Origin of the sequence: Curtobacterium sp. PhB190 (genome assembly GCF_004365385.1) — a bacterium.
Lineage (GTDB): Bacteria > Actinomycetota > Actinomycetes > Actinomycetales > Microbacteriaceae > Curtobacterium.
On record NZ_SODN01000013.1, the window covers coordinates 1 to 55,660 of the forward strand.

Annotated in this window: 56 protein-coding genes (1 of these 56 cut by a window edge); 25 read left to right on the forward strand and 31 right to left on the reverse strand. The window is 71.5% G+C overall.

Annotation, left to right across the window (positions count from 1 at the left end):
- Nucleotides 1-132: 132 nt before the first annotated feature.
- From msrA to EDF47_RS17600, 3 genes are all read right to left on the reverse strand, one after another.
- Nucleotides 133-654 carry a peptide-methionine (S)-S-oxide reductase MsrA gene (msrA, locus tag EDF47_RS17590; RefSeq protein ID WP_111086459.1) on the reverse strand — a complete coding sequence of 174 codons (522 nt, stop codon included), beginning with the start codon at nt 652-654 and terminating at the stop codon, nt 133-135.
- Nucleotides 655-753: 99 nt separating this feature from the next.
- Nucleotides 754-1,575 carry an aldo/keto reductase gene (locus EDF47_RS17595; RefSeq protein WP_133938917.1) on the reverse strand — a complete coding sequence of 274 codons (822 nt, stop codon included), beginning with the start codon at nt 1,573-1,575 and terminating at the stop codon, nt 754-756.
- 141 nt (nt 1,576-1,716) lie between these two features.
- Nucleotides 1,717-2,175, reverse strand: coding sequence for a DUF4383 domain-containing protein (locus EDF47_RS17600; RefSeq protein ID WP_111086495.1), 459 nt, complete (start codon nt 2,173-2,175; stop codon nt 1,717-1,719).
- 177 nt (nt 2,176-2,352) lie between these two features.
- Between EDF47_RS17600 and EDF47_RS17605 the strand changes: the two genes are divergently transcribed.
- A complete protein-coding gene (locus tag EDF47_RS17605; RefSeq protein ID WP_133938919.1) occupies nt 2,353-2,709 on the forward strand; it encodes a VOC family protein in 357 nt (118 codons plus the stop codon).
- A 79-nt stretch (nt 2,710-2,788) separates the two neighbouring features.
- Here EDF47_RS17605 and EDF47_RS17610 read toward each other — a convergent pair whose 3' ends face one another.
- Genes EDF47_RS17610 through aztB form a run of 4 tightly spaced genes read right to left on the reverse strand, consistent with a single transcriptional unit; the run spans nt 2,789 to nt 7,054 of the window.
- Nucleotides 2,789-3,967 (reverse strand): hypothetical protein, encoded by a 1,179-nt coding sequence (locus EDF47_RS17610; protein WP_133938921.1) that lies wholly within the window; start codon nt 3,965-3,967, stop codon nt 2,789-2,791.
- Nucleotides 3,968-3,996: 29 nt separating this feature from the next.
- Nucleotides 3,997-4,923, reverse strand: a complete 927-nt coding sequence (locus EDF47_RS17615) for a metal ABC transporter substrate-binding protein (protein ID WP_133938923.1) — start codon at nt 4,921-4,923, stop codon at nt 3,997-3,999.
- Nucleotides 4,920-6,143 (reverse strand): ABC transporter, encoded by a 1,224-nt coding sequence (locus tag EDF47_RS17620; RefSeq protein WP_133938925.1) that lies wholly within the window; start codon nt 6,141-6,143, stop codon nt 4,920-4,922. Before EDF47_RS17620 ends, EDF47_RS17615 begins: the two co-directional genes overlap by 4 nt.
- Nucleotides 6,140-7,054, reverse strand: coding sequence for a zinc ABC transporter permease AztB (gene aztB, locus EDF47_RS17625; protein ID WP_133938927.1), 915 nt, complete (start codon nt 7,052-7,054; stop codon nt 6,140-6,142). The genes EDF47_RS17620 and aztB overlap by 4 nt, the downstream gene beginning before the upstream one ends.
- Nucleotides 7,055-7,104: 50 nt before the next feature.
- On the opposite strand from aztB, the gene EDF47_RS17630 reads away from it, so the two are divergent.
- Entirely contained in the window at nt 7,105-7,737 is a 633-nt protein-coding gene (locus EDF47_RS17630; protein WP_243834081.1) for an ATP-binding cassette domain-containing protein, read from the forward strand.
- A 91-nt stretch (nt 7,738-7,828) separates the two neighbouring features.
- Here the strand turns inward: EDF47_RS17630 and EDF47_RS17635 are convergent, their stop codons facing one another.
- The 5 genes from EDF47_RS17635 to EDF47_RS17655 form a co-directional block, all read right to left on the reverse strand.
- The gene (locus EDF47_RS17635; protein ID WP_243834082.1) at nt 7,829-8,851 is read right to left on the reverse strand and encodes a Gfo/Idh/MocA family oxidoreductase; all 1,023 of its coding nucleotides are present in this window, start codon (nt 8,849-8,851) and stop codon (nt 7,829-7,831) included.
- On the reverse strand, nt 8,848-9,867 hold the full coding sequence (locus EDF47_RS17640) for a Gfo/Idh/MocA family oxidoreductase (protein WP_133938929.1): 1,020 nt from the start codon (nt 9,865-9,867) through the stop codon (nt 8,848-8,850). The genes EDF47_RS17635 and EDF47_RS17640 overlap by 4 nt, the downstream gene beginning before the upstream one ends.
- A 177-nt stretch (nt 9,868-10,044) precedes the next feature.
- A complete protein-coding gene (locus EDF47_RS17645) occupies nt 10,045-10,785 on the reverse strand; it encodes a copper homeostasis protein CutC (protein ID WP_133938931.1) in 741 nt (246 codons plus the stop codon).
- Entirely contained in the window at nt 10,782-12,338 is a 1,557-nt protein-coding gene (locus tag EDF47_RS17650; protein ID WP_243834083.1) for a M81 family metallopeptidase, read from the reverse strand. The genes EDF47_RS17645 and EDF47_RS17650 overlap by 4 nt, the downstream gene beginning before the upstream one ends.
- Nucleotides 12,331-13,515 carry an ROK family protein gene (locus EDF47_RS17655; RefSeq protein WP_111085915.1) on the reverse strand — a complete coding sequence of 395 codons (1,185 nt, stop codon included), beginning with the start codon at nt 13,513-13,515 and terminating at the stop codon, nt 12,331-12,333. Before EDF47_RS17655 ends, EDF47_RS17650 begins: the two co-directional genes overlap by 8 nt.
- 216 nt (nt 13,516-13,731) lie before the next feature.
- On the opposite strand from EDF47_RS17655, the gene EDF47_RS17660 reads away from it, so the two are divergent.
- The 5 genes from EDF47_RS17660 to EDF47_RS17680 all read left to right on the forward strand — a co-directional run bounded on the left by EDF47_RS17660 (nt 13,732) and on the right by EDF47_RS17680 (nt 20,138).
- Nucleotides 13,732-15,528 (forward strand): peptide ABC transporter substrate-binding protein, encoded by a 1,797-nt coding sequence (locus EDF47_RS17660; RefSeq protein ID WP_133938935.1) that lies wholly within the window; start codon nt 13,732-13,734, stop codon nt 15,526-15,528.
- A gap of 93 nt (nt 15,529-15,621) precedes the next feature.
- Nucleotides 15,622-16,581, forward strand: coding sequence for an ABC transporter permease (locus EDF47_RS17665; RefSeq protein ID WP_123294582.1), 960 nt, complete (start codon nt 15,622-15,624; stop codon nt 16,579-16,581).
- A 55-nt stretch (nt 16,582-16,636) separates the two neighbouring features.
- A complete protein-coding gene (locus EDF47_RS17670; protein WP_133938937.1) occupies nt 16,637-17,530 on the forward strand; it encodes an ABC transporter permease in 894 nt (297 codons plus the stop codon).
- Complete coding sequence (locus tag EDF47_RS17675) at nt 17,530-19,218, forward strand: ABC transporter ATP-binding protein (protein WP_133938939.1); 1,689 nt, start codon at nt 17,530-17,532, stop codon at nt 19,216-19,218. Before EDF47_RS17670 ends, EDF47_RS17675 begins: the two co-directional genes overlap by 1 nt.
- Nucleotides 19,215-20,138, forward strand: coding sequence for an ROK family protein (locus EDF47_RS17680; RefSeq protein WP_208321002.1), 924 nt, complete (start codon nt 19,215-19,217; stop codon nt 20,136-20,138). Before EDF47_RS17675 ends, EDF47_RS17680 begins: the two co-directional genes overlap by 4 nt.
- 23 nt (nt 20,139-20,161) lie before the next feature.
- Here the strand turns inward: EDF47_RS17680 and EDF47_RS17685 are convergent, their stop codons facing one another.
- Nucleotides 20,162-20,896, reverse strand: coding sequence for a hypothetical protein (locus tag EDF47_RS17685; protein ID WP_131881026.1), 735 nt, complete (start codon nt 20,894-20,896; stop codon nt 20,162-20,164).
- Nucleotides 20,897-21,018: 122 nt separating this feature from the next.
- Here EDF47_RS17685 and EDF47_RS17690 point away from each other — a divergent pair, with 122 nt between their 5' ends.
- The 3 genes from EDF47_RS17690 to EDF47_RS17700 all read left to right on the forward strand — a co-directional run bounded on the left by EDF47_RS17690 (nt 21,019) and on the right by EDF47_RS17700 (nt 25,841).
- Nucleotides 21,019-22,305 (forward strand): HupE/UreJ family protein, encoded by a 1,287-nt coding sequence (locus tag EDF47_RS17690; RefSeq protein WP_131881028.1) that lies wholly within the window; start codon nt 21,019-21,021, stop codon nt 22,303-22,305.
- Nucleotides 22,306-22,419: 114 nt separating this feature from the next.
- Nucleotides 22,420-24,555: a metallophosphoesterase family protein gene (locus EDF47_RS17695; RefSeq protein ID WP_165918707.1), complete on the forward strand. Its 2,136-nt coding sequence runs from the start codon at nt 22,420-22,422 to the stop codon at nt 24,553-24,555.
- Between the two features lie 236 nt (nt 24,556-24,791).
- A complete protein-coding gene (locus EDF47_RS17700) occupies nt 24,792-25,841 on the forward strand; it encodes a carboxypeptidase-like regulatory domain-containing protein (RefSeq protein ID WP_131881030.1) in 1,050 nt (349 codons plus the stop codon).
- A gap of 16 nt (nt 25,842-25,857) precedes the next feature.
- Here EDF47_RS17700 and EDF47_RS17705 read toward each other — a convergent pair whose 3' ends face one another.
- Nucleotides 25,858-26,340 (reverse strand): hypothetical protein, encoded by a 483-nt coding sequence (locus EDF47_RS17705; RefSeq protein ID WP_131881032.1) that lies wholly within the window; start codon nt 26,338-26,340, stop codon nt 25,858-25,860.
- Between the two features lie 148 nt (nt 26,341-26,488).
- Here EDF47_RS17705 and EDF47_RS17710 point away from each other — a divergent pair, with 148 nt between their 5' ends.
- From EDF47_RS17710 to EDF47_RS17725, 4 genes are all read left to right on the forward strand, one after another.
- Nucleotides 26,489-27,220: a S1 family peptidase gene (locus tag EDF47_RS17710; RefSeq protein ID WP_131881034.1), complete on the forward strand. Its 732-nt coding sequence runs from the start codon at nt 26,489-26,491 to the stop codon at nt 27,218-27,220.
- 121 nt (nt 27,221-27,341) lie between these two features.
- The gene (locus tag EDF47_RS17715; RefSeq protein WP_131881036.1) at nt 27,342-28,229 is read left to right on the forward strand and encodes an SDR family oxidoreductase; all 888 of its coding nucleotides are present in this window, start codon (nt 27,342-27,344) and stop codon (nt 28,227-28,229) included.
- A gap of 29 nt (nt 28,230-28,258) precedes the next feature.
- On the forward strand, nt 28,259-28,564 hold the full coding sequence (locus EDF47_RS17720) for a Dabb family protein (RefSeq protein WP_165932417.1): 306 nt from the start codon (nt 28,259-28,261) through the stop codon (nt 28,562-28,564).
- 94 nt (nt 28,565-28,658) lie between these two features.
- Nucleotides 28,659-29,408: a hypothetical protein gene (locus tag EDF47_RS17725; RefSeq protein WP_131922061.1), complete on the forward strand. Its 750-nt coding sequence runs from the start codon at nt 28,659-28,661 to the stop codon at nt 29,406-29,408.
- 10 nt (nt 29,409-29,418) lie between these two features.
- Here the strand turns inward: EDF47_RS17725 and EDF47_RS17730 are convergent, their stop codons facing one another.
- The gene (locus EDF47_RS17730) at nt 29,419-30,267 is read right to left on the reverse strand and encodes a helix-turn-helix transcriptional regulator (RefSeq protein ID WP_133938941.1); all 849 of its coding nucleotides are present in this window, start codon (nt 30,265-30,267) and stop codon (nt 29,419-29,421) included.
- A gap of 86 nt (nt 30,268-30,353) precedes the next feature.
- On the opposite strand from EDF47_RS17730, the gene EDF47_RS17735 reads away from it, so the two are divergent.
- Entirely contained in the window at nt 30,354-31,136 is a 783-nt protein-coding gene (locus tag EDF47_RS17735) for an SDR family oxidoreductase (protein ID WP_123937268.1), read from the forward strand.
- Between the two features lie 91 nt (nt 31,137-31,227).
- Here EDF47_RS17735 and EDF47_RS17740 read toward each other — a convergent pair whose 3' ends face one another.
- Nucleotides 31,228-32,721, reverse strand: coding sequence for a putative Ig domain-containing protein (locus EDF47_RS17740; protein ID WP_131881042.1), 1,494 nt, complete (start codon nt 32,719-32,721; stop codon nt 31,228-31,230).
- A gap of 141 nt (nt 32,722-32,862) precedes the next feature.
- Entirely contained in the window at nt 32,863-33,705 is an 843-nt protein-coding gene (locus tag EDF47_RS17745; protein ID WP_123937270.1) for a helix-turn-helix transcriptional regulator, read from the reverse strand.
- A gap of 101 nt (nt 33,706-33,806) precedes the next feature.
- On the opposite strand from EDF47_RS17745, the gene EDF47_RS17750 reads away from it, so the two are divergent.
- Nucleotides 33,807-34,490 carry an SDR family NAD(P)-dependent oxidoreductase gene (locus EDF47_RS17750; RefSeq protein ID WP_123339147.1) on the forward strand — a complete coding sequence of 228 codons (684 nt, stop codon included), beginning with the start codon at nt 33,807-33,809 and terminating at the stop codon, nt 34,488-34,490.
- 66 nt (nt 34,491-34,556) lie between these two features.
- Here EDF47_RS17750 and poxB read toward each other — a convergent pair whose 3' ends face one another.
- A complete protein-coding gene (gene poxB, locus EDF47_RS17755; protein WP_131881044.1) occupies nt 34,557-36,281 on the reverse strand; it encodes a ubiquinone-dependent pyruvate dehydrogenase in 1,725 nt (574 codons plus the stop codon).
- Between the two features lie 89 nt (nt 36,282-36,370).
- Between poxB and EDF47_RS17760 the strand changes: the two genes are divergently transcribed.
- A complete protein-coding gene (locus EDF47_RS17760; protein WP_131881046.1) occupies nt 36,371-37,069 on the forward strand; it encodes a phosphatase PAP2 family protein in 699 nt (232 codons plus the stop codon).
- Nucleotides 37,070-37,165: 96 nt separating this feature from the next.
- On the opposite strand, the gene EDF47_RS17765 is transcribed toward EDF47_RS17760, so the two are convergent.
- Nucleotides 37,166-38,407 (reverse strand): multidrug effflux MFS transporter, encoded by a 1,242-nt coding sequence (locus tag EDF47_RS17765; protein ID WP_123339144.1) that lies wholly within the window; start codon nt 38,405-38,407, stop codon nt 37,166-37,168.
- 46 nt (nt 38,408-38,453) lie between these two features.
- On the opposite strand from EDF47_RS17765, the gene EDF47_RS17770 reads away from it, so the two are divergent.
- Nucleotides 38,454-38,894 (forward strand): MarR family winged helix-turn-helix transcriptional regulator, encoded by a 441-nt coding sequence (locus EDF47_RS17770; protein WP_243692348.1) that lies wholly within the window; start codon nt 38,454-38,456, stop codon nt 38,892-38,894.
- Here EDF47_RS17770 and soxR read toward each other — a convergent pair.
- The 3 genes from soxR to EDF47_RS17785 all read right to left on the reverse strand — a co-directional run bounded on the left by soxR (nt 38,891) and on the right by EDF47_RS17785 (nt 41,023).
- Nucleotides 38,891-39,373, reverse strand: coding sequence for a redox-sensitive transcriptional activator SoxR (gene soxR / locus EDF47_RS17775; RefSeq protein WP_111085894.1), 483 nt, complete (start codon nt 39,371-39,373; stop codon nt 38,891-38,893). The genes EDF47_RS17770 and soxR overlap by 4 nt on opposite strands.
- Before the next feature lie 97 nt (nt 39,374-39,470).
- Nucleotides 39,471-40,517: a YdcF family protein gene (locus tag EDF47_RS17780; RefSeq protein ID WP_132099359.1), complete on the reverse strand. Its 1,047-nt coding sequence runs from the start codon at nt 40,515-40,517 to the stop codon at nt 39,471-39,473.
- A gap of 50 nt (nt 40,518-40,567) precedes the next feature.
- Complete coding sequence (locus tag EDF47_RS17785) at nt 40,568-41,023, reverse strand: DUF1801 domain-containing protein (protein ID WP_133938943.1); 456 nt, start codon at nt 41,021-41,023, stop codon at nt 40,568-40,570.
- Between the two features lie 120 nt (nt 41,024-41,143).
- Here EDF47_RS17785 and mgrA point away from each other — a divergent pair, with 120 nt between their 5' ends.
- Nucleotides 41,144-42,187, forward strand: a complete 1,044-nt coding sequence (gene mgrA / locus EDF47_RS17790) for an L-glyceraldehyde 3-phosphate reductase (protein WP_133938945.1) — start codon at nt 41,144-41,146, stop codon at nt 42,185-42,187.
- An 8-nt stretch (nt 42,188-42,195) separates the two neighbouring features.
- Here mgrA and EDF47_RS17795 read toward each other — a convergent pair whose 3' ends face one another.
- Entirely contained in the window at nt 42,196-43,242 is a 1,047-nt protein-coding gene (locus EDF47_RS17795; protein WP_123671145.1) for an aldo/keto reductase, read from the reverse strand.
- Nucleotides 43,243-43,448: 206 nt separating this feature from the next.
- Here EDF47_RS17795 and EDF47_RS17800 point away from each other — a divergent pair, with 206 nt between their 5' ends.
- Nucleotides 43,449-44,714, forward strand: a complete 1,266-nt coding sequence (locus EDF47_RS17800; RefSeq protein ID WP_131881058.1) for an MFS transporter — start codon at nt 43,449-43,451, stop codon at nt 44,712-44,714.
- Nucleotides 44,715-44,717: 3 nt separating this feature from the next.
- On the opposite strand, the gene EDF47_RS17805 is transcribed toward EDF47_RS17800, so the two are convergent.
- From EDF47_RS17805 to EDF47_RS17835, 7 genes are all read right to left on the reverse strand, one after another.
- On the reverse strand, nt 44,718-45,065 hold the full coding sequence (locus EDF47_RS17805) for a monovalent cation/H(+) antiporter subunit G (protein WP_243648940.1): 348 nt from the start codon (nt 45,063-45,065) through the stop codon (nt 44,718-44,720).
- Nucleotides 45,066-45,070: 5 nt separating this feature from the next.
- Nucleotides 45,071-45,415, reverse strand: a complete 345-nt coding sequence (locus tag EDF47_RS17810) for a sodium:proton antiporter (protein ID WP_208321003.1) — start codon at nt 45,413-45,415, stop codon at nt 45,071-45,073.
- A complete protein-coding gene (locus tag EDF47_RS17815) occupies nt 45,412-45,996 on the reverse strand; it encodes a Na+/H+ antiporter subunit E (protein WP_123294606.1) in 585 nt (194 codons plus the stop codon). The genes EDF47_RS17810 and EDF47_RS17815 overlap by 4 nt, the downstream gene beginning before the upstream one ends.
- Nucleotides 45,993-47,684, reverse strand: a complete 1,692-nt coding sequence (locus EDF47_RS17820; RefSeq protein WP_123339137.1) for a Na+/H+ antiporter subunit D — start codon at nt 47,682-47,684, stop codon at nt 45,993-45,995. The genes EDF47_RS17815 and EDF47_RS17820 overlap by 4 nt, the downstream gene beginning before the upstream one ends.
- On the reverse strand, nt 47,681-48,133 hold the full coding sequence (locus tag EDF47_RS17825; protein WP_111085885.1) for a Na(+)/H(+) antiporter subunit C: 453 nt from the start codon (nt 48,131-48,133) through the stop codon (nt 47,681-47,683). Before EDF47_RS17825 ends, EDF47_RS17820 begins: the two co-directional genes overlap by 4 nt.
- The gene (locus EDF47_RS17830) at nt 48,130-51,042 is read right to left on the reverse strand and encodes a Na+/H+ antiporter subunit A (RefSeq protein WP_133938947.1); all 2,913 of its coding nucleotides are present in this window, start codon (nt 51,040-51,042) and stop codon (nt 48,130-48,132) included. The genes EDF47_RS17825 and EDF47_RS17830 overlap by 4 nt, the downstream gene beginning before the upstream one ends.
- A gap of 109 nt (nt 51,043-51,151) precedes the next feature.
- Nucleotides 51,152-52,096: a zinc-binding alcohol dehydrogenase family protein gene (locus EDF47_RS17835; RefSeq protein ID WP_133938949.1), complete on the reverse strand. Its 945-nt coding sequence runs from the start codon at nt 52,094-52,096 to the stop codon at nt 51,152-51,154.
- Between the two features lie 81 nt (nt 52,097-52,177).
- On the opposite strand from EDF47_RS17835, the gene EDF47_RS17840 reads away from it, so the two are divergent.
- Nucleotides 52,178-52,585, forward strand: coding sequence for a MarR family transcriptional regulator (locus EDF47_RS17840; RefSeq protein ID WP_111085883.1), 408 nt, complete (start codon nt 52,178-52,180; stop codon nt 52,583-52,585).
- 4 nt (nt 52,586-52,589) lie between these two features.
- Here EDF47_RS17840 and EDF47_RS17845 read toward each other — a convergent pair whose 3' ends face one another.
- Nucleotides 52,590-53,339 (reverse strand): SDR family NAD(P)-dependent oxidoreductase, encoded by a 750-nt coding sequence (locus EDF47_RS17845; protein ID WP_133938951.1) that lies wholly within the window; start codon nt 53,337-53,339, stop codon nt 52,590-52,592.
- Nucleotides 53,340-53,384: 45 nt separating this feature from the next.
- Between EDF47_RS17845 and EDF47_RS17850 the strand changes: the two genes are divergently transcribed.
- The 4 genes from EDF47_RS17850 to EDF47_RS17865 all read left to right on the forward strand — a co-directional run.
- Complete coding sequence (locus EDF47_RS17850; protein WP_131881067.1) at nt 53,385-54,107, forward strand: SDR family NAD(P)-dependent oxidoreductase; 723 nt, start codon at nt 53,385-53,387, stop codon at nt 54,105-54,107.
- Nucleotides 54,104-54,763: an FCD domain-containing protein gene (locus EDF47_RS17855; RefSeq protein ID WP_131881069.1), complete on the forward strand. Its 660-nt coding sequence runs from the start codon at nt 54,104-54,106 to the stop codon at nt 54,761-54,763. The genes EDF47_RS17850 and EDF47_RS17855 overlap by 4 nt, the downstream gene beginning before the upstream one ends.
- A gap of 66 nt (nt 54,764-54,829) precedes the next feature.
- Entirely contained in the window at nt 54,830-55,450 is a 621-nt protein-coding gene (locus EDF47_RS17860; RefSeq protein ID WP_165901140.1) for a VTT domain-containing protein, read from the forward strand.
- A 37-nt stretch (nt 55,451-55,487) separates the two neighbouring features.
- A protein-coding gene (locus EDF47_RS17865) for an SMP-30/gluconolactonase/LRE family protein (RefSeq protein ID WP_243648938.1) crosses the window boundary here: on the forward strand, nt 55,488-55,660 show its 5' portion. It continues 706 nt past the right edge of the window; the window shows 173 of its 879 coding nt (coding positions 1-173); it begins with the start codon at nt 55,488-55,490; its stop codon lies beyond the right edge, outside the window.

Genomic DNA, 55,660 nt, shown 5'->3' on the forward strand with positions numbered 1-55,660 from the left:
CTGCGCACTCGTCAACGACGACGCGGTACCACCCACACGAACCATCCCCGGATCTCGAACCGACTAATCAGTCCAAGAACCGGGGACCAGTCCACAGCTGGCACCGCGCCTCCCGTTCGTTGGTGGGTTGCCCTAGACCGCGGCGGTCGCCTCGTCGCGGTGCGGGAGCTTCCAACCCGGGCGCACGAAGTGGCAGGTGTACCCGGCGGGGTACTTCTCGAGGTAGTCCTGGTGTTCCTCTTCGGCCTGCCAGAAGTCGCCCGCGGGCTCGACCTCGGTGACGACCTTGCCGGGCCAGATGCCCGAGGCGTCGACGTCGGCGATGGTGTCGCGCGCGACCTGCTCCTGCTCCGGCGAGGTGAAGAAGATCGCCGATCGGTAGGCGCGGCCGACGTCGTTGCCCTGGCGGTCCTTCGTCGACGGGTCGTGGATCTGGAAGAAGAACTCGAGCAGGTCGCGGTACGAGATCACCGACGGGTCGAAGACGATCTCGACCGCCTCGGCGTGGTCACCGTGGTTGCGGTACGTCGCGTTCGGGGTGTCGCCACCCGAGTAGCCGACGCGGGTGCTGATGATGCCGGGACGGCGGCGGAGGAGCTGCTGCGCTCCCCAGAAGCAGCCGCCGGCGAGGATGGCGGTTTCGGTGGTGGTCATGGTGGCCTCCTGAGGTCGTCGTGCCGCTGGCTGCGGCACCGTGTGGTGCAACCGGCAACGGGGCTGCGGTGTTCCCGTGTCGCCGGATGTCGGGTCGCGTCAGTTCGTGGTGTCCTCGAGCGCGTCGAGCGCGGCCACGTCGTCGGCGGCGAGCACGAAGTCGACGTCGGCGTTCGCGGCGATGCGCGCCGGGGTCGTGGACTTCGGCAGGGGCAGGACGTCCTTCTCCAGCAGGTAGCGGATGGCGACCTGCGCGACGGACTTGTCGTACTTCGCCGCGATCTCGGCGATCTGCTCGTTCTCGAGCAGGCCACCCGTGGCGAGCGGCGAGTACCCCTCGGTCAGGATGTCGTGCTCGCGGTCGAACGCGGTGGTCTCGTCCTGGGTGTTGCCGATGAACCAGCGGATCTGGTTGGCGTGCGGGACGACGTCGGTGCGGCCGAGCAGGTCCTCGAGGTCGGCGACGGCGAAGTTCGAGACACCGATCGAGCGGGTCCGGCCGGCGTCGTAGACCTCTTCCAGGACCTTCCACACCTCGACGTTGCCGTCGCGGTGGTCGGAGCCGATGGCGTCCCAGGGCCACGGTGCGTGCACGAGGTACAGGTCGATGACGCCGACGTCGAGGTTGCGGCTCGAGGTCTCGAAGGCCTCGCGGGCGCCGTCGGCGGTCTTGATCTCGGCGGGCAGCTTCGTGGTGACGAAGACCTCGTCGCGGGGGACGCCGCTGTCGCGGATGGCTTGGCCGACGCTGGCCTCGTTGCCGTAGGCCAGGGCGGTGTCGATGTGACGGTAGCCGGCGTCCAGGGCGGTGGTCGTGGCGGCGTAGGCGTCGTCGCCGGACGGGATCTGCCAGGTGCCGAAGCCGATCTTCGGGATGTGCAGGCCGTTGGACAGGGTGAACGTGTCGGTGAGAGCGGACATGCGACGGACAGTACGCCGCGGGTTGGTGGGCGTGTGGAGCGCCGCCGCCGCGCACCGCGCCCCTGTACGGCCATCGCGCCCCGACTCACGTGGGCGCGATGCCCGCCTGGGGGCGCGAACGCGTCAGGCGACGGTCGACTGTCAGCGCGTGCGCGCGCCGATGCGCGGCAGCACGAAGCCGAGGACGATCATCGCCACGGCGAGGAACGCGTGCAGGACGTTGTCCGCGCTGTTCAGGGGGACGAAGTTCGCGGGGTCCGCCATGCCGGCCGTGAACAGGCCGTAGACGAACAGGACCGCGTAGACGATGCCGCCGACGATCAGGTACAGGCGAGCGCCCGACGCCGAACGGGCTGCGATGAGTCCGACGATGCCGAAGAGCAGGTGCACGATGTTGTGCAGGACCGACACCTGGAACAGGCCCAGGAGCAGGGCCATGGAGCCGTGACCGGCCATCGACATCGAGCCCATGTCCATCGTGAGCCCGGGGATGAAGCCGGCGATGCCGACGATCAGGAAGACGACACCGAAGAGGAGCGCACCCTTCTGGGTCCACGTCGAGCCGGTGCGGTTGCGAGCGGTTGCTGCGTTGCTGGTCATGGTGAGACCTCTCTTGTCGAGCGCGCCACGGATGTTGCGCACAGGGTATTCGGGGCCGATGCGCAGTCGGATTGCAGGGGGCATCCGATTTCCGAACGTGCGGGTGTCCGCTGAACCGGCCCGCATGCCCCGCTGCCTACGCTCCGCCGTACGGCAACACCGACGGAAGGCAGCACCATGGCAAGCGGAGTCGCAGCGGTATGGGTCCCGGTCACCGACATGCAGCGGGCGGTCGCGTTCTACCGCGACACCCTCGGACTGACGGTCACGGACGAGTCCGACGACTGGAGCGAGATCGACGCGAACGGTCTGATGATCGGGCTGAACGGCCGTGAGCCGGCGAGTCCGTCGGGCGGAGGGGGAGCGGTCATCACGTTCCAGCCGGACGGGTCGATCGAGGACGAGTTGGCCAGCATCCGCGAGCGTGGTGCGGACGTGCAGGGCGAGATCAGCGAGCACCCGTGGGGCAAGATCGTCCCGTTCAAGGACAGCGAGGGCAACGACCTGCAGTTCTACGCGCCGCCGCAGGGCTGACGCGGTCCCAGGACGGACGGGAGGCCCGTGGCGGTGTCGCCACGGGCCTCCCGTCCGTCATACGGTCCCGTCGAGAGCGCTACGCGACCGCGATCTCGTTGGGCACGCCCGGCAGTGCGTCGCTGGAGGCGACGACCTTCCCGGTGGTCAGGTCCACGGCGTGGACCTTCCGCTCGGCGGGGTCGGTGACGTAGGCGATGTCGCCGGCGACCTTCACGGCGGGGTGGGCGTCCTGCCACTCGGCCGGACCCTCCCACGCGTCGATCACGGGGAACGAGTCGAGCTGCTCCCCGTTGGTCTCGTCGAAGGTGTGCAGGGCGCCGTCGTCACCGAGGACGACGGCCTCGTCACCGGGTCCGCGCGCGAGGTCGCGGAACGTGAAGCCGACCCCGTCGGGCATGTCCGCGACGGTGTACTTCCCCGAGGCCGCGTCGATCAGGGCGATCTGGTCGAGCAGGTAGCCCTCGCTGTCCGGGTCGTCGTTGTAGTCACCGACCGCGACCGACGACGTGTCCGTGGTGAACAGGTTGCCGGTGCGGCCGTACTCGGTCGGGGCGTCGAGCTTCTCGAACGCGCCGTCGGCGTAGACGAGCGCGCCGTCGGTGCAGCCGAAGACCGCGACCTCGTCCTGGACCGCACCTTCGCCGTGCACGTCCGGGCACGATTCGGAGCGGGTGAGTTCCTCGCCGTCGGCGTCCAGGGCTCGGACGCCACTCCGGCTCTCCTCGGTGCCGATGGTGGTCAGGAGCGTGCCGTCCTCGAGCTCGATCGCGACGCCGTGGTGCGCCGCCTCGGACTCGGTGGTCCGGGCGTCGGGCAGGGCGTCGCCGTCGAGGTCGGTGTTGGCGAAGGTCGTCACGTCGCCGGTGCCGTCGGCGAACAGGGCGGTGCGGTCGCCGTGCACGACGGCGTGCCCACCGGTGTCGGCCGGGAAGACCGCGTCGGTGAGGGCCGGGTCCGCTGCGGTGTCGAGCACTCGGAAGCCCTCGGGCACCGTGACGAGCACGTGGCGGCCGTCGCCGGCGGGGTTCACGCGGGCGAAGCCGCCGACGGCGTCGTCGGCCACGACCTGCAGGTCCTGGTCGAGCACGAGCAGGCCGCCGTCGTAGGTCAGCGTGATGCGGGTGCTGTCGGCCTTGGGGGCCGAGGTGCTCTCGGCGTCGTCGGCGTTCGTGGCGCACCCGGTCAGGGCCAGGGCAACGGTGCCGAGCAGCGCGGCCGGCAGTGCCGCGGCGCGGAGGGTCTTGGTTCTGGTCATGGGCAACACTGTACTGATTCTCATTCTCATCAAGAAATCGGAGCCGTCAGGCCGTCGACGATCGAGTCGGTGTTCGAGCGCATCATCCCGAGGTAGGTCGACGCGGCGCCGTCCTCGGTCAGGGACTCGGTCGCCAGCGAGCGGATCGACACCTGCACGTCGACCTCGTCCGCCAGGACCTCGGCCAGGCGAGCGGGTTGCGAGGCATCGGCGAAGATCGTCGGGACGCCCGCCTGCTCGATCGCGTCCGCCAGGTCACGCAGGTCGGCGGCGCTCGGGGACGCCAGGGTCGTGCCGCTCGGGATCACGGCACCCACCACCCGGAACCCGTAGCGGTCGGCGAGGTAGCCGAACACGTGGTGGTTCGTCACCAGGGCCTTGCGATCGGCGGGGACGGTGTCGAACGCGGCGGTCATGTCGTCGTCGAGGGCATCGAGCCGGTCGGTGTAGGCCTCGGTGCCGGGAGTGTCGATGCCGACGGCGTCCAGCTCGTCGTCGAGGGCCTCGACCACGTCGACCATGCGCGCGGGGTCCGTCCAGAAGTGCGGGTCCGGGCCGCTGTCGTCGTCGGTGGTCCACTCCAGGGCGCCGATCGCGTCTCCGGCGGTGAAGACGGGTACGCCGTCGTCGCCCGCGGCGCGGACGTGGTGGGCCACGCCTTCCTCGAGCCCGAGGCCGTTCTCGACCACCAGGTCGGCGCTCCGGAGTCGCGCCGCCTGCTGCGCGGACACCTCGAACGAGTGCGGGTCGCCGCCAGGGGGCATGAGCACCATGACGTCCACGCCGTCGCCGACGACCTCGGTCACGACGTCGCCCAGGATGTTCGTCGTCACGGCGACGAGTGGACGGTCCGACCCGGCGGCGGTGCAGCCGGCTGTCGTGACGGCAACGGCTGTGACGACGAGGGCCACTGCCACCGCCCGCGCGGTGCGCCCGACCGGCGTGGTTCCGCTCACAGTCCCACCTCGGCGAACGCGACGGGCGCGAACGGGAGCTCGATGGTCCGGGCCACGCGGGCGCCGTCCGCGAAGTCGATCTCGTGCACGACGGCGGCCGTGGGGTCGGCCACGTAGGCGCGCTGCGCGTCGAGCTGCAGCAGCGGTGCCCGGTCGCCGTCGACCAGGGGATCAGTCGTCGCGACCTTCCCGGTCGAGGCGGTCACCACGACCACCCGACCGGCGTCGTCGACCCCGACCACGTGCTCGTCCTGGTCGTCGACGGCGACCACCGCACGCAGCGGCCGTTCGGTCGTGACGTGCTGCCACGCGCGTTCCCGCACGTCGAGCAACCAGAAGCCGGTGTCACCCGCGGTCCCGGCGACCGTTGGGCGGCCGGCCCGCGCGGCGAAGGCGGTCGGACGCTCGGCGTCGTCCGGCAGCGCGACGAACGAGGTCGCGCCGGCATCGTCGACGACGACCGCCCCGTCGGCGCAGCCCACCACGGCGCCGGCGCGGGTGACGATCCCACCAGCGGGGTCGGTACAGGCCTGTCCGGCGCTGGTCGACCCGGTCGGCTCGGTCGACCCGGTCTGCTCTCCGTCGGTGTCGAGGACGCGGACGGTGTCGCCCTCGGCGGCCACCAGGTGCTCGCCGAGCGGCAGCAGCACGGTTGCGTCGAGTCGTGCGGTCTCGTCGAGCTCGCCCTGCCCGAGTGCCGCGCGGTCGAGCACCACCGCTTCGCCGCGCTCCGGCCAGGCGATCGTGGTCATCGTCTCCGACGAGTGCACCTGGACCGGACCGCCGCCCTCGAGCGTCCCGACGACGCGCGGCTCGGCGGCGTAGTAGTGCGTGTGGTCGCCGTGGTCGACGGTCCAGGAGCCCCCGTCGACGACCGTGGTGCGGTCGCCGTCGCTCGTCACCAGGAACCGACCGTCGGTCGCGGAGTGCTCGGCTGCGCCGACGCGGTCCAGGTCGGTGGTCTCGCCGATGAGCAGGTCGTGCAACGCTGTCTCGCCGGTCGCGGAGACGGCCAGGAGGCCCAGCTGGGGTTCCTGGGACTCGGTCGCGCCCGCCACCCAGCCGTGCGGGGCCGTGGTCGCGCTGGCGTCGTCGGCCGGCGGTGTCGACGCGGTGGAGCACGCAGTGGCCGTCAGCGCGAGGCCGGTCGTCAGGCCCAGGGCTCCCAGGAGTCGCGGGAGTCGTGTGCGTGGGCGGTCGGTGGTCGGGTCGTGGTTCATGGTGCCTCTCGTGCTGGTGCTCGGACGGGGTGTTCGACGGGGTGTTCGACGGGGTGGTCGACGGGGTGTGCGTCGCTCCGTGCGGTGGTGCGCGCGACCCCGCGGACGACGGCGGCGGTGGCGCGGGACAGGGCGACCCCGGCGACGGCGACGGCCGCGATGCTCGCGCCGGCGGCGGTGCCGGCGTGCCACGAGACGAGCAGGCCGACCAGGACGGCGGCGACGCCGAGCACCGCGCCGAGGAGCATCGTCGAGGCGACGTGCTTCGTCCAGGCGCGGGCCGCGGCGGCCGGTGCGAGCAGGAGCCCGACGACCAGCAGGGTGCCGACCGCGCGGTACGAGGCGACGACGGCGAGCGTGACCAGGCCGATGAGGACCACCTCGGCGAGGCGGGGGTGCAGGCCGAGCGTCGCGGCCTTGCGGACGTCGAAGGCCAGCGCCGTGAACGGTCGGTGGAACACGGCCGCAACGAGCAGGGCGACGGCGACCGCGATCGCCAGGCCGCCGAGGTCGGCGCGGGTGACGGCCAGCACGTCGCCGAACAGGATCGCGGTGACGTCGGTGGCGAAGGACCGTGACGCCGAGACGATGATGACCCCGAGCGCGAGCATCCCGACGAAGAGCAGCCCGATCGAGGTGTCGTAGGACAGGCCACCGCGCCGTCGCAGCGCCCCGACGCCGAACACCATCACCCCGGCACTCACGGCGGCGCCGAGCACTGCGGGGACTCCGGTGAGCGCTGCGATCGCGACGCCGGGCAGCATGCCGTGCGACAGCGCCTCGCCCAGGAACGCCATCCCGCGCACGAGCACCCACGTGCCGACGACGGCGCACAGGACCGCGGCCAGGGCGCCGCCGGTCAGGGCGCGCACCATGAAGTCGACGGTGAAGGGGTCGGTCAGCCAGGTCACGATCCGAGACGCTACATGAAAACGACTATCGATACTGATAGCGTGTTCAGGTGCCAGCAGTCGACACGCGACCAGCCGTCCGCCTCGAGCGGGTGACCGCCCTGCGCGGGGAGCGGACCGTCCTCGACGGCCTCGACGCGGCCTTCCCGGCCGGCCGGGTCACCGCGCTGACCGGACCCAACGGATCCGGCAAGTCGACGCTGCTCGACGTGGTGGCTGGCGTGCTGCGGCCGACCGCCGGGCGCATCACGGGCCTCCCGTCCGACGGCGTCGCCCACGTGAGCCAGTCCGTCCCGCCGACCACGCTCCCGCTCACCGTTCGCGCGACCGTCGCGATGGGGCGGTGGCGTCACCGGGCCTGGTGGCGACCGCTCGGACGCGACGACAGCGCCGTCGTCGACGCGCAGCTCGAGCGGATGGCGATCGCGGACCTGGCCGACCGGCCCCTCGACGCGTTGTCCGGCGGGCAGCGGCAGCGCACGCTCGTGGCACTCGGGCTGGCGCAGCGGGCTCGGGTGCTGCTCGTCGACGAACCGACGGCCGGCGTCGACGCGGCGTCCGCGGCACTCGTGGTGGCGGCGCTCGCTGCCGAGGCTGCCGACGGCGTCGTGGTCGTGCACGCCGCACACGATCCGGTGGCGATCGCCGCAGCCGACGCCGTGGTCACCCTCCCCGCGCCCTGAGGACCCACGCGAGCGCGCGTGCCGACGACGAGTGCGCATGTTCCTGCGTGTGCACTCGTCGTCTGGCGGTGCAGTCGGGGCGCCGCAGGCTTCAGTGAACCTCGACGGTGCGGCCCGACACCACCGACTCCTGCGCCGCGAGCACGATCGACAGGGTCCGCAGCCCGACGTGCACGTCCGGCTGCGGCTGCACGCCCGCCCGGACGGCGTCGACGAACGTCCGGAGCATCGCGGCATCGGGGTCGGCGCCGTAACGGGACTCGATCGGCAGCCCGGTCTCCGCGACGATCCCGCGAGCAGCCGCCCCGAAGAAGTCGAGCGACACCGTGCCGCCCGTCCCGGCGACGTCGAGCGTCAGTCCACCCCACACCGCCGAGGTGTCCGGCTTGCTCCACGAGCAGTCGATCGCGGCGACGACGCCGTTCGCGTACGTGATCGTGACGAGTCCGGCGGTCTCCGCCTGCGCCCGGGCCGCGTGCAGTGTGCGGTTCGCCACCGCGGTCACGGTGACGGGTGCCGACCCCATCAGGCCCTCGAGCAGGTCCGCGATGTGCACGACGTGGTCGACGATCGCGCCGCCGCCGGACAGTTCCGGCTCGGTGAACCACGACCGGGTCAGGGGGAGCATGCCGTTGTTCGCGCCGCGGACCGAGAACAGCTGCCCGAGCGCCCCGGAGTCGTGCGCTGCGCGGAGCTTGTCGAACGCCGAGGTGAACCGCACCGGGAACGCCACCATGAGCATGACGCCCGCCGCCTCGACGGCGTCGCGGATCGCGAGGCCGTCCTCCAACGTGGTCGCGAGCGGCTTCTCGCACAGGACGTGCGCACCGGCGGCGGCCGCGGCCTCGACGAGTTCGCGGTGCCGGGCGTTCTCGCTCGTGACGACGACGGCGTCCGGGCCCCAGGCGAGCAGCTCGTCGTACGTCTCCGCGTAGTCGACCCCGAGCTCGTCGGCCAGGTCGCGGCCGCGGAGCTCGATGACGGTCTCGCCCGTGCTGACGCCGTCCGGGTCGGCACCGCGGACCTCGACCCCGGGCATCGCGGCGAGGGCGGCGAGGTAGCCGATCGCGTGGGTGTGGGCGAACGACATCACGGCGATCTTCAGAGCGGTCACGCGTGAGCCCCCGTCGTCAGGGACACCGGCTGCCCGGTGTCCATCGACTCGAGTGCCGCGTTCGCGATCCGGACCGCCTCGGCGCCGTCCGCCGCCGTCACCCGCGGAGCGGCACCGCCAGCGAACGCCCCGAGGAACTCGGCGAGCTCGAGCCCGTACGGGTCGTCGGCGGGGTCGACCTCGGGCAGGAAGCCGTCCGCGGCGTCGGGCACCGCGAGGTCGGCGACGTAGTCCTGTTCGTCGAGCGACCGGTGCGCCAGGCTACCGCGCGTGCCCGTCACCGAGTACTCGGTCGAGAACGCGAGGTGCTGCGGTCCCCAGATCCCGGCGACGTGGCTGATCGCCCCGGACTCGTGCGTGAGCAGGACGTGTGCTGCCTCCACCGGCTCGGCCTCGGTGCCGGCACGGACGCCGACCGCCGACACCGTGGTGACGGGTCCGGCGACCGACCGCGCGATGTCGAGGTCGTGGATCATCTGGTCCATCACGATGCCGCCGGACAGTGCCCGGTCGGCGAACCACGCGGTGCGGGTCGGGAAGGCCCCGGAGCGCACGAACCGCAGGACCGCCAGGTCGCCCAGGAGGCCCGTGGTGACGGCGTCGTGCAGGCGCACGTACGCGGGGAAGAAGCGCACCACGTGGGCCGGGAAGAGCTGTCGGCCGGCGTCCCGCGCACGGGCCACCAGGTCCGCAGCGTCGGCGTCGGTCCGGGCGAGGGGCTTCTCCGACACGACGTCCTTGCCGGCGGCGAGTGCGGCCCGCACGACCTCGGCGTGGGCGAAGGTCGGCGTCACCACGTCCACGACGTCGACTTCCGCGAACAGGTCGTCGAGCGAGTCGACGACGGTGATCGACGACCCCGCGGCGGCTGCTGCCGGGGCGAACGCCGCCGCGAGCTCCGGTGCACCGGCCGGCGCGTACACGACGACCGGGCCGAGGCGGAGCAGGCCGGGCATGTGCGCGTGGGCGATGCCGCCGGCGCCGACGAGGCCGATCCGGGGAGGGGTCGGGGGCATCGGGGCTCCTTCGCGGGGTGGACCGGTCGACGGTGACGGGGACGACGCCATGCTACCGAGTCGGCCGTCGCCGGAGTCGGCGAGCCGAGCACGGTGTGATCTCAGAACCCAGCGGTCAGATTTTCTGAGGTAGCGGCACAAGTCAGAAAATCTGGTGCAGTTGTGCTGAGACCAGTGTCAGGCGTCGAGGGCGCGTCGCGCGGCCGCCACGACCTCGGCGTCGGTCACGAAGTGCGCCGAACCGTCGTCGGCCCCGCCCATCGGGACCCCGGCGTGGGCGCTGTCCGGCGCGGCACGCTTGGCCGACAGGTGCACGGCGGCGGCACCGGTCGCGACGAGCGCCCGGATGTCGGCCGGGGTGACACCGGCACCGGCCATGACCTGCACCGGCCCGGCGGCGTCGACCATCCGGGCGATCGTGGCAGCGCCGGCTCCCGCGGTGGGGGCGCCGCCGGAGGTCAGCACGCGGGTGAACCCGAGCGCGGCGAGCGTGGCTGCTGCGGCGACGGGGTCCACCGCGTGGTCGATCGCCCGGTGCAGGGTGATCTCGGCGGTCGTGCTGACCGAGCGGGCGGCGTCGACGAAGCGGCGCAGGGCGTCCTCGTCGAGGGTCCGGTCCGGGCGCAGCGCACCGACGACGACACCGGCGGCGCCGGAGCGCAGGACCGTCCGGACCTCGCGCACCATGAGCTCGACCTCGTCGGGGGTGTGCACGAACCCGCCGGGGCGGCACCGGACCAGCGCGTGCGCCGGGATCCCGGTCTCGTGGGTCGTCTCGACCAGGGCCTGCGACGGGGTCAGCCCGCCGAGCTCGAGCCCGACGCAGAGCTCGACCCGGTCAGCTCCGCCGTCCCGTGCGACGACCGCACCCTGCGGCGAGGTGACCGCGATCTCGAGTGCAACGGGCGAAGGGGTCATGCAGAGGCTCCGAGTGGCTGGTCCGAGGCCGGGATGATCCTGGCGGTCAGGTCCGGGGCCTCGGGGAACACTCGATCGTAGGGGAACATCGGCCGCTCGATCCTGTGGTGCTCGAGGCGGAGCAGGTCCTGGTCGACACCACCCGGGGTGAGCGCGAGCATCCAGTCGGCGGCCATGTCGAACAGCTCCGGCTCGAGGTACCCGATCTTCACCACGACGACGTCGGCCTGCCGCGGTGCCAGGTCGAGGTCGGTGAAGTCGTGCTCGTGGTGGTACGGCTTGCGCAGCTTCGTCAGGATCGCGAAGACGCTGCCGACCTGCAGCACGACCTCGGTCTCGGCGTCGCGGTCGCCGTGCTTGATCGCGTGGACCCGGCCGGTCATGGTGATCGGTCCGGCGTGCACGGCATCGACCGACGCACCGGCGGTCACCGTGACGGTCGCACCCACACCGGCCTCGACCGCGGTCGCCACGGCGGCGGCGCCGGGGACGCTCGCGTAGATCAGGGTGGGGCCGTCGGCGCTCGCGAAGGCCGGGTTCGCGAGCACCTGCGTCAGTCCCCAGGTCATGTCGCCGGAGCCGCCCGCGGTGGGGTTGTCGCCGGAGTCGGACACGAAGTAGGGGTGTGCGGCGCCGGGTGCGAGCGCGGCGGCCAGGCACTCGTCGAACGTGCCGGTGGGTGCGACGAAGACGAAGTCCTCGCGGACGTCCCAGAAGGCACGGGCGAGGCGCTCGGCCCCGGCGGCGACGGCGGCCTCGTCCCACCCGGTGACGACGGTGACGGCCTGGTCGCGGGGCTGGTCCGCCCAGGCGTAGCCGACCCAGATCGCGGCGTCGAGCACGCCGTCGGTCTGCTCGACGAGCGGCACCTGGGCGTACAGCGAGGCGGCGGGTTCGAGGCGGGTCGAGGTCTGCTCGCCGGGCAGCAGGACGGGGATCGGGATCCAGGCCTTCACGGGGCGCTGCGCTCCGGCAGGACGCGCGGTGAGCACGTCGACCAGGTTCCGGACGGCACGTTCCTTGGTCTCCATGGCGTCCTCGTGCGGGGCCATCCGGTAGCAGGTGACGAGGTCGACCTGGTGGGCGAGCTCGCGCGTGACGTTGCCGTGCAGGTCCATCGACGCCGACACGATGACGTCCGGGCCGATCACCGCACGGATCCGGCCGAGCAGGTCCGCCTCGGCGTCGTCGAGGCCCTCGACGACCATCGCGCCGTGGATGTCGTACCAGAGGCCGTCCACGTGCTCGGCGTCGACGATCGCGCGCAGTCGCGTGACGATCTCGGCCGCGAGCTCCTCGTACGACGCCCGGTCCACGATGCCGCCGGGCAGCGCGTGCCCGATGAGCGCCCCGCGGAAGTCCGCCGCGTCCGACATCGCGGACAGGAACGGGTACCGCGCGACGACCTCGTCGCCACGGTCCGGGTGGAACGCCGGTGCGTGGGTGCGGGTGGGGGTGAAGGTCGACGTCTCGATGGCCAGTCCGGCGATGGCGACGACCGGACGACGGGCACCGGCGGGGACGGCGGGGGTGGCGGACACGGTCTCAGACACGGACGCTCCTGTTCCTGGTGGTGGACTGCGGGATGGGGGTGGACAGCTCCTCGAGCGAGGCGGCGAGGCCCCGCTGCAGTGCGAACTGGCCGGCACCGACGAGCCCGGCATCGGCACCGAGCGACACCGGCTCGATCGCCAGGTGCTGCGTCATGAGCGGGTGGCAGCTCTCGTAGAGCTGACTGCGCACGGCCGCGATGAACGGGTCGAGGGTGGAGAGGATGCCGCCCAGGTAGACGGCGTCCGGGTTGAAGAAGTTCACGTTGGCCGCGAGCACCTCGCCGAGGTACCGACCGGCCAGGCGCACGGCACGGGTGGCCTCGGGGTGGGCGTCCGAGGCGAGTCGGACGACGTCGGCGGTCGAGGAGACGTCGACCCCGGCGCCCGACAGGATCCGCACCAGGGCAGCTCCGGACGCGACGGTCTCGAGGCACCCGGTGTTCCCGCACGAGCACGGGGTGTCGCCGGCGGCGTCGATCCGCACGTGGGTGATGTCCCCGGCCGAGCCCGTGGACCCGCGGTACAGGCGGCCGTCGATGACGATGCCCGCGCCGATCGCCGATCCGGCCTTGATCGTGATGGTCTGCCGGCGTCCTGGGGGCTGCACGCTCTGCTCGCCGGCGGCCATGCAGTTCGCGTCGTTGTCGACGATCGCCGGCAGGCCGAAGCGGTCGGACAGCCAGGCGGCCACCGGGAACCCGTTCCAGCCCGGCATCCGGCTCGGCAGGTCGACGACACCGGCCTCGACGTCGACGGGACCGGGCAGACTGAGGCCAACCCCGCGCAGACCGGCGCGGCCACGGTCGTCGGCGAGCCGCTCGAGCAGGCCGGCCAGTCGCTGCAGGCCGGCGGTCGGACCGTCGGAGAGCGCGAACGGGACGTTCGCGACCGACTCGAGCGCGCCTCCCGGCAGCACGATCCCGACCCGCGCGTGCCCACCGCCGACGTCGGCGGCGACCGCGTACTCGTCGACGCCGCCGATGCGGAGCACCTTGCGGGGACGGCCGCCGGTCGAGACGTCGGTGCCCTCTTCCGCGAGCAGCCCGTGCGACAGCAGCTGGGTGACGACGTGCGACACCGTCGACGGAGCGGCGCCGAGCAGCGTGGCGATCTCGGTGCGACTCGCGGCCTGACCCGACGCGACGAGTTCGAGGACGCGAGCAGAGAGGTCCGTCACGACTTTCTCCAATCCGGGGGAAACGACGGCCGAACCGACCGAACACCCGGAGCCTAACCGGCGGAACGGCCCGTTCACCCTTTCGTCCAAACGGCAGAAACGCAGTTTTTACACGAAGATGTTTGTTTTTCCAACGGCTTTGGCCATTGACTGTGTCCGTGCCGCTCGGCACGCGTGCTCCACCTCCCCAGAACTCCCACGCACCAGGAGACACACATGACCAAGCCCCGCCGCTGGGCGCTCCTCACCGGAGCAGCGATCGCCGTGAGCGCCCTGCTCGCCGGATGTTCCGGGGGCGGTTCCGCCACCTCGAACGCGAATCCAGACGAGATCAACTACGCCCTTCCTGCGAACTTCACGCCCAACTGGATCCTGCCGATCGGCACCGCCGCGCACCTCAACACGAACAACGGCTCCATCGCGCAGTCGCTGTACGAGCCGCTCGTCGCGTACGACGGCTCCACCGGCAAGATCGCGTGGAACAAGGACGGGTCCGTCGCCACGGACGCGGAGTTCGCCGACGACGGCAAGAGCGTCGAGATCACCCTCGGTGACCGGCACTGGTCCGACGGCGAGGCGATCACCAGCCGCGACGTCGAGTTCTGGTTCAACCTGATCAAGGCGAACAAGGACCAGTGGGGCTCGTACTCGAAGGGCAAGGCGCCGGACAACTGGACCTCGTTCAAGACCGTCGACGACACCCACTTCACGATCACGTTCGACAAGGCGTACAACTCGGACTGGATGCTCGCCAACCAGCTGAGCCACATCATCCCGCTGCCGCAGCACGCCTGGGACAAGACGAGCGCGGGCGCGAAGGTCACCGACGCCGACGAGACCACCGCCGGCGCGAAGCAGGTCTGGAAGTACCTGAACACCGCGGCCGGCAAGATCTCCGACTACGCCACCGACGACCTGTGGAAGACCATCTCCGGTCCCTACGGTGTCAAGGCGTTCACCACCGCCGGCAAGGTCACCCTCACCGCGAACACGAAGTACGACGGTGGCGAGAAGCCCTCGATCGCGACGGTCAACCTGCTGCCGTTCACGACGGCCGATGCCGAGGTGAACGCGGTCCGCTCCGGCGAGGTCGACTACGGCTACATCAACGCCACGGACATGGACCAGGAGTCCTCGTTCACGGCGAAGGGCTACGAGGTCGAGCCGTGGACCGGCTGGGCCATCACCTACATGCCGTACAACTTCAACAACCCGGACATGGGCGCCGTCTTCAAGCAGCTGTACGCCCGCCAGGCCGTGCAGATGTCGATCGACCAGAAGTCGCTGTCGAAGGTCGTCTTCAACGGCACCGCCACCTCGACCTACGGCCCGATCCCGCAGGCGCAGGAGTCCGACTACGTCTCCGACGTGCAGAAGGACAACCCGTACCCGTTCAGCACGTCGAAGGCCAAGGACCTGCTCACCAGCCACGGCTGGGAGGAGCAGGGCGGCACGATGGTCTGCACCGACCCCGGAACGTCCGACAGCCAGTGCGGCGAGGGCGTGAAGGACGGCACGAAGTTCACCATGGGTGTCCTGTCGCAGTCCGGCTCGACCGTGACCGACAACATGATGAGCGCGATCCAGTCCTCGCTCGCCAAGACCGGCATCGGCTTCACCATCAAGACCGCGCCGGTGTCGAGCGTGCTGTCGCAGACCCCGACCTGCACGAGCGACGAGGCCAGCTGCGACTGGGACCTGTCGTTCTTCGGCACCGCGGGCAGCTGGTACTTCCCGGCCTACCCGACCGGTGAGTCGCTCTTCTCGACCGGGGGTTCGGCGAACTTCGGCAGCTACTCGAACAGCGAGGTCGACGACCTCATCGACGCGACCACCACCTCGACCGACGCCACCGCCGTGCAGGACTACAGCGCCGCGGTCGCGAAGGACCTGCCGGTGATCTGGCTGCCGAGCCCCGACTACCAGATCTCGGTCGTCAAGAAGGGCCTGTCCGGGTTCGACCAGGACTCGCTCGCCAACTTCCACCCGGCCCAGTGGAAGTGGAACAAGTAAGACCGTGACCACGGACGGGAGGCGCGGTGCGCGCCCGACGCGCACCGCGCCTCCCGTCCCTCGCACGTCTCCAATCCGACCATCGGAAGCCGCATGACCACAGCTCTCTACCTCACCAGGCGCGTCCTGCAGGCGCTCGCGGTGATCCTCATCGTCACGATCGTGGTGTTCTGCCTGCTGCATGCGCTGCCCGGCGGACCCGCCCGCGGTGTCCTCGGCGTCTCCGCGACGCCCGCGCAGATCACCGCGTTCAACCAGGCGCAGGGACTCGACCAGGCGCTGCCGGTGCAGTACCTGCGGTTCCTCGGACGCCTGCTCACCGGCGACCTCGGCACCTCGTACACCCTCAACGAGCCGGTCTCGCAGCTCATCGCCGAGCGCCTGCCGAAGACCCTCGTGCTCACCGGCATCTCCGCCGTGCTCGGGCTCGTCATCGCGATCCCGGTCGGCATGCTCCAGGCGGCCCGCCGCAACGGTGCGGTCGACTACGCCGCCACCGCCCTGGCCTTCGTGTTCTACTCGACGCCCGCGTTCTTCCTCGGGCTCATCCTGATCATCGTCTTCAGCCAGCAGCTGCCGTGGCTGCCGTCGCAGGCGCCGAGTGGCACCACGCTCGCCGAGGTGTTCCAGGACCCCGCCGGGCTCGTCCTGCCCGTCGTCACCGGAGCGCTCGCGATGATCGCCGTGTTCAGCCGGTACATGCGAGCCTCGACCCTCGAGAACCTGCAGGAGGACTACGTCCGCACCGCCCGCGCCGGTGGTGCCTCGACGATGACGATCCTGCGCCGGCACGTGTTCCGGAACTCGCTGACGCCCGTCGTCGCGATGCTCGGCTACTACCTGCCCGTGCTGTTCGGCGGCGCCCTCGTCACGGAGCAGCTGTTCAACTACCCCGGTATGGGGCTCCTGTTCTGGAACGCGGCGCAGTCGTCGGACTACCCGACGCTGCTCGGCTGCGTCCTCGTCATCTCCATCGCGACCGTCATCGGCACCCTGCTCGCCGACGTCGCGCAGTCCCTCATCGACCCGCGAGTGAAGGCGAGCCGCGCATGACCGCCGCGTCAATCATCGACACTGCGTCCACCCATGACGTGAAGGCGAGCCGCGCATGAGCGCCGTACAACTGGCACCCGAAGCACCGGGCGCTCCCGTCACCGTCGCGGCCACCGGGTTCCGGCTCGCCGCCCGCCGGTTCCGCGGCAACACGCTCGCCGTGATCGGCCTGGCCGTGATCGTCGTCATCGTCCTGTTCTGCTTCGTCGGGCCCTTCCTGTACCCGACCGACCAGACCCACACCATGCTCGAGCAGGCCAACCAGGGACCGAGCGCGGCGCACTGGCTCGGCACCGACGCCGTCGGCCACGACGTGCTCGGCCGGCTGATGTACGGCGGCAAGGTCTCGCTCATGGTCGGCATCGCCGCCGGGGTCCTGGCCACGGTCGTCGGCACCCTGTGGGGTTCGGTCGCCGGCTACGTCGGCGGCTGGGTCGACGCGCTGATGATGCGCGTCGTCGACGCGGGCATCGCGATCCCGGCGCTGTTCATCCTGCTCGTCATCTCGGCCATCACGACCCCCGGTGTGGCCGGGCTCATCCTGATCCTCGGGCTGGTGTCGTGGCTGGTGCCGTCCCGCCTGATCCGCGCCGAGACCCTGACGCTGAAGAACCGCGACTACGTGCTCACCCTGCGCGCGATCGGCGGCTCGCACGCCCGCGCCATCGGCAAGCACCTGCTGCCGAACTCGGTGTCCACGATCGTCGTCGCCGCGACCTTCCAGGTCGCCGACGCGATCCTGCTCGTCGCCTACGTCTCGTACCTCGGGCTCGGCGTGCAGCCGCCCGCGACGGACTGGGGCGGCATGCTCTCGGCGGGACTCACCGCCGCGTACTCCGGACGCTGGTGGCTCATCGTGCCCCCGGGTCTGGCCGTGATCCTGATCGTCTGCGCGTTCAACGCCGTGGGCGACGGACTCCGGGACGCCTTCGACGTGAGGGGCCGCTGATGACCACCGAACCGATCCTGCGGACGACCGACCTCGGCGTCTCGTTCAGCACCGAGTCCGGCACCGTGTCAGCCGTGCGGGGCGTGTCCCTGACGGTCGCGCCGGGCGAGACGCTCGCCCTGGTCGGCGAGTCCGGCTCCGGCAAGTCCACGGTGGCGCTCGCCGCGATGGGGCTGCTCTCCGGCAACGCGACGGCGACGGGCAGCGCGCTCGTCGCCGGTCACGAGGTCGTCGGTGCTCCCGAACCGTCGCTCCGTGCCCTGCGGGGCTCGACGGTGTCGATGGTCTTCCAGGAGCCCGCGACGGCCCTCGACCCGCTCACCCGGGTCGGCGCGCAGATCGCCGAGGTGATCCGGAACCACCGAACGGTCACCGCCGCGCAGGCCGCGGCCGAGGCCGTCGACCTGCTCCGCCGCGTCGGCATCCCCGACCCCGAGTCGCGCACGCGGTCGTTCCCGTTCCAGCTGTCGGGTGGGCAACGCCAGCGCGTGGTGATCGCGATGGCGATCGCGAACTCGCCGAAGCTGCTCATCGCGGACGAGCCGACGACCGCCCTCGACGTGACCGTGCAGGCCGAGATCCTCGAACTGCTCCGGAAGCTCGCCGTCGACACCGGCACGGGCGTCCTGCTCGTGACGCACAACATGGGCGTCGTCGCGGACTTCGCGGACCGCGTCGCGGTCATGCTGCAGGGCGAGATCGTCGAGACCGGCAGCGTCGAGGACGTCCTGCTCCGTCCGGAGCACGAGTACACCAAGCGGCTGCTCGCCGCGGTGCCGCGGCTCGACGTGGCGGGCGACCGTCCCGCCGCTGCGGTCGACACGGGGTCCGCTGACGCGGTGGCCGGGAGGCCCGGTGCGGCTCCGGTGGTCGACCTGCGGGACGTCACGGTGACGTTCGGGCGCGGGGCGCGCGCCGTCCACGCGTTGCAGGGGATCGACATCGCCGTGCACGCGGGCGAGACGGTCGGCCTGGTCGGCGAGTCCGGCTCCGGCAAGTCCACCGCTGCCCGGGTGGCGCTCGGGCTCATCACGCCGACGTCCGGCACGGTCTCGCTGTTCGGGCAGGACCTGCGCAGCGCCAAGGGTCGTGACCGGCGGGCACTCCGGTCCGGCATCGGCGTCGTGCTGCAGGACCCGGTGGCCTCGCTCGACGCCCGGATGTCCGTGGCGGAGTGCATCGCCGAACCGCTCGCCGTGCACCGCCGTGGCATGTCGTCGGCGGACCGTCGCCGCCGGATCGACGAGGTGCTCGACGCCGTCCGGCTGCCGCGGTCGCTGGCGTCCCGGGCCCCGCGTGAGCTCTCGGGTGGGCAGCGCCAGCGGGTCTCGCTGGCCCGTGCCCTGGTGCTCGAGCCCCGGTTGCTCGTCGCCGACGAACCGACCTCGGCGCTCGACGTCAGCGTGCAGGAGACCGTGCTCGAGGTCCTCGGCGAACTGCAGGACGACCTGGGCTTCGCGTGCCTGTTCGTCTCGCACGACCTGGCCGTGGTGCAGCACTTCGCCGAGCGCGTCGTCGTGATGCGCCAGGGGGTCGTCGAGGAGCAGGGCACCACCGGCACGACGCTCCTGCACCCCACCACCGACTACACCAGGCGCCTGCTCGCCGCCGTGCCGGTGCCGGACCCCGTCCTGCAACGGCAGCGGCGGACCGAGCGCCTCGCCTCGCTCGCGGCGGTGACCGCGTGACCCGGGTGATCGCCGGCGTCGACGTCGGCGGCACGAACACCAAGGTCGTCCTGACGACCCCCGACCTCGAGGTCGTCGACCGCGTCGACCTGCCGACGCCCGCCCACGCGGGCGGGGCGGCGATCGTGACGGCCGCCGTCGGGGCGGTGACGGGCCTGCTCGTCCGGCACCGGGCCTCCTTGACGGGTGTCGGGGTGGGCGCGGCCGGCGTGGTCGACGCTGCCACGGGCACCGTCCTGGTGACGGGCAACTCGTTCACCGGCTGGGCCGGTTACGGCGTGACCCGCGCGGTCAACGACGCCCTCGGCGTGCCGGCGACGCTCGACAACGACGTGAACGCGTTCCTGCTCGGCGAGATCGCCACGGGTGCCGTCGCGGGGGAGTCCGACGTGCTCGGGATGACCCTCGGCACCGGGGTCGGCGGTGCGTTCGTGCTCGGCGGACGGCTGTTCGCGGGGCCGCGCGGCGCCGCCGGTGAGATCGGCCACGTGCCGGGCTTCGGTGACGCGCTGTGCACCTGCGGACAGATCGGACACCTCGAGACGATCGCGGGCGCGCGTGGCATCGCCGACCGGTACGCCGAACGATCCGGCCGGCGGCTGTCGGCGCGTGACGTCGCCGTCGCCGCACGTGCCGGTGACACGGACGCCGCTGCCGTCTTCCAGGCCGCGGGGTGGGGCCTGGCGCGCGCCGCCCTGCTCACCGCGGGGATCCTCGACGTCACGACGATCGTGATCGGCGGCGGCATCGCGCGGTCGTGGGACCTGCTCGAACCGGCCATCACCGCGGCGATCGCGGCCGAGCCCCCGGTGAGCGGTGCGACGATCCGGCTGGCGCAGTCGACCCTCGGGTCGGACGCCGTGGCGCTCGGTGCCGCGTCGCAGGTGCGCGCGCTCGTGCTCGAGGCCGAGCCGGCGTAGCGACGGACCCGGGGCGGGTCGGGTCAGCGCAACCAGACGACGATGCCGCGCAGGTCGTGCAGCACGGCCGCCAGACCCGCGCGCAGTGCGCGGTCGGCGCGCTCCTCCGTGAAGGTGGACGGGTCGTAGTGGCTCGACGGTCCGAGTCCTTCGCCACGGAAGCCGCCGCCGGTCCAGTCCGCGGCCGTCACGTTCGACGTCGGCTCGGCGATCTCGGCACCCACGACCAGGAACTGCTGGTGGAGCGCCGTCGGCGACACCGCGGCGAGCGGGTCGACCATGTGGTTGCCGACGCTGATCACCAGGTCGGACCGCTCGTCGATCGCCCGGGTGACCGCCGCGATCCGGTCGTCGGCGTCCGTCGCCGACACCCTCGTGACGGTGACGTCCTCGTCCGCCGCCCACGACGCGACGGCGTCGAGCAGGGTCCGAGTCGGGGCGTCGTCGGCGTCACCGGCGTCCGACAGGAGTACGACGTCGTAGTCGTCGGGGGCGTGGACCCCGGACCACGAACCCGGCTCCGGGTGGATGGTGGCCTCGGGTGCCGGCGGCTGCGTCGGGTCGGAGAAGCCCGCGCCGAGGGCACCGGCCGTGGCGTGCGCCGTCGCCGACGTGCCGGTGCCGTCGCCGGCGTCGGTTCCGGCTCCAGTGTCGGTCCCGCCGGGTGTCGCCGAGCACCCGGCCAGCAGGGCGACGCCGGTGCTGACGAGGGCGACGGTGGTCAGCAGGACGGTCGTCCGGGCAGCGAGGCGGGTCACTGCATCATCGAAACACGTCGGTGTGCCGCACCGGGCCGGCTCCGGCGGCTGTCCGGCACCTGTCCCACTGCTGGTCACCACCTGTTCACCTGCCGGTCGTCCGAGGGCCGGATCGTCTGCGCGTGCCTTCCGGAACCCCCGTCGCGCTGCTGCGCGCCCGCCCTGCCCGTCCGTCCCGCCCGTCCGCGCTGATCGCACGGGTCGTCGCCGCGCTCCTGCTGCTCGGGGTGCTCGTCGTCGGCGTGCTGGCCGGGGCGTCGCCGGCATCGGCGCACGGCTTCAGCTCGGTCGTCTACGCGAAGGTGACATCGACGGAACCGACCGTCGTGCACGCGGAGCTCGGGCTCGAGTACGACCTGATGCTCGTGTCGGTCGCCACGAGCGAGCACGACGACGCGTTCCACACGCAGGGTCAGGCGGCCTGGGACGACGGCGACTTCCCGGGGATGGTGTCGGCGGCCGAGGCGCACACTGACGCGCTCGGGAAGTACGTGTTCGACCGGTTCTCGGTGTCCGGCGCGGGTGGGCAGGCCTGCACGGGCGTGCTCGGCGACAGCGTCACGGTCGACCTGCAGGACGAGGTGCCGTACGCCCACGTGACGGCTGACTTCACCTGCCCGGAGCCGTCGGAGACGCAGACCGGACACGTCGTGACGTCGACACTGTTCCCGGACAGTGAGACCTTCGTGCGCGACACCAAGACGATCGTCACCTACGACGTCGACGCGAAGCAGGGATCAGCGACGCTCGACGCCTCGCAGCCGTCGTTCTCGACCGAGCAGTCGGCCGGGCAGCGCTTCTGGGAGTTCTTCCGCCTCGGTGCCGAGCACCTGCTGACCGGCATCGACCACATCCTGTTCCTCGTCGCGCTCATCGCCGGGTCACGGCGCCTGCGCGAGGTGGTCTACACCGCGTCGGCGTTCACCATCGCGCACTCGATCACGTTCATCCTCGCCGCGCTCGGGGTGGTCAGCCCGCCCGCGATCGTCGTCGAGCCGCTCATCGCCCTGTCCATCGCCGCCGTGGCCGGCTGGTACCTGTGGCGGCTCTGGCGGCGCCGGTCGCGCGCCGACGAACTCGTGGTCGGTGAACACGGGCACTTCTCGCTCGACCGGGCGGGCTGGACACGCCTGGCCGTCGTGTTCGCGTTCGGGCTGATCCACGGGCTCGGGTTCGCCGGGGCGCTGGGCATCCACGAGGCGTTCTCGTGGCAGCTGCTCGTGTCGCTCCTCGTCTTCAACGTCGGCATCGAGGCCGTGCAGCTCGCGATCATCGTCATCGTCTTCCCACCGCTGTCCCTCCTGCGTCGGAAGGCCCACCGGGTCTCGCTCTGGGTCACCGGAGTCGTGACCGCCGGGGTGTTCGTGATGGGGATGATCTGGTTCGTCGAGCGGCTCGCAGCGGGATGACGGTGGTCCGCTCCTGAACAGCGACGACTTGTCACTCAGCGTTTACCAAGACGTTTCGCAGTGCATGCAGAGTCTTCCGTGCTGCACCATCCCACGTCTGAGAAACGGACCACCATGAGTCTCCTGTCCGGCGCCACCACACGGCGCAGAACCACCACCCTCCGCGTGTGCGGAGCCGTCCTCGGGGCCGCGCTCATCGCCGGCGCCTCGATGGTCGGCACGAACGTCGCATCCGCCGCGACGAACACCCCCACCACCAACATCTCCACCGGCGGCCCGCTCCACATCCTGCTGGGCGTCGGTGCCACCGAGAGCCAGCGCATCGCCTCGTGGTACTTCCCGACGAACGTCGCGCAGTCGCTCGAGATCCAGAAGACCGCGTCGATGACCGACGGGGTCTTCACCGACGCCAAGTCGACGATCGCCGCGTCGAAGGCCGCCAACACCGCAGTCGACACGAGCACGACGGACTCGAACACGAAGAGCATCGACGGCATCGCCGCCGAGTCGGGCTACATCAACGCCCACGCCACGATCTCGGACCTCGAGCCGAACACCTCGTACACGTACCACGTCGGTGCGGCGGACGGGTCGGCCTGGTCGGCGTCGTACACCTTCACCACGAAGAGCTTCTCCGGCGACTTCGACTTCCTGTTCTTCGGTGACCCGCAGATCGGTTCGTCGGGCTACGTCGACGACGACGGCGCCGGCTGGGCGGACACGCTGCGGTACGCCACGACGACCGAGCCGGACGCCGAGCTCCTGGTCTCCGGTGGCGACCAGATCGAGCACGCCAACAACGAGTACGAGTGGGGCGCGTTCGCCGACAGCAGCGACGTCCTCAAGCGCTACCCGTGGGCCTCGACCATCGGCAACCACGACGTCGGCGGCAAGGCGTACGAGCAGCACAACCAGGTGCCGAACTCGCTCAAGGTGCCGGACTTCTACCCGGGCGGCAACACCACCGCGAACTCGGGTGGCGACTACTGGTACATGTACAAGGGCGTCCTGTTCATCGACATCAACTCGAACGCCTACGCGGCCGGATCGGACGCTGCCCACGTGAACTACGTGCGCGACGTCATCAACCGCTACGGCGACGACGCGAAGTGGACCACGCTGGTCTACCACCACTCGATCTACTCGCCGGCCGACCACGCGAACGACAAGGACAACCAGCAGCGCCGGTTCGACTTCACGCGTGCGTTCTCCGACATGGGTGTCGACCTCGTCCTGCAGGGCCACGACCACTCCTACTCGCGCAGCTACGCGATCAAGAACGGCAAGAAGGCCAACGTCAACGAGCAGCCCGCTGCTCCCGAGGTCTTCTCCGGCCCCGGCGGCGTCATCTACATGACGGCGAACTCGGCCTCCGGCTCGAAGTACTACGACCTGACCGCTCCGGACGCCACCCAGAGCGGCTACGGCGCAGACCCGCTCGACCCGACCGGCAAGCGCCACTGGGCCAACTCGGTCGAGAACCAGGAGCACGTCCGCTCCTTCGTCAAGGTCTCGGTCACCGACGAGAAGCTCTCCGTGCAGGACATCCGCGCCGGCGACTGCACCACGCTCAACTCGGCGGTCCAGCACGGCAACGTCGACAGCTGCGGCGTGACGCTCCAACCGACCGCCACCGCCGACCCGGCCGCGATCGGTTCGACCGTCGACCAGTTCGACCTGCACGCCACGCTGCCCGCGACCGCCACGACGCTCGCGGTCTCCGCCGCGTCGCAGACCGTCAACGCGGCGAAGCCGGCCACGGTCACCGCGACCATCGCCGGTGGCATCGGCAAGCAGCAGGGCACGCTGACGGTCTCGGACGGCAAGAAGGTCCTCGGCACCGTCCCCGTCAAGAACAGCACCGCGACCATGACGCTCCCGAGCGCCCTGGCCATCGGCACGCACTCGCTCACCGCCAAGTTCGTCAACGCGGACTCGACCTTCTCGGGCACCGACTCGGCGACCGCGAAGGCCACCACCGTCACCGTCACGAAGGCCCCGTCCCGGACGGCGCTCAAGTACAGCGGCGGCAAGGCGACCGTGCAGGTCAAGGCCACGGGCTTCACCGTGAACGGCACCGCGCGGATCTACCAGGGCACGAAGCGCCTGGCGACCGTCACCGTCAAGAACGGCAAGGTCACCTCGGCGCTCGCGCTGAAGAAGGGCACGCACAAGCTGCACGCCGTCTTCGCCGGCACCGACAGCCTGACGACGAGCACCAGCCCGGTGCAGTCGATCGTCATCAAGTAACACCAGCGCACCAGCGCACCAGCGAAGGCCCCGCGACTCCGGTCGCGGGGCCCTCGTGCCGCGCGGCCGCAGGTCTCCGTGGGATCGATCGGCTCCGAACGCGTTGTGTGAGCGTTCGGTCACAGATGGTGCTTGTGAGCGATCGGTGACAGCGACCGCGCGCTCCGCGCGGGTCGCGGCTACGCTCCACACCACCGGGGCCAGGGGCGGCCCCACCAGGGGACCAGGGGCACACCATGACGGGACGACGACGCGCGACGGTCGGGATCACGACCGCACTCACACTGATCGGCGTGCTCATCGCGCCCGTCATCGCGCCCGTCACCGCGGCGGTGGCCGCTCCGGACGACGGTGCGCTCACCGTCATGCTGACCGACCCGGAGAAGCGGCCGCTCGCGATGGAGGGCGTGGTCGTCGACCTCCGCACCCCGGACGGCAGCACCGCTGACTCGGCGACGAGCGACCGCCGCGGCCGGATGACGTTCGACGCGGTCCCGGCAGGCACCTGGACGCTGCACGGTGAGCGCGAGGGCTCGTACGGCTTCGACGACGTGGTCCCGGCGGAGCGGACCGGCGTCGTGGTCAGCGCCGGCGGGCACGAGACCGTCGTGGTCGTGATGCGGCGGGGTGCCTCGATCGGCGGCACCGCCCACAACCCGTACGGCGCGGACCTGTCCGGCGCAGCGGTCGTCGTCCGTGGCTGGAACACCGGCACCGTGCGGCGGACCGTCACCTCGCCCGACGGTCACTACTGGGTGCACGGCCTGCCGAGCGACGACTACAGCGTGCAGGTCAACGCGCACGACGAGACGCTCGACTCGTGGCCGGCGTTGCGCAACGAGTCGTGGGGCTTCCACCGCGATCCCGGCTCCACTGCGGAGCGCTCGTACGTCCGGGTCGCGCACCAGGCCGGGGGCCGCACCGAGACGGTCGTGGACGGCATCGATGCGAGCTCGACCCGGGGCGTCACCCTGACCGGGATCCTCAACCCGCAGCTCGACACCGACTTCACCGGCGCCACCGTGCACGTGTACGGGGAGTCGATCGGCAGCACCTTCGACACGCACCTGAGCTACTGGTCGCCCGGTCGGGGCGGGACCTTCGGCGCAGTCCTGAGCCCCGGACGCTACAAGGTCGAGGTCGTCGGCTGGTCGCCGACCCAGCGCCGGTACGTGTCGTACTGGTACGGCGGTGAGGGCAACCGGCCCGTCGCGGACCGCGCGGCGTCGCACACGATCGTCATCCGCGACGAGAGCCGGTCGATCTCGTTCTGGAGCACCCACTGACGGGGCCGCTGATCCGTCAGCCGGCGCGTCCGTCGGTGGGTGCCGGCTCGGTGATGCGTTCACCTGTCGTCGGGTCCCAGCCGACCGTGCGGGGTTCGGCGGGTCGAACGCGGCGCTCGGTCTTCGGGAAGAACCCTCGCGTGGTCGGCAGGTAGCTCAGGACCGTCGCAGCGACGAGGGCGATCGGGTAGAGGAAGCCCACGGCCCCTGCGCCGAGCACGAGCCCGACCACGGTGTTCACCACGGCGAAGCCGGTCACGATGGCGAGCCAGAGCCGTGCGGACCCCGATCCGCGGGCCATTCGGATCGCCAGCCAGACGAACAGGGCCGCGAAGGCGAGGCCGATGAACGCGCCGACCAGTGCGACGGCGAGCCCACCGTTGGTGTTCACCACCGCGACGACCAGGAACCCGAGGCGGACGAGCACCACAGCGCACCAGATGCCGGACGCGATGGTGACGACGGTCGGGCGCGTCCTCCGAGCGGTGTTCGTGCTCATGTCGCTCCTTCGGTTTCCCGGTCGACACGATCCTAGGGCGGCCCCGTCCGCCGAAGTGCGGACTGGCGCGGCCCCCGAACGAGGGTCAGGATGCTGACCAGTTGCACAACGCAACGGGTCAGGTGCTTCCCCCGACAGAGGAGTCGTCATGAAGAAGTCCATCGCAGCCGCGTTCGCCGCCGCGGCCGTCATCACCGCGGGCGTGTTCGCCGCGTCACCCGCCTCGGCACTGCCGGCCAGCACGAAGGTCGTCGGTGGCGAGAAGGCCCCCACCACCTCGTGGGCCGTCCAGCTCGAAGCGTCGGGCGGCTCCATCCCGTCGGGCTACGTCAGCAACTGCACGGGCGAGCAGATCAACGCCTCGTGGATCCTCACCGCCCGTCACTGCATCGACGGCATCGGCGCGATGAACGTCTACCACTCGAACTCCACGACCAACCGGGGCACGGCCGTCGCCGTCGACCGAGTCAGCGCCTCGCCCGCGGGCGACATCGCGCTCGTCCACCTGCGGACCGCCTACTCGCTGTCCACCTACGCGCCCCTCGACCTCACCGCGACCGCCAAGTCGAGCGGCACCGGCACCGTCCAGGGCTACGGCCTGCGCGCGAACGCGACCCAGTCCGACGGGCTCTACCAGGCCACCGTCTCGCTCACCGGTGCGAGCACCGATGCGTACAGCGGTCGTGCGCAGCACCTCACCGGCGTGACCGGCGCCTCGAACCACGGCGACTCCGGCGGCCCGCTGCTCGTGAACGGCAAGGTCGTCGCCGTCTGCTCCACCGGTGACAGCGCCGACCCCGGCGCCGACACCAAGGCTGGCTCGAACTACGCCCTGCTGTCGCAGGCCTCGTCCTGGATCCGGACCACGGCCGGCGTCTGAAGCGACTGATGGACGGGAGGCCCGTGGCGACGCCGCCACGGGCCTCCCGTCAGTCATCAGCCGTGTCCCAGGACCGCAGCGGCTGAACGCGCGTCCACGCGCGACGACGACAGTGGAACGCATGAGCCAGTACGACAAGCGCGACCCGAACACCCTCTACCCGGCCCCGCCGTACCCGAAGCAGGAGCAGTCGCTGCCGGGTGCCGCGTGGAAGATGGACCCGAAGCCCGACCACGGCGAAGAGAGCTACGTCGGCCGGGAACGCCTCACCGGCTACCGGGGCATCATCACCGGCGCCGACTCCGGCATCGGTCGCGCCGCCGCCATCGCCCTCTCGCGTGAGGGTGCCGACCTGGTGCTGTCCTACCTGCCGGACGAGCAGGAGGACGCCGAACAGGTCCGCGACCTGCTCGAGTCCGAGGGGCGTCGCGCCGTGCTCTTCCCCGGGGACATCTCCGACGAGCAGTACTGCAAGGACCTGGTGCAGAAGGGCGTCGACGAGTTCGGCGGCCTCGACACCCTGGTCATGGTCGCCGGCCGGATGGACAGCAACGAGGACATCCTGACCCTCGACACGTCGATGTTCGACTCGACGTTCAAGACCAACATCTACTCGCTGTTCTGGCTGACCAAGGCAGCGGTGCCGCACCTCGAGCCGGGCTCCACCATCGTGACGACCGGTTCGATCCAGGCGTCGACTCCCTCGGCCGACAAGATCGACTACGCCGTGTCGAAGGGTGCGATCAAGCTCTTCACCGAGGCCGTCGCCCAGCAGCTCGCGCCGAAGGGCATCCGTGTGAACTCCGTCGCCCCCGGACCGGTCTGGACGCCGCTGCAGCCGGGATCCGACGACGCCGAAACCGTGTCGCACTTCGGCGAGACCTCGCCGTTCGGTCGGCCCGGACAGCCGGCCGAGCTCGGTGCCGCGTACGTGCACCTGGTGAGCCCGGAGTCGAGCTACCAGTCAGGGTCGACGATCACGATCGCCGGCGGAACGCCCGCGTTCTGATCGGCGTCGTGACAGACGAAGGAGACCACGTGTCAGGAGTGACGCACACCGTGCTGGTCGAGTGGGACGGAGCGGACCGGTCGTCCGAGGCCGACGCCCTGTCGCGCGAGCACCTGCCGCGGATCGACGGTGTCGAGTCCGTGCAGTCGGGGACGAGCGTGAGCACCGAGCGTCTGGAGGGCGGGTTCCACTGGATGCTCGTGGTCCGGTTCCGCGATCGGGCAGCGCTCGCCGGGTACCTGCCGCATCCGGAGCACCGGCCGGTGGCGGAGTTCATCGGTGGTGCGAGTGCCCGGGTCGTGGTGTTCGACGTCGAGGACGCAGCCGCCAAGTAACGCTCTGGTTGCGATGGACGCCGGGGGGCCCGTTGCCCGTCGGGCGTCGACGTACGGTGGATTGCTCGACATCCGCCGTCGGAGGGAACAGACGATGCCCGGCAACCAGAACCCGCGCGTGCAGGACGGTACGAAGCCACTGCTGGACGACGGTGGCGGCCTTGTGAAGGGTGCCGTCCGGACCACCGGGATCATCATTGCGCTCATGGCATCGACTGTGCTGGCAGCATGCTCCGGAGCGCCGGTTTCGACGCCGACCCGGACCGTTATCGCGACCGCGACCGCGAGTGCCGTCGCGCCGCCGGAGCCGACGGCAGACACGAGCACGCCGACCCCCACCGCGACGGAGGCGGCGTTCAGCCTGTCGGACCCCGCCACCTGGACGATCTCGGCGGAGGAGGTCGGCCCGATCGCCCTCGGTGGCGAACTCCAGGGGGAGATCGACGACCTGTCTGCGGCCTACACCCGCAGCTCGGATGCGTGCCCGGCCAGCCCGGAGACTTCGTTCTGGGAGAGCGCCGATGCGCCTTGGCTCGCTGTCGTCCCGCGCGGCGGCAACGTGGCCGGTGTCGCCGTCGGCGGTCTGAGCCCGGAACCGGTGACGACGAACTCGCCCGAGACCGCAGCCGGGATCGGTGTCGGCACTGCGCTGGCCGAGGTGCAGTCCGCGTACCCGGACCTGCAGTACACGGGCACCTACGGCGAGGAACAAGGACCGTTCTCGCTGTGGAGTGTCCAGATCGGCGGAAGTTACATCACGTTCCAGCTCGGGGAGGACGGCGCGACGGTCGGCATGATCTGGGTGGGTGCGGTCGCCATGCCGCCGTACGAGTACTGCGCCTGACGGGCCGTCGTTACCGACTGGGGGAATCGACACCCAGCAGGCCGAGGAGCGCGAGCGCGTCGGCATCGGGTGACCCGGGCGGGGCCGTGTAGAGGACGAGGTGCTGGTCCCGATCCGTCAACGCGAGGCTGTCGCAGTCGACCGTCACCGCCCCCACCGCTGGGTGGTCGAACGTCTTGGTGAGCACCGGTGTCGTCTGCACGTCGTGGCGACCCCACAGGCGCGCGAACACCGGGTTGCCGTCACGGAGTTCCTCGACGAGACCGACGACGTCAGGGTCGTCCGGGTACCGCGTTCGGCTCGTCCTAAGTTGCATGACGACGTGCCGCTGAAACTCGGCGCCGTCCGAGATTCCGTAGGGCCGAGCTGCCTGGTGGACGGCTTCGGTCGGGAAGGCGCGGCGGGCGAGGTTCCGGTCGGCCGGTGCGAGCAACGCGAAGTCCTCCATGAGCGCCGCCGCGAGGGGGTTCCAGGCGAGGACCTCGAAGCTGGCGGACAAGACGATCGCAGCGGTCTGCGGCAATCGTTCGACGAGCGCGAGGATGCTCGGGCGCACGTCACGCTGGACTCGGCCGACCTGCAACGGTGCCGTGCCGGACAAGGCGTGCAGGTGCTCCGACTCCGCCGATGTCAGCAGGAGCGATCCTGCGATTCCGGCGAGTACTTCTGCTGACGGGCGGGGCGCACGCCCCTGCTCGAGCCGGACGTAGTACTCCGTGGAGATGTGGGCGAGGACCGCTACTTCCTCACGGCGGAGGCCAGGCGTCCGGCGGCGCGACCCGGTCGGCAGTCCGACGTCCTCGGGGCGCAACCGCTCACGTCGTGAGCGGAGGAAGGCGGCGAGTTCCGGCTTGTCCATGACCCGAGTCTCCACCGGTTCCGGCCGGAGATCCTGGTACCGCTCGTACCTGTATCCGCACGCTCCCTCGGCGTGACGCTGAGCGCATGACGAACGACATCACATCCAACCCGATCGGCCTCTTGTCCGACAAGGTCATCCTCATCACCGGCGCGAGCCGTGGCATCGGCGCCGCGGCTGCTCGGCTCTTCGCGGATGAAGGCGCCCGTGTGGTCCTCGCTGCCCGCAGCGCCCACGCACTCGAGGGGATCGTCGCCGAAGTCCGTGCGGCCGGGGGCACGGCAGACGCTGTCGCACTCGACCTCGCGGACCCGGACAGCATCCGCGCGGCCGTCGAGCAGGTCGACGAGCTGCACGGCCGACTCGACGGGGCGTTCAACAACGGCGCCGCGATCCAGCAGCCCGGACCGCTCGACACCACCAGCGACGAGGACATCGATACCCAGTTCGCCGTGAACTTCCGCGGTCACTGGGTGGCGATGACCGCCGAGGCCGCGCTGATGCGTCGCTCCGGCGGCGGCGCGATCGTCAACACGTCGAGCATCGGCAGCCGCCGCGCGAACCCGGCGCTGCCGGCGTACGGCGCGATGAAGCGCGCACTGAACAGCATCACCGAGACGGCCGCGGTGACCTGGGCGCCCGAGCACATCCGGGTGAACGGGATCACGCCGGGTGGCACCGCGACCGAGATGATCGAAGCGTGGGAGGCGGCGACGCCTGGCGTCACCGCCCAGATCACCGCTTCGGTCCCACTCGGGCGGATGGCTGAGCCAGCGGAGGTCGCCGAGGTCGCCGCGTGGTTGCTCAGCGACCGCGCGGCGATGGTGACGGGGGCGATCGTTCCGGTCGACGGGGGTGCCGGGGCCTGACGCCCACCGCTACGCTGGAAGCACGACGGGCCGGCTACCGGAACGTCGCCAGCCAAAGGCCCCGCTTGCGGGGCCTTTGTTCGTGCACCCGTCAGTGCTGCTTCCGGCGGCGGACGGCCTGCAGTGCGACGACCGCGGCACCGATGACGGCGAGACCGCCGGCCCAGGGGAGCAGGTGCATCGCGTCCGACCCCGTGTAGGCGAGCTCGCCCGTGGTCACGGTCGGAGTGGCGACCGTGCCCGTGGGGGAGACGGCCAGAGCCGCGGTGGGCTGGACGTCGACCGCGAAGGCGGTGGCGAACCCGCTCGAGGCGACCTCGAGGGAGTGCGTCGACGCCTCGGGGAACGTGACGTCGGTCGCGACCCACGGATCGCGGCTCGGCGTGATGACGTCGGAAGGGTGATCCGAGGTCACCGTGAACGGCACCGGGTAGCCGTCGGCGTCGTCGACCTCGTTGCCGAAGCGGTCGACCAGGTGGCCGCTGACGAGCAGGGTCCCGCCCTGGTCGATGGTGGGCTGGCCGCCCTCGAACCCGGCCCCGAACCCGATGTACCCGCCGTCGGGCTGACGGGTGGTCTCGTTCTCGAACGTCCAGACGGTGCCGTCGCGTTCGATGACCCAGCTGGTGGAGTGCGCGGTGAGGAAGGTGTCCTTGTCCTCGGCGGTGACCTCCACGCCGAGCGGTGCGGCGGCGTCGATCGTGATGTTGACGTACTGCGACGCGGTCGTGGTGCCGCTCGTCGCGACGATGCGGAACGCGTAGGTGCCGGAGTAGCGGGGTTTCCCGGAGAGCGCGCCGGTGGCGTGGTCAAGGGACAGGCCGTACGGCAGGTACCCGGACTCGTCACCGTCGTCCTCGCTCGCGTACGGATCGTCGAGCGAGTAGTAGGCGGCCGAGTACGTCGGTGCGGGGAAGCCCTCTGCGGCGAACGTGTGGGTGAAACGCTCACCTGCGACCGCGGAGAACGTGATCGGGTCGTCTTCGGTCGAGGCCTCCGGGAAGGCCGCCGCGTGCGTGACGACGGCCGTCGTGGTCGTCGCGGACTCGTCGGTGTCGCTGGTGATCGTGACGCTGATGGTCTTGCCGGCGTCCGCGGCAGCGACGACGTACGAGTCGGTGGTGGTCGGCAGGATCGCGTCGCCGCTGGCCCACGTGTAGGTCAGCTCGCCGGTGAAGTCGTGCCCGGTCGCCGTCAGGGTGCTGCCGACGGTCGCGTCCCCGGTGATCGTCACGGTCGGCGTCGCGGCCGGTTCTGCTGTGACGGGCGCGGTGGGATCGGGGGTCGCAGTCGCGGCCGGCGTGCTGACCGGCAGGGACGGTTCCGCGGTGGGATCAGCTGTCGCCTCGGCCGTCGGCGTGGACGTCGCCGCGGGAACCGGCGGAGCCGACTCGTCAGCGCCGTCGGCCGTGCTGTCAGTGCCCTGCGCCGGGGACGCGGTCGCGGTGCTCGTCGGCGCGACGGGCTGCTCGTCGGCGAAGGCGGTCGTGGCCGTCAACGCGCCGAAGCCGGTGCTCAGGCCGATGACGGCGATGGTCGCGCCGATCGCGCAGGCGCGTCGAAGTGTTGCAGTGCTGTGCTGCACGGGTGGTCCCCTCGGGTGTGCAGTCCGGCAGGAGACCGGACGTCTGAGATCGCCGGAAGCCGGCGCTCTCGGATCGTAGCCAACCTTGGAACGGGCTGAGGGCCACGTCGCGAGCATCCCCCACGAATTGGGGGCGAGTGCTCACTCCACCAACGACTGCGTCCCCAGCACGATCGCCAGCGCCAACCGCTCGGCGTCCACCGACCTGGGCACCGCCGTGTACGCCAGGATCCGCAGGTCCTCCGGCCCGACGACCAGGGTGTCGCAATCGAGTGTGATGAGCCCGACGTCGGGGTGGTCGATCACCTTGCGGCGGGCCGTCTCGCCCAGGGCCGTCGCACCCGAGTCCCACAGTTCGACGAACCGCGGGCTCGCCGCCCGCAGGTCCCGCACGAGCTGCTGCAACTGCCGGTCGAGCGGGTAGCGGGCCGCGGTCATCCGGAGTCCGGCGACCAGGTTCTCCTCGAACGCCGCCTGTTCCGCGGGCGTGTGCACGGCGCGGCTGCCGGCACCGACCAGGTGCCGCCAGGCGGTGTTCCGTTCGTTCCCGCGCATCCCGCCGATCGGCCCCATCAGGGCTTCGTGCGGAGCGTTGGTCACGAGCAGGTTCCCGGCGGCGTCGAGCACCGCGACCGGGGTGTCCGCCAGCCGGTCGAGCAGCCGCTGCACGCTCGGCGGGATCCGCGACGGCACGACGTCCGCGCCCGGGGCCGCGTGCCCGGCGAGCCGGTACAGCAGCTCGCGTTCGGCGTCCGAGACCCGGAGGGCACGCGTCAGCGCCTCGACCACCTGGGCGGACGGCGACGTCGCGCGACCCTGCTCCAGGCGGGTCAGGTAGTCGGCGGAGATCCCCGCGAGGCCCGCGAGTTCCTCACGCCGCAGTCCCGCCGCCCGACGTCGTGGCCCGACGGTCATGCCGGCCGCAGCCGGGGTGACGTGGTCGCGGAGCCGTCGCAGGGTGTGCCCGAAGTCCGTGTCCGCCATGCCCCCAGTCTGCGCGCACGTCGCGGCCGCGTCCTGGCCCCACCAGTCCTACGACAACCGGGCGACTCCCTGCCGACCGCGTCGAGCGTGACGCTGGACCCATGACAACGACACTCATCACCGGCGCCACCCGTGGCCTCGGCAAGGAAACCGCCCGCCAGCTCGTCGCAGCCGGCCACACCGTCTGGATCGGCGCTCGCGACGCCGACCAGGGAGCGGCCGTCGCCGCCGAGATCGGCGCCCGCTCCGTGCAGCTCGACGTCCGCGACGACGACTCGGTCGCCGCAGCCTTCGCGCACATCGACGCGAACGGCGGCCTGGACGTCCTGGTCAACAACGCCGGCATCGCGATGTGGGGTCTCAACGGACCGGACGCGCTCGCCGTGTTCGACACGAACGCCGTCGGCATCGTCCGCACGACCGAGGCCGCGTTGCCGATCCTGCGCCGATCGGCCAGCCCCCTCGTCGTCAACGTCGGCAGCGCGCTCGGCTCGTTCACGGCGGTCCACGACCCGGACAGTGCGGCGTCGACCGTGCAGGCCGCGGTCTACGGCGCGAGCAAGTCGGCCGTCTCGATGCTCACGGTGCAGTACGCCCGCATCGCACCCGAGGTGCGCTTCGTGGTGCTCGAGCCCGGCTACACGGCGACCGAGCTCGGTGGGGTGCCGAACCCGCACGGTCGCCCCGTCGAGGTGAGCGCGGCGACCGTCGCGGCCGCCGCGAGCGTGGGCCCGGAGGGCCCGACCGGCGTGTTCCTGGAGGACGGCCAGCCGCTCGGGTGGTGACGTCGTGACGGACTGGAGGCACGGTGCCAGCTGGCACCGTGCCTCCAGTCCGCCGTGCGGTCGCGTCTACAGCAGCTGACGCGCGTTGGTCGACGCGAGGTCCAGCAGCTCGTCGCCGCGACCGGACAGCACCGTGCGGATGGCGTAGAGCGTGAAGCCCTTCGCCTGCTCGAGCGTGACCGCCGGGGGCATCGACAGCTCCTGCCGGTTCGCGCGGACGGACACGAGCGCGGGACCGTCGTGCGCGAGCGCGGCGGCCATCGCGTCCTCGAAGTCGTCGGACACGTCGACCTTGAAGCCCTTGATGCCGATCGCCTCGGCGACCGTGGCGAAGTCCGGGTTCTGCAGCTCGGTGCCGTAGTTCACGAACCCGGCGGCCTTCATCTCGAGCTCGACGAAGTTCAGCGACGAGTTGTCGAACACGACGATCTTCACGGGCAGCTTGTTCTGCACGATCGTGATGAGCTCGCCGAGCAGCATCGTCAGGCCGCCGTCACCCGCGAGTGCGATCACCTGGCGGTCCGGGAACGCCGTCTGCGCACCGATCGCCTGCGGGACCGCGTTCGCCATCGTGCCGTGCACGAACGAGCCGATCAGGCGACGCTTGCCGTTCATCGTCAGGTAGCGCGAGGCCCACACGACGGGGGAGCCGACGTCGGGGATGAACACCGCGTCGTCGGCGGCGATCCGGTCGAGCACACGCGCGACGTACTGCGGGTGCAGCGGCTTCTTCCGGCCCGCGGGGACGGCCAGGTCGTCGAGCTTCTCGCGGGTCTTCCGGTAGTGCTTCAGGGCGTTGTCGAGGTGCGTCGTCGGGTGCGACCCGGTCAGCAGGGGGATGAGGGCGAGCGCGGTGTCCTTCACGGTGCCGACCAGGCCGATGTCGACCGGGTGCCGTCGGCCGAGCTGCGACCCGCGGATGTCCACCTGTACGTGCTTCGCCTTGGCCGGGAAGAACTGCTGGTACGGGAAGTCGGTGCCGAGCATGAGCACGACGTCGGCGTCCTCCATGGCGCGGTACCCGGACGCGAAACCGAGCAGGCCCGTCATACCGACGTCGTAGGGGTTGTCCCACTCGATGTGCTCCTTGCCGCGCAGGGCATGCACGATCGGGGCCTGCAGCCGTTCGGCCAGCGCGATGACCTCGTCGTGGGCGCCGGCGACGCCCGCTCCGGCCAGGATCGTGACCTTGTCGGCGCCGTTCAGCAGCTCGGCGGTGCGGAGCAGCTCGGCCTCACTCGGCACGATGCGGGGCGTCGTGCGCTCGATGCGGGTGGTGCGGTCGTCCTTCGCCTCGGCGAGCAGGACGTCGCCGGGGATGACGAGCACCGCGACCCCGCGCTTCTCGACGGCCTCGCGCATCGCGATCTCGAGCAGGCGCGGCATCTGGGTCGGGTCCGCGACGTACTCGACGTAGACCGAGCACTCGCGGAACAGCTCCTGCGGGTGAGTCTCCTGGAAGTAGCCGGAGCCGATCTCGGCGGTGGGGATGTGTGCGGCGATCGCGAGGACCGGGACGCGCGACCGGTTGGCGTCGAACAGGCCGTTGACCAGGTGCAGGTTGCCGGGGCCGCAGCTGCCGGCGCAGACCGCGAGCTCGCCGGTCAGTTCGGCCTCGGCGCTCGCGGCGAAGGCGGCGGCCTCCTCGTGGCGGACGTGCTCCCACCGGATCGTGCCGTCCTTGCGCAGCGCGTCGGTGAAGCCGTTGAGGGAGTCCCCCGGCAGGCCGTAGACGCGGGCGACGTCGTTCTTGCGGAGGGTGGCGACGATGTTCTCGGCAACGGTTGGCATGCCTCCTGTCTACTCGCGGGCGGCTGCGCTGAGTGCTTTCAGAGGCTCGCCGGGCCCGTGGTCGGAGTCCGGGCTGGGACGATGGTCGGATGACCGACGCGCCGCTGCTCCGCCCCCGCCGACCGGAGTCCGACGGCGCCGGGATCCTCGAGCCGTCGCCCTACCCGCTCGTCTCCGTCGCGATCGCGGTCATCGCCGTGGTCGTCATCACGCTCATCGGGTTCGCCCTCGGCACGGTCGACCTCGGACTGTCGAAGGCACTGAACGCGCTGCACACCGGCGCGATCGGGGCGTTCACCACGGCGGTCTACCACGTCATCAGTCCGGGTCCGGCGATCGGGATCACCGTCGTCGTCGTGGCCGTGATCTGGTGGCGCACCCGGAGTCTCCGTCCGGCCCTGGCCTTCGGCGGCACGATCGCCATCACGTGGGTGCCGTCCGCGGTCGTGAAGGAGATCGTCCACCGAGCCAGGCCCGACGTCGCCGTCCTGCCGCACCCGTTCCCGGTGCAGCCCGACCCCGGGTACCCGAGCGGGCACACCGTCTACATCACGGCGTTCGTGATCGCGCTGATCTGGCTGCTGCGCGAGACCCGGTGGCACCGACTGGCGCTGACGCTCGGGATCGTCGCGATCGTCGTCGTGTTCTTCTCGGTGTCGATCGACGCCGTGCACTACCCGACCGACGCGGTGGCCTCGATCCTGTGGGCGCTCGCCGTGGCCCCGGGGGTGCGGGTGGTGTGGGTCGACTGGCTCATGCCGCGGATCCCGTTCCTGCGGGGTCGGTAGTCGACGGGGCTGCCGACCCGGAACGACGTCCTGCTTGTCGTGCGACGTCGATGATGTCGTTCCGAGTCGGCCCCGACCGAGTCGGCGCCGACCGGGTCAGGCCAGGCGGGTGCGGCCCCGGGCGACGAGCAGCGCCACGACGGCCACCACGGCGGACGCGAGCATCACGATCGCCAGCGGTGCCGCCGTCACCGAGCCGCCGATGCTGACGAGCGGGGACACCAGCGCCGCGAGCCCGAACTGCAGCGCCCCGAGCACGGCCGACGCGCTGCCGGCAGCGGCGGGGACAGCACCGAGCGCCAGCGCCGTGGCGTTGCCGAGCACCAGGCCGAGCGAGCCGACCGCGGTGAACAGCGGGACCGCGAGCCAGAACACGGGTGCCGCGAAGACGACGAGCAGCGCGAACGCGACCGTCGACGCGAACACCAGGGCGATGCCGAGCGACAGCACGCCGGTGACCGAACGGGTCTCGGTGAGCTTGGCGGACACGATGCTCACACCCATCAGGGCCAGCGCGTTCAGCCCGAACGCCAGGCCGTAGCCGACGGTGCCGAGCCCGATCATGTCCTGGTACAGGAACGGCGAGGCGGAGATGTACGCCATCATCACGGCGAACGCGAAACCGAACACGGCGATGTAGCCGAGGAAGGTGCGGGAGCGCAGCGCACGGAGCGGCGAACCGGAGCCCTTCCGCTCCTCGCGCAGCACGTCGCGGTGCGCCTTCAGGTGGGTCTCACGGATGACGGCGAGCACCGCGACGAGCATGACCACGGACAGACCGAGGACGATCGACAGCAGGCCGCGCCAGCCGATCGGACCGGTGAGCAGGCCACCGAGCAGCGGAGCGACGACTGGGGCGACCCCGCCGACGATCATCATGAGCGAGAACGCGCGGGCTGCGGGCTTGCCGGTCGCCAGGTCGGAGATGACCGCACGGCTGATCACCATGCCGGCCGCACCGCCCAGGCCCTGCAGGAGTCGAGCCGCGATGAGCACGCCGATGTTCGGTGCGAACACGGCGGCGACGCTCGCGAGGACGCACAGTGCCGCGCCGGCGATGAGCGGCGGCACGCGGCCGAACCGGTCGGACAGCGGGCCGAAGACGAGCTGGCCGGCCGTGACGCCGACCAGGAACGCGGTCAGCGTGAGCTGCACGGTGGTGGCGCTCGCACCGAGCTCGGTGGTCATCTGCGGGAACGCCGGCAGGTACAGGTCGGTGGCGAAGGGGGCGACGGCGCTGAGCAGGCCGAGCACCAGCAGCAGCGGTGTCGTGATGCCCTGCTGCCTGGTCGTGGGTGTCGCGGCGTGCGCGCGGATGGTTCCGGTGTCCGTGGTCATTGTTATGAAAGCATAACTCATTGCCGATCCTCGGTACAGTACGGACATGCACTCCGCCGTGTCCGACCACGTCCTCGCCGACCTCGCCGACGTCGTGCTGCGGATCTCGCGGGAGATCGACCCGCACGGTGCCGGGGCACTCGACATCGTGCCGCTCACCGGGACCGAGGCGCTCGTGATGCGCTGGGTCGACCGCAACCCGGGCACCTCGCCGAGCGCGACGGCCGAGGCGACGGCACTCAAGCGCAGCAACCTCAGCGTCGCGCTGCGGTCCCTGGTGGAGAAGGGGATGGTCGAACGTCGGCAGGACCCGGACGATGCGCGGACCGTGCAGCTGCACTCGACCGACGTGGCGCGGGAGAGCATCGGACGCCTCCGCGCGCACTGGGCCGGCAAGCTCCGCGCCGCGCTCGGCGACGACGACGCCGGGTTGCCCGAGGCCCTCGCGCTGCTCGACCGGATCGACGAGGCACTCCGCGGGGTCTAGTCCTGCGGGGCGTCGTCCTCGATCGGCAGCAGCCGCCGAGCGCCGTGGCCTTCGTCGCCGAGCGTGTCGCCCGGGTTCACGACCGAGCACGCCCCGAGCGAGACGCAGCCGCACCCGATGCACTGCGTCATCTCCTGCTGCAGCCGCTCGAGTTCGAGCTGGCGTGCCCGCAGCCGTGCGCGCCACCGTTCGTTCAGCCGGTTCCAGTCGCGCAGGGACGGCATCCGGTCGGCCGGCAGCGTGCCGAACTGCTCGGCGACCTCGCTGAGCGGGATGCCGAGGCGCTTCGCCACCTGGATGATCGCGATCCGCCGTTCGACGTGTCGCGGGTACATCCGGGTGCCGCCGTCGGTGCGCTCGGGCCGGATCAGGCCCTTGCGCTCGTAGAAGTGCAGGGCCGACGCGGCGACGCCGGTGCGTCGGACGATCTCGCCGATCGGGAGCAGGTCGGTCGGGCGGGGCGGCTGGATCTCGACCATGGTCGAGATCCTACGGTGGATCTCGACGCGACGAACGGGCGGACGGGAGGCCCGTGGCGGGCCCGCCACGGGCCTCCCGTCCGCCCGTCGGTCGCGTCTACCGCTGCTGGAACGACTCCCAGAGCAGGAACGCGGTGAACAGGACGAACGGCGTGCACGCCACCACGTTGAGCCAGCGGTGTTCGACGACCACCGCGACGAACTCGCGCAGGAACGCACTCGGCACGTAGTACGGCGCCGTCGGCGAGCCGACCACCTGCGCGGGCAGGCCGAGCCGGCGGGCCAGGGTGGCGGCGCGGAGCACGTGGTAGTCGTTCGTGACCACGACGACCTGACCGTCGCGCCCGGCCTCGGCCTGCACGGCGCGGGAGAACCGCAGGTTCTCGCGGGTGTTGCGGGACTCGGTCTCGGGCCGGACGTCGTCGGGGTCCGCCCCGTTCGCCAGCAGGTAGTCGGCCATCGCGGTGCCCTCGGCGCGCGGTTCGTCGTCGCCCTGCCCGCCGGAGGGGATCAGCAGCGGCCGACGCCCGGCGGCCCGTTCGGCGCGGTACACGACGAGTGCGCGGTCGAGGCGGCTGCGGAGCAGGGGCGGCACCTCACCGCGGACCAGCCCGGAACCGAGGACGACGATCGTGTCCGGCACGCTGCCGTGACGCATCCGGCCGTAGACGACGGAGTACACGGCGAACGCGACGAGGGACACGGCGAAGTACCCGCACACGAACACCATCAGCACGGCGACCGCGATCCGGGCGCCGTCCCAGAGCGTGAACCCCTCGCCGCTCGCGGACACGAACAGCGCGATCGCCACCGCCGGCAGCACGAACACGAGCACCCCCGCGACCAACGACAGGGTGTTGCCGAGACTGCGCCCCTCGGAGCGGAGCATCCGGAACCCGTTCGCGATGAGGGCCACGCCGAGGACGACCACCGCGAGCGGGACGAGCAGCAGCACGGTGCCGACGACCAGGCTGAACCCGGGGACCACGAGCGTCAGCGCGGTCACGGCCGTCGCGAGCGCGAAGAACGCGGCCGCCGTCAGGAAGACGCCGTTCCGGAGCATCCGCGGGTCGCGCCGCCTGCTCGCGACGTACAGCAGCAGGAAGACCAGCGCGAAGCAGGCCGGCACCCCCACGGAGGTCATCGGTCGGCCGAACGGAGCGCGGTCATGCGCTCCACGCTACCGGTCGTGGATCAGGCGACCGCCCGGCGGATCAGGTCGGCGACGGTCGCCTCGTCCGCCTCGGAGAACTCCGGCGTGATCGCCCACGACGTCGGCCAGAACGTCCCGTCGTCGAGCGCGGCAGAGTCCTGGAACCCGAGCGTCGCGTAGCGGGCCTTGAACTTCGCGGCGTCCTGGAAGAAGAACGCCGCCTTGCCGTCCTGGTAGTACGCGGGCATGCCGTACCAGAGCTTCGGCGCGAGGTCGGGCGCGACCTCGAGCGCGATCCGGTGGATGCGTTCCGCGAGCCCGCGGTCCGGCTGGGGCATCTCGGCGATCTTCGCCTCGACGGCGGCGGCGTCCGCTGCCGCCTTCTCCGCCTTGGTGCCCTTCGTGCCGCGGGTGCGTTTGACCTCGGCGGCGTGCTCCTGCATCGCCGCGCGTTCCTCGTCGGTGAAGGTGCCCTCGGTCTTCGTCGTCCGTGCCATGGTGGTGCCCTTCCGTGTCGGTGCGTCGATCATGCACCCGATCGCGCTCGTCGCGCTCGTCGCGCTCGTCCGATGGCGCTGGTTGCGCCCGTCCGATGGCGCTGGTGGCAGGCTCGGACCATGACCTACATCGCCAGCGACGACCGCTACGACTCGATGACGTACCGCCGCACCGGCCGCTCGGGCCTCGACCTGCCGCTGCTCTCCCTGGGGTACTGGCACAACTTCGGTGACGACGTGCCGTTCGAGACGCAGCGCGCGATCAGCCGTCGGGCCTTCGACCTCGGCATCACGCACCACGACCTCGCGAACAACTACGGCCCGCCCTACGGTGCGGCCGAGGTGAACTTCGGGCGCCTGATGCGTGAGGACTTCCGGCCGTACCGCGACGAGATGGTCGTGTCGACCAAGGCCGGCTGGGACATGTGGCCGGGTCCGTACGGCCAGGGCGGCGGTTCGCGGAAGTACGTGCTCGCCTCGCTCGACCAGTCCCTGCAGCGCACGGGCCTGGACTACGTCGACGTCTTCTACTCGCACCGACTCGACGCCTCGACCCCGCTCGAGGAGACGATGGGCGCGCTGCACACGGCGGTCCAGCAGGGCAAGGCGCTGTACGTCGGCATCTCGTCGTACGACGCGGAACGCAGCCGCCAGGCCGCCGCGATCCTGCGCGACCTCGGCACCCCGCTCCTCATCCACCAGCCGTCGTACTCGATGCTCAACCGCTGGATCGAGACCGAGGGGCTGCTCGACGCCGCCGGCGAGCTGGGCTTCGGCGTGATCGGGTTCACCGCGCTCGCCCAGGGCCTGCTCACCGGCAAGTACCTGGACGGGGTGCCGTCGGACTCCCGTGCCGCCGCCGGCAAGTCGCTCGACGCGTCGAGCATCACCCCGGAGGTCGTCGCGCACCTCCGGGCACTGAACGACGTCGCCGCGGCTCGTGGACAGTCCCTGGCGCAGCTCGCCCTGGCCTGGGCGCTCCGTGACGAGCGGGTGACCTCACTCGTGATCGGGGCGTCGAAGGTGTCGCAGCTCGAGGACAACGTCGCGGCGCTGGCGAACACCTCGTTCACCGACGAGGAGCTCCACACCATCGACGAGCACTCGGTCGGCATCACCGACGTCGACCTGTGGGCGGGAGCGCGTGCCGGCGAGGTCTCCTGACCGCGGACCTACGAGCGGTTCGGTCCGGCGCCCACCGGGGTGCGACCGCGGAGTCGCTCGCGGCTGAGCGCCGGCAGCGCGAACCCGGTGTCCCGTTCGAGCACGTGGGTGCCCGGCGCGACGATCGCGTCGATCGCGTCGAGCAGCCCGTCGTCGAGGACGATCTCGGACGCCTGCACGTAGGCGTCCACGTGCGACACGGTGCGCGGCCCGATCACCACGGAGGACACGTCCGGGTGGGTCAGGGCGAAGGCGACCGCGAGCTCCGACACCGTGAAGCCGGAGTCGTCGGCCAGGCGTCCGAGCCGGTCGGCGACCTCGAGCTTCCGACGGTTCCGCGGGGCGCCGATGTCGTACGCGTCCGGTTGCTCGTCGACGTGCGGTGAGCGAGGTTGGACGGTGCCGTTGCGGTAGGTGCCCGCGAGCCAGCCGCCCGCGAGGGGTGCTCCGGCCAGGACCCCGAGACCGAAACGACGGGCGACCGGGAACACCGTGCGCTCCGCCGTGCGGGTGAGGATCGAGTAGGGCACGTGCGTCGCGGTGGCGCTCTTCGACCCGGACCGCAGCCACTGCGCCTCGACGAGCTCCTCGGCCGGGAACCCGGGGAGGCCGAAGGCTCGGATCTTGCCCTGTGCCACCAGGTCGGCGAGGGCGTCGAGCGTCTCGTCGAGCGACGTCGCCGGGTCCGGCAGCGCCGGCTGGTACAGGTCGATGACGTCGGTGCCGAGTCGCTGCAGGCTCCGCTCCACGGCACGGAACATCCACCGCCGCCCGTTGCCGCGGTGCGCCGGGTCCTGGTCGACCGGGGCGCCGAACCGCACCGACAGGAACACGTCCTCGCGACGTCCGGCGATCGCCGCGCCCACCGCGGTCTCGGCCAGGCCCGCGCCGTCGGCATCTGAGACGTCGACCGACGTCACGCCACGGGTGAGCGCCTCGAGCACGAGGGTCACACCGGCCGACGGGTCGTGGGCCGCGACGCCGGCGACGGCACGCGTCCCCAGCGTCAGCGAGCTGACGGGCGCCCCCGTGCGCCCCATGCGTCGCTGTTCCATGCGCGCCACGATATGGGCCGTGCGGGCCGCAGGACGGTCCGGTGACGAAGCATTACCCCTGGCCCCGACCGGAACGGTTGGTACGATGGACGCAGTTCTGAAACACGCAGTGTGTATCTACCGGCCGCCGGCTCCCCGGCGGACAACGGCGGCACCCGATGGGTCCGCCCCCACCGAACCGGGCCGGGCCGAGAAGGCACACCCCCATGCTCCACACCAGTCCCACCCCGTCCGCGCCCGCCCCGGAGCGCACGGACACCGCGACCGCCGGAGACGCCTCGCTCGTCTCCCTCGCCGGACGCTGGTACTTCCCGGTGGCGTTCATCGCCCGCCTGCCGTTCGCCATGATGGTCGTCGGGGTCCTCACCCTCGTCGTGGCCGCGCGTGACTCCGTCGCCCTCGGTGGCGTCAACTCCGCCTCGGTCGGCATCGGTGCGGCGGTGTTCGGACCGATGGTCGGCGCCGCCGCGGACCGGTTCGGCCAGCGTGCCGTGCTCGTCCCCGTCGGCCTCGTCAACGCGGCACTGCTCGGCGCGTTCCCCTTCGTCGTCAGCGGCAGCGCGCCGGACCTCGCCGTGCTCGCGATGGCGTTCTGCATCGGTGCGTCCGCGCCCCAGGTCGCGCCGATGTCCCGGACCCGGCTCGTCGCCATCATCGCGCAGCGCATGCGACCGGCCCGCCGCGAGAAGACCCTCAGCGGCACGATGGCGTACGAGTCCGCCGCCGACGAGACCGTCTTCATCATCGGCCCGTTCCTGGTCGGCATCCTCGCCAGCGCGATCGCCCCCTGGGTCGCCGTGGCGGGGGCCTCGGCCCTGACCTTCGTGTTCGTGACCGCCTTCGCGCTCCACCCCACCGGCAAGCTCGTGCTCGGGCAGCACGAGGAACTGACCCAGGCCCCGGCGCGCCAGCTCCTGCGTCCGCGGCTCGTCGTCGTGGTCGTCGGGATCCTCGGCATCGGCCTGTTCTTCGGCTCGACGCTGACGTCGCTGACGGCGTTCATGGAGACCCACGGCGAGGCGTCCCAGGCCGGCCTGCTCTACGGCCTGATGGGCATCGGTTCGGCCGGACTCGCCCTCGGGTCCGCAGCGTTCCCGCGGTCGTTCGGCCTCGGCTGGCGCTGGCTCGTGTTCGGTGTCGTCCTGCTCGGCGGCGCGATCGCGTTCTCGCAGGCCGACTCCGTCGTGGCGGTCGGCATCGTCCTGGCGATCATGGGCGTCGGCATCGGCCCGACCCTCGTCGCCCAGTACAGCCTCGGGTCGGACCGTTCACCGGTCGGCCGGTCCGCGACCACGATGACGATCCTCGGATCCGCCGTGATCGTCGGGCAGTCGATCGCCTCCGCCATCACCGGCGACCTGGCGGAGCAGCACGGCACGTCCGTCGCGATGGTGCTCCCCGCGGCCTCGGCAGCGGTCGTCGTGCTCGCGGCCGTCGTCAACCTGCTGCTGCGGCGCCGTACCGCCGCCTGACGATCAGGACTCGGTGTCGTCGACCAACAGGTCCTCATGCCGGTAGTCGTCGGCACGCAGCCCGGCGCGGGCGATCATGTGCGTCGAGACGGGCACCAGGAACAGCTGGAACACCATGATGGGCAGGACGACCCAGAACGCCGTCCAGGTCCCCACCGCGACGACGATCGCGGCCAGTCCGAACGCCAGCCCGAGCACCTGCGGCTTCGCCATGGCGTGCAGGCGGACGAGCGGGTCCGGGAAGCGCACGATGCCGACCCCGGCGCCGAGGGACAGCAGCGAGCCGATGAGCAGCAGGGCGAGCGCGATCCACGCCCGCACGCCGGCGCCGTCGAGGAACGCCTGGATCATCTCGGTCACGACTGCTCCTCTTCTTCTGCGGCGTGCTCGGGGGTTGTGACGCTCAGGCCCTCGTCCGACGGGTCCGACGACGGCGTGACCGCTCGGGCCACCGCGACGGTCGCGAACACGCTCGTCGCCGCGATCACCACGAGCACGGGGATCCCGGTCAGGTCGCGCCGGACCACCATCGACGCCGCGATCACCACGAGCACGGTCGTCAGGACCATGTCCGATCCGATCATCCGGTCGAGGATCGTCGGTCCGCGCACGATCCGGAACACCGCGAGCGCGAGGGTGGCGCCGAGCAGGGCCAGGACCAGGGTGATGCCGATCCCCATGACGACGACGGCGGCGCTCATCGGGTGACCTCCGGCAGCGGTTCGGACAGTTCGGAGACGTCCTGCTTCGAACCGAGGGCACGGATGACCATGGCCTCGATGCCGAGGGCCTCGCGACGGGCGGCCTCGACCTGTTCGACCCGCTCGGTGTCGAGCACGTGCAGCAGCAGGCGCCGACGGCGGAGGTCGACGTCGGCGACGTACGAGCCGGGCACCAGCGAGATCGCGAGGGTCGCCAGCGTGAAGGTCATCTCGGCGGTGGAGTGCAGCTGCACGAGCGTGATGGAGCTGCGGCGGACACCCCGCGGGCGGAACGCGACCCAGGCGACCCGGAACGACGCCGTGATGACGAGTCCGGACCACACCACGAGGAACCGGACGGCGTGCACGATCGAGAAGCGGGCCGACAGCGGGACCGGCGGGAGCGGCAGCGCCTGGGTGACCAGGAGCGCCACCACGATGCCGCAGAGCAGGGTCAGTGGCGTCCACGAGCCCCAGAGCAGGGCCCACAGGACGGTCAGTCCGGCGACGAGCGGGACGTCGTACCGCCACGCCACCGCGATGCGGCGGGCGTTCGCGACGTGTCGGGTGTCGGTGTTCACCGGTCACCCCCGAGGACGGCCTGCACGTACCGGTCCGGCGACTCGAGCGACTCCGCTGCGCGGCTCGCGTACCCGTAGAGCGGGCCGGCGACCACGGTGAGGGCGACGGATCCGAGGACCGCGACCGTCGTCACGCCGACGAGCATGCGCGGCAGCCGGACCTTGGTCGGCGCTTCGCCGACCGTCTCGGTCGACCCGGTGGTCGGACGGGAGGCGCTGCTCGCGTGGGGTGCGTCGGTGACCGTCACCGAGCCTCCTGGGTGGAAGGCCTCACCCGTCTCCTCGGAGACGGTCAAGGGGGCGGGTTCCGGCGACCGCAGGGCTGCGTGCGGTTCGGCGGTCGTCGCGTGCGGCGCCGCGGCCTCGGCCGCGGGCTTCGGCCGCCAGAAGGCGGCGTCCCACACGCGCATCAGCGCGTACAGCGTGAGGAGCGACGTGACCACGCCGGCGGCGATCGTGACGTACGCCAGCGGGGAGCCGTCCTCGGCGGCGGCGCGGAACAGCCCGAGCTTGCCGATGAAGCCGGAGAACGGCGGGATGCCGCCCAGGTTGAACGCCGGGATCAGGTACAGCGCGGCCAGCAGCGGCGCGGCCTTCAACAACCCGCCGAGCGACCGGGTCGACGTGGTCCCCCCGACGCGTTCCATCAGGCCGGACACCAGGAACAACGTGGTCTGCACGACGATGTGGTGCACCGTGTAGAACACCGCGGCTGCCGTCCCCGCGACCGTCCCGAGCCCGACACCCATCACCATGAAGCCGATGTGGCTGATGAGCGTGAAGGACAGCAGGCGCTTGACGTCGGTCTGGGACACCGCACCGAGCACGCCGACGACCATCGTCAACACCGCCACCACGAGCAGCACGTTGTTCAACTGCGGCCCGGGGAAGATCACCGTCTCGAGACGGATGATCGCGTAGATGCCGACCTTCGTCAGCAGACCGGCGAAGACGGCCGTGACCGGGGCCGGGGCGGTCGGGTACGAGTCCGGCAGCCAGAACGCCAGCGGGAAGACCGCCGCCTTGATGCCGAAGCCGATGAGCAGCATCGTGTGCAGGAGCAGCTGCACGTGCTCGGGCAGATCGGCGACGCGCTCGCTGATCTGGGCGATGTTGACCGTGCCGGTCGCGCCGTACACCAGGCCGATCGCGGCGAGGAAGATCGCCGACGCGATCAGGCTCGTGACGATGTACGTGGTGCCGGCCCGGACCCGCTGCTCGCTGCCGCCCAGGGTGATGAGCACGTAGCTCGCCACGAGCAGCATCTCGAACGCCACGTACAGGTTGAACAGGTCGCCGGCGATGAACGAGTCGAGCACGCCCGCGGCCAGCACGAGGTACGTCGGGTAGAAGATCGTGACCGGGGCCTCGCCGTCGTCGGCTGCGAGCCCCTGGCCGATCGAGAACAGCAGGACGATGAGCAGCACGCTGGCGCTCACCGTGAGGAGCAGGGCGCTCAGGCGGTCGACCACCAGCGAGATGCCGTACGGGGCGTCCCACCCGCCGACCTGCACGACGATGGTGCCGTGGTGGTCGACGAGCACCATGAGGGTTGCGGCGACGGCGAGTGCGACGACGAGCACCACGACGGTGATCGCTCGCTGGAGCTTCTGGTGCCGCAGGAGGCCGAGTGCGACGGCGGCGCCGAGCAGCGGGACGAGGACGAGGAGCGGGACGAGCCAGGTCATCGGTTCACTCCGTCCTGGTGCGGTTGGTGTTCGTGCGGATCGTCGGCGTCCTCGGGGGACTTCGGGTCGAAGTCGGCTTCCGGGTCGTCGTCGGGGTCGTCGCGCGTGCGGCCGATGGCGACGTCCGCTTCGTCGACCTCGACCTCGTCGGCACGGGACAGCTGCCACGAGCGGTGGATGAGGGCGAGCAGGAACGCGCTCACGGCGAAGGTGATGACGATCGCGGTCAGGGCGAAGGCCTGGGGGAGCGGGTCGGTGATGCCCTCGGAGGACTTGCCGATCGGCGGGTTGCCGGCAGCGCCGGACATCACCAGCAGGAGCAGGTTCAGGGCGTTGCCGAGCAGCAGGAAGCCGAGCAGCATCCGGGTCAGGGACCGCTCGAGCAGCAGGTAGACGCCGCAGGAGAACAGCACGGCCATCGCGATCACGAGGACGAGGGTGACGGTCATGTGGCGCTCCCTTCCGGGGTGGGGGCCTCGAGGGTGTCGCGGACGGACCCTTCGGTGGTGTCGCGGGTGGGTGCCCCGGCATCCTCGAGGCGTTGCCGGTCCACCTCGGCGCCGAGGCTGCGGAGGACGTCGAGCACCAGGCCGACGACGACCAGGTACACGCCGATGTCGAAGAACGTCGCGGTGACGAACTCGACGTGGCCGAGGATCGGGACGGTCGCCTCGAAGAACTCGGAGTACAGCGCTTCGCGCCCGAAGAACAGCGGCACGATCGCGGTGATCGCTGCCGTCGCGACACCGAGTCCGAGCAGTCGACCGGCACGGACCGGGGCGGCGGCGCCGAGTTCGGCCGGGCCGCCCGCCAGGTACCGGGCCGCCAGCGCGATGCCGGCGACGAGGCCACCGGCGAAGCCGCCGCCGGCCGCGTTGTGCCCGGCGAACAGCAGGTAGACCGACAGGACGATGAGCCCGTGGAACAGCAGTCGGACCACCACGTCGAGGAGTGCCGAGCGGCCGGTCGGGATGGCGGCGCTCGTCGGCAGCCAGGCGCGCGGCTCCCCGTCGGTGCGCTGGCCGTCCGCCGTCAGCTTCTCCGGCAGGTCACGGAGCCGGGGCAGCGTGTCCTCGCGGGAGTTCACGAAGATGAGGCTCGCGACGCCCGTGGCCGCGGCGACGACGACGGTGAGCTCACCGAGGGTGTCCCAACCGCGGAGGTCGACGAGCGCGACGTTGACGACGTTCAGGCCGTGGCCGAACGAGCTCGTGAGCGCCGGCAGGTCCGGCCAGATCGGGTCGGCGGTGCGCGCCGAGGCGGCGACGATGACGACGATCGCCAGCGTGAGGCCGGCCAGCCCCGCGAAGAGCGCACGGACGATGCGGAACCGGCTCGGGTTCGTCGTCGCGATGCGCGGGGGGAGCCGCCGGAGCACCAGGACGAACGCGATGAGGGTGACGGTCTCGACCACGAGCTGCGTGAGCGCGAGGTCGACCGCACCGTGCAGGACGAACAGGACGGACATGCCGTAGCCGGTCACGCCCACCAACACGGCGGCGGCGAACCGGGTCTTCGCGGTGAGGACGGCGATGGCGCCGACGGACATCACGATGACGACCGGGATCTGCCCCCACGAGTCGGAGAACCGGACGTGGAACTCCCACGGCCCGCCGAGCACGAGGTTCGCGAGCGCACCCGCCACGAACACCGACAGGATCACCGTCAGGTAGTAGGGGAGCGAACCCCGCTGCACACCGGCGGTCAGGCCCGTCGCGAACCGGTCGAGGCCGCGCATGAGGTGCCGGTAGGTGCCCGAGGCGCTCGGGAACCCGGCGAGCTGGTGCTGCAGTGCCTCGACCGGACGTCGGAGGGCGAACAGTGCGAGACCGCCGACCAGGGTGACGGCCGAGATGCCGAGCGCCGGTTCGAGGCCGTGCCAGAGCGCGAGGTGGGGGACTTCCTCGCCGGGGAGCGAGGCCGCCGTCGCCGCGGGCTCGATGCCGTGCGCGACGACCGGGGTCAGCAGGCCGAGGGCGAGACCGGTCAGCGCCAGGATCGACGGCACCACACCCAGACCGTGCAGGGCGTGCGGTTCCGTCTGGGCGACGTCGGGCTTGCGGGCGAACGCTCCCCAGAAGAAGCGGAGCGAGTACGCCACGGTGAGCACCGAGCCGAGCGTCACGCCGACGAGGGCGAACCAGGCCCAGCCGGCGTCGGGTCCGTGCAGCGATTCGGTGAAGCCGGTCAGCACGGCTTCCTTCGCGACGAAGCCGATCGTCGGCGGGATGCCGGCCATCGACACGAGCGCGAGGGCGGCCACGACGGCCAGCCACGGTGCCTTCCGGCCGAGGCCGCTCAGGCGCCCGAGGTCGCGGGTGCCGGTGGTGTGGTCGATCGCCCCGACGACGAGGAAGAGTGTGGACTTGAACGCGGCGTGCGCCACGAGCAGGGCGACCCCGCCGAGCGCCACCGCGGGCGCGCCCCACCCGGCGGCGAGCACGAGGAACCCGAGCTGCGCGACGGTGCCGTAGGCGAGCAGGAGCTTGAGGTCGGTCTGGCGGAGCGCTCGGTAGCCACCGATGAGCATTCCGAGGACACCGAGCACGGTGATCGTCTCGCGCCAGCCGTCGAGCAGTGCGAACGCCGGAGCGAGCCGGGCGACGAGGTAGATGCCGGCCTTCACCATCGCTGCGGCGTGCAGGTACGCGCTGACCGGGGTCGGAGCTGCCATGGCCGCGGGCAACCAGAAGTGGAACGGCACGATCGCCGACTTCGTCAGCGCGCCGAGCAGGAGGAGGACCACCGAGACGGTGACGATCGGTCCGGTCGGCGGGGCGGCGATGATGCCGGAGAGCGAGGTCGTGCCCGCCGTGACCGACAGCATGACCAGACCGGCGAGCATCGCCAGACCGCCGGCGGTGGTGACGACGAGGGCCTGCATCGCGGCCGCACGGCTCGCACGCTTGTCGGCGTCGTGTCCGATGAGCAGGTAGGAGAAGACCGTGGTGGCTTCCCACAGGACGAAGAGCACGATGACGTCGTCGGCGAGGACGAGCCCGAACATCGACCCGGCGAACGCGGTCAGCACGCCCGCGAACCGACCGATCCCCGGTTCGTCGCGCCCGAAGTACGAGGCGCAGTAGACGAGCACGAGGGCCCCGACGATCGACACCACGAGCGCGAGCACCCACGACAGGGCGTCCATCCGCAGCGTGATCTCGAGGTCGAGCTGCGGGACCCACCGGTGCCGTTCGACGACGCTGCCGTGCAGGGCCGCGTCCGTCTGCAGCACCGTCAGCACGGCGGCGGCTGCGGGCGCGAGGGCGGCCACGTAGAACACGCGGCGGCCGAGGACGGGGGTCAGGGCGGGGACGATCAGGGCGACGATCGCGAACGCGACGAGGACGAGGACCATCGGGCACCTCCTCGGGGTCGGGCTGCAGTCCGGCTCACTGGGCCCTCACAGCCTACGAAGAGTGGGATGTGGAGAACCTGTGCGACCGGACAGCCTGCTCGCGCTCGGTTCACACTGTGAACACCACTCTGCCCGTGCTCCCGGCGGGCTGTCCGGCCCACGTCGCCTCGACGTCCGCCAACCGCACGGCCGTCGCGTCCACCCGGACGGTGCCGTCCGCGATCGCACCGACGATGCCCGGGAGCTCGGCGACGAAACCGGCACGCCCGACCGACCCCTGCCCGCTGCCGACGATCGTCAGGCCCGAGGCGCGCAGTGCCGCGGACGGGATCGTCGCCTCGTGGCCCGCGGTGGAACCGATCGCGATCCAGTCGAGTCGGCGGCCCGGGTCGGTGCGGGCGGTGACGACGGCGCGCATCACGTCGGCCGCGGGATGGCCCCAGACGTAGTCGATGACCACGTCGACGTCGGCTGCCGCTGCGCCGAGGGCGTCGACGTCGGTCAGCGGCAGCACGACGTCTGCGCCGAGGGCGGTGAGCGCCGCCAGCCGCTCCGGGTTGCGCCCGCTCGCGACGACGTGTGCGGCACCGAGGTGCTTCGCCACCTGCACCGCTGCGGTGCCCGAGGCCCCGGTCGCGCCGAGCACGAGGACGCGGCTGCCCGGGGCGAAGTCGATCCGCCGGCGCAGGGCCACCCACGACGACAGCACCGGGTTCACGCCGGCGGCCACGGTGACCGGGTCGGCACCGTCGGGCAGGACGACGCTCGCCCGCGGGTCGACCGCGACGCGCTCGGCCATGGTGCCGCGGGTGTCGCTCGCGACGGCGACGTAGCGGAGCGTGCCGTCGGGGAACCGGGCGACGCCGTCGACGCCGGGGACCAGGGGGAGCGCGCCCTCGCTGGTGTAGTGCGAACCGTCGGCCTGCGAGCGGACCCGCGGGTGGAGACCGGCCGCGACGACGTCGACGACGACCTCGCCGGGTCCGGGAGTCGGTTCGTCGAACTCCTGCCAGGTCGGGGCGTGGCCGAACTCGGTGACGACTGCTGCGTGCATGGTGTCCTCCATTTGCTTCGTGTTACGAACAAAGTAGTTCGCATCACGAAGTTCGTCAACTAGGCTGGAGTGGTGCAGGAGATGACCGAGGACGAGCAGCTCGTCGATGCCCTGGGCGAGGCCGCGTTCCGGACGATGGGGCCGCTGACCGGGCTCGCGGCCGATGCCGGGCTGTCGCTGACGCAGCTGCGGGTCCTCGCGATCCTGCGTGACCGTCGTCTGCGGATCGGTGACCTGGCGCAGTACCTGGGGCTCGAGAAGTCGACGATGACCGGGTTGGTGGCGCGCGCGGAGAAGAAGGGGTTGCTCGCGCGGCAGCCGAACGCGGACGACGCCCGCGCGGTGGACGTCGTGATCACCGACGCCGGTCTCGAGGTGGCGCGCTCGCTCGAGGGCGCGATCCGCGATGCACTGCTGCCGCTCACCGCCCGGTTGCCGGAGCGGGACCGGCGGCAGCTGCGCGCACTCCTGGAGCGGATGCTGCGCTGAACCCTCAGCGGCCGTGCGCGCGTGCCGGGATCTGTGTCGCGAGCTTGCCGCCGGAGACGTCGAGCAGGGTGCCGGTGACGTAGCCCGAGGCGTCGCTCGCCATGAAGACGAGCAGGTCGGCGACGTCGTCCGCGGTCTCCCACCGGCGCAGCGACAGGGTGTCGAGCAGGCGGTCCTGGGCCTCGGCCGGCATGGTCGCGAACCCGTTCATCGCCGTCGGGACCATGCCCGGCGCGTACGCGTTGACGGTGATGCCCCACGGGCCGAGCTCCGACGCCAGCACCCGGGTGAACGAGACGACCGCGGCCTTGGACGCCGCGTAGGCAGCGCTGCCGACACTCGGGACGATCGCGGCGAACGAGGCGGCGTTGATGATCCGCCCCCGTCCCGCGGCCTGCATCACCGGCGCGACGGCCTGGCTCATCAGGAAGGTGCCGCCGAGGTTGACGTCCATGCACCGGCGCCAGGCATCCCACTGCAGCTCGGCGACGGTGCCCTCGACGTTGATGCCGGCGTTGTTCACGAGCACGTCGATCGTGCCGTGCCGGGTGACGACCTCGTCGACGGCGGCCCGGACCGACTCGGGGTCGGCGACGTTGCACACGACGTGGTCGAGCGGGAAGTCGGGCTCGAAGGCCAGGTCGAGGGCGACGACGCGACACCCCTCGGCGACGAAGCGGTCGGCGAGCGAGCGTCCGATCCCGCGTGCTGCGCCGGTCACGACCACCACACGGTCGGTCAGGTCGAGGTGCATCGTTGCTCCTGTCGTTGGTCACTGCAATAGGCATACTATTGCAGCATGGCGAAGCAACGGGTGCTCTGGGTCACCGGCGGCGGCAGCGGCATGGGCGCCGCGAGTGCCGAGGCCGCTGCGCGCGACGGGTGGACGGTGGTCCTGAGCGGGCGGCGCGTGGACCGGCTCGAGCAGGTCGCGGCGACGATCACGGCCTCCGGCGGCACGGCGGCGGTCCTGCCCCTCGACGCTGCCGATCCCGCTGCCGTCGCGTCTGCGCGGGACACCGTGCTCGAGCGGTTCGGACGACTCGACGCGGTCGTGCTCGCCGCCGGGCTGAACGCGCCGCGGCGCCGGTGGGACGACCAGTCGTTGCCGGACTTCCGCGCGATCGTGGACACGAACCTCACCGCGGTGGTCGCGGTCGTCGACGCCGCACTGCCTGCGCTCCGCGAGTCCGGCGGCGTGGTCGTCGTGGTGTCGTCCTACGCCGGGTGGTCCTTCCAGCCCGGCGCCGGCGTCGCGTACTCCGCCTCGAAGACCGCGCTCGGTTCGGTCGTCCGGAGCCTCAACCAGCAGGAGGCAGACCACGGGGTCCGGGCGACGCACCTGTGCCCCGGTGACGTCGCGACCGACTTCCTCGACCAGCGGCCGTCGGTGCCCGACGCCGCCGCACGATCGGCGATGCTGCAGCCGGAGGACATCGCCCGCGCGGTGTCGTTCGTGCTCGAGGCGCCGTCGTACATGCGCGTCGACGAACTCGTGGTCAGCCCGGTGTCCCAGCGGTGACCAGCACGTTCGACCGCGTCCTCGACCAGATCGGTGCCGACGTCGTCTCCGGCGCCATCGCCGTGGGCAGCCGCCGGAGCATCGACGACCTGGTGGCGTCGACCGGGGCCAGTCGCAGCATCGTCCGCGAGGCCGTCCGCGTCCTCGTCGCCCTCGGCCTGGTCACCGCGCGGCGCCGGGTCGGCGTGACCGTCCTCGGCGTGCTGGAGTGGGACGTCCTGGATCCGCGGGTCGTGCGGTGGCGTCTCCGGGGCCCGGACGGTGACCGCGTGGCGGTCGAGCTCCGCGAACTCCGCGCGGCGGTCGAACCCGCCGCAGCCGCCGCAGCAGCCCGGCGGGCGCCCCTCGACGAGTGCGCGGACCGACGGGAGGCGCTCCGCACCACCGCGGACGAGCTCGCCGCCGCAGCGGCCCGCGACGACCGCCTCGACTTCGTGGCCGCGGACGTGCGGCTCCACGCGCTCGTGCTCGACCTGTCCGACAACACGCTGTACCGACGCCTGCACCGCGTCGTGGGCCAGGTACTGCGCGAACGCGGGAGCATCCGCCCGGACCGGCACGACGTCGGCCTCCACCTCGCGCTCGCCGGTGCCGTCGTCGACGGCCACCCGGACGACGCGGCCGCGGCGATGCGGGCGATCGTCGAGCGCACGTGAGCGGTGCCCCGCCGACCTGGGAAGATGGAGTCCGGTGCGCTCCTCCGGCGCCCGTGGAGGGTGAGCGTGGACGCAGCACAGGACCTGGTCGTCCAGCTCATCGGCACCCCGTGGACGTTCGTCGTGGTCGGCCTCGTGCTCGCCGTCGGCAGTGTCGCGGTCTTCCTCCCCAGCCAGGCGCTCGTCGTCGCGGTCGGCACGCTCCTGGTGGGCGGTGACGGCGGCCTCCTGCCGGTCCTCGTCCTCGTCGTCGCGGCCTCGATCGGCATGGTCCTCGGCGACCTCGGGCTGTACCACCTGGCGCGCTCGGTCGACCTCGGCTCGAGGTCGTGGTTCGCGCGTCCGAAGGTCCGCAAGGCCCGGGACGCCATCGACGGCCGCTACCGTGCCGCTCCCGGGCGCATCGCGGTCCTCGGACGCTTCATCCCGATGGGCCGGCTGACGACGAACCTGGTCGGCGCGGACAGCGGGCTCGACGTTCGGCGGTTCCTGGTGAGCTGCGTGCTCGCCGACGTCGTGTGGGCCGCGTACTGCGTCGGCATCGCGGCGGCCACCGGGCGCTGGAGCCGCGAGCAGCCCTTCCTCGTCACGACCCTCGCGGTCGTGGCGTCGATCCTGCTCGGCCTCGCGATCTCGGCGATCGAGAAGGCCGTGCGACGACGCAGCGAGGCGGCGGCTGCGGCCTGACGAACGTAGGGTGGGGACACCGTTCGAAGGAGAACCCGTGCTGCTCGACGACCTCGTACCGGACCCTGACGCGCTCGAGCGCATCGCCACCGGCAGCACGTGGGCCGAAGGACCCTCCTGGATCCCGGCGTCCCGCACCCTGCGCTGGTCGGACATCCCCGGCGACCGGGTCCTGCAGTGGCACGCCGACTCCGGCGAGACCTCGACGTA

Excerpts from the sequence above, each read along its gene's own strand:
- msrA (WP_111086459.1), bottom strand. The coding sequence starts at position 654 with ATGACCACCACCGAAACCGCCATCCTCGCCGGCGGCTGCTTCTGGGGA.
- EDF47_RS17595 (WP_133938917.1), bottom strand. The coding sequence starts at position 1,575 with ATGTCCGCTCTCACCGACACGTTCACCCTGTCCAACGGCCTGCACATC.
- EDF47_RS17600 (WP_111086495.1), bottom strand. The coding sequence starts at position 2,175 with ATGACCAGCAACGCAGCAACCGCTCGCAACCGCACCGGCTCGACGTGG.
- EDF47_RS17605 (WP_133938919.1), top strand. The coding sequence starts at position 2,353 with ATGGCAAGCGGAGTCGCAGCGGTATGGGTCCCGGTCACCGACATGCAG.
- EDF47_RS17610 (WP_133938921.1), bottom strand. The coding sequence starts at position 3,967 with ATGACCAGAACCAAGACCCTCCGCGCCGCGGCACTGCCGGCCGCGCTG.
- EDF47_RS17620 (WP_133938925.1), bottom strand. The coding sequence starts at position 6,143 with ATGAACCACGACCCGACCACCGACCGCCCACGCACACGACTCCCGCGA.
- EDF47_RS17640 (WP_133938929.1), bottom strand. The coding sequence starts at position 9,867 with ATGCCCCCGACCCCTCCCCGGATCGGCCTCGTCGGCGCCGGCGGCATC.
- EDF47_RS17645 (WP_133938931.1), bottom strand. The coding sequence starts at position 10,785 with ATGACCCCTTCGCCCGTTGCACTCGAGATCGCGGTCACCTCGCCGCAG.
- EDF47_RS17660 (WP_133938935.1), top strand. The coding sequence starts at position 13,732 with ATGACCAAGCCCCGCCGCTGGGCGCTCCTCACCGGAGCAGCGATCGCC.
- EDF47_RS17665 (WP_123294582.1), top strand. The coding sequence starts at position 15,622 with ATGACCACAGCTCTCTACCTCACCAGGCGCGTCCTGCAGGCGCTCGCG.
- EDF47_RS17670 (WP_133938937.1), top strand. The coding sequence starts at position 16,637 with ATGAGCGCCGTACAACTGGCACCCGAAGCACCGGGCGCTCCCGTCACC.
- EDF47_RS17675 (WP_133938939.1), top strand. The coding sequence starts at position 17,530 with ATGACCACCGAACCGATCCTGCGGACGACCGACCTCGGCGTCTCGTTC.
- EDF47_RS17695 (WP_165918707.1), top strand. The coding sequence starts at position 22,420 with ATGAGTCTCCTGTCCGGCGCCACCACACGGCGCAGAACCACCACCCTC.
- EDF47_RS17700 (WP_131881030.1), top strand. The coding sequence starts at position 24,792 with ATGACGGGACGACGACGCGCGACGGTCGGGATCACGACCGCACTCACA.
- EDF47_RS17705 (WP_131881032.1), bottom strand. The coding sequence starts at position 26,340 with ATGAGCACGAACACCGCTCGGAGGACGCGCCCGACCGTCGTCACCATC.
- EDF47_RS17710 (WP_131881034.1), top strand. The coding sequence starts at position 26,489 with ATGAAGAAGTCCATCGCAGCCGCGTTCGCCGCCGCGGCCGTCATCACC.
- EDF47_RS17715 (WP_131881036.1), top strand. The coding sequence starts at position 27,342 with ATGAGCCAGTACGACAAGCGCGACCCGAACACCCTCTACCCGGCCCCG.
- EDF47_RS17725 (WP_131922061.1), top strand. The coding sequence starts at position 28,659 with ATGCCCGGCAACCAGAACCCGCGCGTGCAGGACGGTACGAAGCCACTG.
- EDF47_RS17730 (WP_133938941.1), bottom strand. The coding sequence starts at position 30,267 with ATGGACAAGCCGGAACTCGCCGCCTTCCTCCGCTCACGACGTGAGCGG.
- EDF47_RS17735 (WP_123937268.1), top strand. The coding sequence starts at position 30,354 with ATGACGAACGACATCACATCCAACCCGATCGGCCTCTTGTCCGACAAG.
- EDF47_RS17745 (WP_123937270.1), bottom strand. The coding sequence starts at position 33,705 with ATGGCGGACACGGACTTCGGGCACACCCTGCGACGGCTCCGCGACCAC.
- EDF47_RS17750 (WP_123339147.1), top strand. The coding sequence starts at position 33,807 with ATGACAACGACACTCATCACCGGCGCCACCCGTGGCCTCGGCAAGGAA.
- poxB (WP_131881044.1), bottom strand. The coding sequence starts at position 36,281 with ATGCCAACCGTTGCCGAGAACATCGTCGCCACCCTCCGCAAGAACGAC.
- EDF47_RS17760 (WP_131881046.1), top strand. The coding sequence starts at position 36,371 with ATGACCGACGCGCCGCTGCTCCGCCCCCGCCGACCGGAGTCCGACGGC.
- EDF47_RS17765 (WP_123339144.1), bottom strand. The coding sequence starts at position 38,407 with ATGACCACGGACACCGGAACCATCCGCGCGCACGCCGCGACACCCACG.
- EDF47_RS17770 (WP_243692348.1), top strand. The coding sequence starts at position 38,454 with ATGCACTCCGCCGTGTCCGACCACGTCCTCGCCGACCTCGCCGACGTC.
- soxR (WP_111085894.1), bottom strand. The coding sequence starts at position 39,373 with ATGGTCGAGATCCAGCCGCCCCGCCCGACCGACCTGCTCCCGATCGGC.
- EDF47_RS17780 (WP_132099359.1), bottom strand. The coding sequence starts at position 40,517 with ATGACCTCCGTGGGGGTGCCGGCCTGCTTCGCGCTGGTCTTCCTGCTG.
- EDF47_RS17785 (WP_133938943.1), bottom strand. The coding sequence starts at position 41,023 with ATGGCACGGACGACGAAGACCGAGGGCACCTTCACCGACGAGGAACGC.
- mgrA (WP_133938945.1), top strand. The coding sequence starts at position 41,144 with ATGACCTACATCGCCAGCGACGACCGCTACGACTCGATGACGTACCGC.
- EDF47_RS17795 (WP_123671145.1), bottom strand. The coding sequence starts at position 43,242 with ATGGAACAGCGACGCATGGGGCGCACGGGGGCGCCCGTCAGCTCGCTG.
- EDF47_RS17800 (WP_131881058.1), top strand. The coding sequence starts at position 43,449 with ATGCTCCACACCAGTCCCACCCCGTCCGCGCCCGCCCCGGAGCGCACG.
- EDF47_RS17805 (WP_243648940.1), bottom strand. The coding sequence starts at position 45,065 with ATGATCCAGGCGTTCCTCGACGGCGCCGGCGTGCGGGCGTGGATCGCG.
- EDF47_RS17810 (WP_208321003.1), bottom strand. The coding sequence starts at position 45,415 with ATGAGCGCCGCCGTCGTCGTCATGGGGATCGGCATCACCCTGGTCCTG.
- EDF47_RS17820 (WP_123339137.1), bottom strand. The coding sequence starts at position 47,684 with ATGACCTGGCTCGTCCCGCTCCTCGTCCTCGTCCCGCTGCTCGGCGCC.
- EDF47_RS17825 (WP_111085885.1), bottom strand. The coding sequence starts at position 48,133 with ATGACCGTCACCCTCGTCCTCGTGATCGCGATGGCCGTGCTGTTCTCC.
- EDF47_RS17830 (WP_133938947.1), bottom strand. The coding sequence starts at position 51,042 with ATGGTCCTCGTCCTCGTCGCGTTCGCGATCGTCGCCCTGATCGTCCCC.
- EDF47_RS17835 (WP_133938949.1), bottom strand. The coding sequence starts at position 52,096 with ATGCACGCAGCAGTCGTCACCGAGTTCGGCCACGCCCCGACCTGGCAG.
- EDF47_RS17840 (WP_111085883.1), top strand. The coding sequence starts at position 52,178 with ATGACCGAGGACGAGCAGCTCGTCGATGCCCTGGGCGAGGCCGCGTTC.
- EDF47_RS17845 (WP_133938951.1), bottom strand. The coding sequence starts at position 53,339 with ATGCACCTCGACCTGACCGACCGTGTGGTGGTCGTGACCGGCGCAGCA.
- EDF47_RS17850 (WP_131881067.1), top strand. The coding sequence starts at position 53,385 with ATGGCGAAGCAACGGGTGCTCTGGGTCACCGGCGGCGGCAGCGGCATG.